Source organism: Streptomyces sp. NPDC111744 (assembly GCF_055634995.1).
In genome coordinates, this window is the sequence record NZ_JBVKCG010000003.1 from 259540 (window position 1) to 315827 (window position 56288).

Annotated in this window: 48 protein-coding genes and 4 pseudogenes (1 of these 52 running past the window's edge); 28 read left to right on the forward strand and 24 right to left on the reverse strand. The window is 70.5% G+C overall.

Annotated features, from left to right (window positions below; all coding sequences use genetic code 11):
* The first annotated feature begins 223 nt into the window (after positions 1–223).
* Both ACZ7OO_RS08415 and ACZ7OO_RS08420 read left to right on the forward strand, forming a co-directional pair.
* Positions 224–1309: a right-handed parallel beta-helix repeat-containing protein gene (locus tag ACZ7OO_RS08415; protein ID WP_471502793.1), complete on the forward strand. Its 1086-nt coding sequence runs from the start codon at positions 224–226 to the stop codon at positions 1307–1309.
* A 134-nt stretch (positions 1310–1443) separates the two neighbouring features.
* On the forward strand, positions 1444–2439 hold the full coding sequence (locus tag ACZ7OO_RS08420) for a methyltransferase (protein ID WP_471503392.1): 996 nt from the start codon (positions 1444–1446) through the stop codon (positions 2437–2439).
* 76 nt (positions 2440–2515) lie between these two features.
* On the opposite strand, the gene ACZ7OO_RS08425 is transcribed toward ACZ7OO_RS08420, so the two are convergent.
* The 7 genes from ACZ7OO_RS08425 to ACZ7OO_RS08455 are packed head-to-tail and all read right to left on the reverse strand — an operon-like array spanning position 2516 to position 7689.
* Complete coding sequence (locus ACZ7OO_RS08425) at positions 2516–2848, reverse strand: TcmI family type II polyketide cyclase (RefSeq protein ID WP_471502795.1); 333 nt, start codon at positions 2846–2848, stop codon at positions 2516–2518.
* A gap of 36 nt (positions 2849–2884) precedes the next feature.
* Positions 2885–3364 carry an SRPBCC family protein gene (locus ACZ7OO_RS08430; RefSeq protein ID WP_352223356.1) on the reverse strand — a complete coding sequence of 160 codons (480 nt, stop codon included), beginning with the start codon at positions 3362–3364 and terminating at the stop codon, positions 2885–2887.
* Between the two features lies 1 nt (position 3365).
* Entirely contained in the window at positions 3366–3617 is a 252-nt protein-coding gene (locus tag ACZ7OO_RS08435; protein ID WP_352223355.1) for an acyl carrier protein, read from the reverse strand.
* Between the two features lie 45 nt (positions 3618–3662).
* Complete coding sequence (locus tag ACZ7OO_RS08440; RefSeq protein WP_471502798.1) at positions 3663–4907, reverse strand: ketosynthase chain-length factor; 1245 nt, start codon at positions 4905–4907, stop codon at positions 3663–3665.
* Entirely contained in the window at positions 4904–6172 is a 1269-nt protein-coding gene (locus ACZ7OO_RS08445) for a beta-ketoacyl-[acyl-carrier-protein] synthase family protein (protein ID WP_471502800.1), read from the reverse strand. The genes ACZ7OO_RS08440 and ACZ7OO_RS08445 overlap by 4 nt, the downstream gene beginning before the upstream one ends.
* On the reverse strand, positions 6169–6585 hold the full coding sequence (locus ACZ7OO_RS08450; protein ID WP_471502802.1) for a cupin domain-containing protein: 417 nt from the start codon (positions 6583–6585) through the stop codon (positions 6169–6171). The genes ACZ7OO_RS08445 and ACZ7OO_RS08450 overlap by 4 nt, the downstream gene beginning before the upstream one ends.
* A 42-nt stretch (positions 6586–6627) precedes the next feature.
* Complete coding sequence (locus ACZ7OO_RS08455) at positions 6628–7689, reverse strand: SchA/CurD-like domain-containing protein (RefSeq protein ID WP_471502804.1); 1062 nt, start codon at positions 7687–7689, stop codon at positions 6628–6630.
* A gap of 201 nt (positions 7690–7890) precedes the next feature.
* Between ACZ7OO_RS08455 and ACZ7OO_RS08460 the strand changes: the two genes are divergently transcribed.
* Positions 7891–9534 (forward strand): FAD-dependent oxidoreductase, encoded by a 1644-nt coding sequence (locus ACZ7OO_RS08460; protein ID WP_471502806.1) that lies wholly within the window; start codon positions 7891–7893, stop codon positions 9532–9534.
* 222 nt (positions 9535–9756) lie between these two features.
* Here the strand turns inward: ACZ7OO_RS08460 and ACZ7OO_RS08465 are convergent, their stop codons facing one another.
* Positions 9757–10224, reverse strand: a complete 468-nt coding sequence (locus ACZ7OO_RS08465; protein WP_471502808.1) for an RDD family protein — start codon at positions 10222–10224, stop codon at positions 9757–9759.
* 211 nt (positions 10225–10435) lie between these two features.
* Between ACZ7OO_RS08465 and glnA the strand changes: the two genes are divergently transcribed.
* From glnA to pspAB, 4 genes are all read left to right on the forward strand, one after another.
* Positions 10436–11845, forward strand: a complete 1410-nt coding sequence (gene glnA, locus ACZ7OO_RS08470) for a type I glutamate--ammonia ligase (protein WP_471502810.1) — start codon at positions 10436–10438, stop codon at positions 11843–11845.
* A gap of 104 nt (positions 11846–11949) precedes the next feature.
* Positions 11950–12207, forward strand: coding sequence for an SCO2583/SCO2584 N-terminal domain-containing protein (locus ACZ7OO_RS08475; RefSeq protein WP_471502812.1), 258 nt, complete (start codon positions 11950–11952; stop codon positions 12205–12207).
* A 387-nt stretch (positions 12208–12594) separates the two neighbouring features.
* Positions 12595–13515, forward strand: coding sequence for a zinc metalloprotease HtpX (htpX, locus tag ACZ7OO_RS08480; protein WP_471502814.1), 921 nt, complete (start codon positions 12595–12597; stop codon positions 13513–13515).
* A 2-nt stretch (positions 13516–13517) separates the two neighbouring features.
* Entirely contained in the window at positions 13518–14102 is a 585-nt protein-coding gene (pspAB, locus tag ACZ7OO_RS08485) for a PspA-associated protein PspAB (protein ID WP_471503394.1), read from the forward strand.
* 18 nt (positions 14103–14120) lie between these two features.
* Here the strand turns inward: pspAB and ACZ7OO_RS08490 are convergent, their stop codons facing one another.
* On the reverse strand, positions 14121–14405 hold the full coding sequence (locus tag ACZ7OO_RS08490) for a hypothetical protein (protein WP_471502816.1): 285 nt from the start codon (positions 14403–14405) through the stop codon (positions 14121–14123).
* A gap of 217 nt (positions 14406–14622) precedes the next feature.
* On the opposite strand from ACZ7OO_RS08490, the gene ACZ7OO_RS08495 reads away from it, so the two are divergent.
* Positions 14623–14868: a hypothetical protein gene (locus ACZ7OO_RS08495; protein ID WP_471502818.1), complete on the forward strand. Its 246-nt coding sequence runs from the start codon at positions 14623–14625 to the stop codon at positions 14866–14868.
* A gap of 121 nt (positions 14869–14989) precedes the next feature.
* Here ACZ7OO_RS08495 and ACZ7OO_RS08500 read toward each other — a convergent pair whose 3' ends face one another.
* Together ACZ7OO_RS08500 and ACZ7OO_RS08505 are read right to left on the reverse strand one after the other, a co-directional pair.
* Positions 14990–15301 (reverse strand): hypothetical protein, encoded by a 312-nt coding sequence (locus tag ACZ7OO_RS08500; RefSeq protein WP_471502820.1) that lies wholly within the window; start codon positions 15299–15301, stop codon positions 14990–14992.
* 164 nt (positions 15302–15465) lie between these two features.
* Entirely contained in the window at positions 15466–15780 is a 315-nt protein-coding gene (locus ACZ7OO_RS08505) for a hypothetical protein (protein WP_471502822.1), read from the reverse strand.
* A gap of 230 nt (positions 15781–16010) precedes the next feature.
* Between ACZ7OO_RS08505 and ACZ7OO_RS08510 the strand changes: the two genes are divergently transcribed.
* The 9 genes from ACZ7OO_RS08510 (at position 16011) to ACZ7OO_RS08550 (ending at position 25347) form a co-directional block, all read left to right on the forward strand.
* Positions 16011–16379, forward strand: a complete 369-nt coding sequence (locus ACZ7OO_RS08510) for an arsenate reductase family protein (RefSeq protein ID WP_471502824.1) — start codon at positions 16011–16013, stop codon at positions 16377–16379.
* A gap of 130 nt (positions 16380–16509) precedes the next feature.
* The gene (locus ACZ7OO_RS08515; RefSeq protein ID WP_471502826.1) at positions 16510–17229 is read left to right on the forward strand and encodes a hypothetical protein; all 720 of its coding nucleotides are present in this window, start codon (positions 16510–16512) and stop codon (positions 17227–17229) included.
* Between the two features lie 284 nt (positions 17230–17513).
* Complete coding sequence (gene glnII / locus ACZ7OO_RS08520) at positions 17514–18545, forward strand: glutamine synthetase (protein WP_351732103.1); 1032 nt, start codon at positions 17514–17516, stop codon at positions 18543–18545.
* Between the two features lie 79 nt (positions 18546–18624).
* Positions 18625–19563 (forward strand): DUF6891 domain-containing protein, encoded by a 939-nt coding sequence (locus ACZ7OO_RS08525; protein WP_471502829.1) that lies wholly within the window; start codon positions 18625–18627, stop codon positions 19561–19563.
* Between the two features lie 328 nt (positions 19564–19891).
* Positions 19892–20473, forward strand: coding sequence for a winged helix-turn-helix domain-containing protein (locus ACZ7OO_RS08530; RefSeq protein WP_471502831.1), 582 nt, complete (start codon positions 19892–19894; stop codon positions 20471–20473).
* 65 nt (positions 20474–20538) lie between these two features.
* Positions 20539–21549, forward strand: coding sequence for an NAD-dependent epimerase/dehydratase family protein (locus ACZ7OO_RS08535; RefSeq protein ID WP_471502833.1), 1011 nt, complete (start codon positions 20539–20541; stop codon positions 21547–21549).
* Between the two features lie 173 nt (positions 21550–21722).
* Complete coding sequence (locus ACZ7OO_RS08540; protein WP_471502835.1) at positions 21723–22988, forward strand: sensor histidine kinase; 1266 nt, start codon at positions 21723–21725, stop codon at positions 22986–22988.
* A complete protein-coding gene (locus ACZ7OO_RS08545) occupies positions 22973–23623 on the forward strand; it encodes a response regulator transcription factor (RefSeq protein WP_471502837.1) in 651 nt (216 codons plus the stop codon). Before ACZ7OO_RS08540 ends, ACZ7OO_RS08545 begins: the two co-directional genes overlap by 16 nt.
* Positions 23624–23796: 173 nt before the next feature.
* A complete protein-coding gene (locus ACZ7OO_RS08550) occupies positions 23797–25347 on the forward strand; it encodes a DUF1996 domain-containing protein (protein WP_471502839.1) in 1551 nt (516 codons plus the stop codon).
* An 80-nt stretch (positions 25348–25427) separates the two neighbouring features.
* On the opposite strand, the gene ACZ7OO_RS08555 is transcribed toward ACZ7OO_RS08550, so the two are convergent.
* A complete protein-coding gene (locus tag ACZ7OO_RS08555; protein WP_471502841.1) occupies positions 25428–25835 on the reverse strand; it encodes a hypothetical protein in 408 nt (135 codons plus the stop codon).
* 159 nt (positions 25836–25994) lie between these two features.
* On the opposite strand from ACZ7OO_RS08555, the gene ACZ7OO_RS08560 reads away from it, so the two are divergent.
* The 4 genes and pseudogenes from ACZ7OO_RS08560 to ACZ7OO_RS08575 all read left to right on the forward strand — a co-directional run bounded on the left by ACZ7OO_RS08560 (position 25995) and on the right by ACZ7OO_RS08575 (position 29050).
* On the forward strand, positions 25995–27923 hold the full coding sequence (locus tag ACZ7OO_RS08560) for a hypothetical protein (protein WP_471502843.1): 1929 nt from the start codon (positions 25995–25997) through the stop codon (positions 27921–27923).
* Positions 27924–28002: 79 nt separating this feature from the next.
* A pseudogene (locus ACZ7OO_RS08565) lies at positions 28003–28179 on the forward strand (metal-dependent hydrolase); the annotation flags it as partial.
* Positions 28179–28304, forward strand: a pseudogene (locus ACZ7OO_RS08570) (PDR/VanB family oxidoreductase); the annotation flags it as partial. The pseudogenes ACZ7OO_RS08565 and ACZ7OO_RS08570, both read left to right, overlap by 1 nt.
* A 56-nt stretch (positions 28305–28360) precedes the next feature.
* Positions 28361–29050 carry a TetR/AcrR family transcriptional regulator gene (locus ACZ7OO_RS08575; RefSeq protein ID WP_471502845.1) on the forward strand — a complete coding sequence of 230 codons (690 nt, stop codon included), beginning with the start codon at positions 28361–28363 and terminating at the stop codon, positions 29048–29050.
* Between the two features lie 138 nt (positions 29051–29188).
* On the opposite strand, the gene ACZ7OO_RS08580 is transcribed toward ACZ7OO_RS08575, so the two are convergent.
* From ACZ7OO_RS08580 to pulA, 3 genes are all read right to left on the reverse strand, one after another.
* A complete protein-coding gene (locus ACZ7OO_RS08580; protein ID WP_471502847.1) occupies positions 29189–29545 on the reverse strand; it encodes a 5-carboxymethyl-2-hydroxymuconate Delta-isomerase in 357 nt (118 codons plus the stop codon).
* Positions 29546–29579: 34 nt separating this feature from the next.
* Positions 29580–31265: a SpoIIE family protein phosphatase gene (locus ACZ7OO_RS08585; protein ID WP_471502849.1), complete on the reverse strand. Its 1686-nt coding sequence runs from the start codon at positions 31263–31265 to the stop codon at positions 29580–29582.
* A 72-nt stretch (positions 31266–31337) separates the two neighbouring features.
* Positions 31338–36704 (reverse strand): pullulanase-type alpha-1,6-glucosidase, encoded by a 5367-nt coding sequence (gene pulA / locus ACZ7OO_RS08590; protein WP_471502851.1) that lies wholly within the window; start codon positions 36702–36704, stop codon positions 31338–31340.
* Between the two features lie 324 nt (positions 36705–37028).
* Here pulA and ACZ7OO_RS08595 point away from each other — a divergent pair, with 324 nt between their 5' ends.
* On the forward strand, positions 37029–37619 hold the full coding sequence (locus ACZ7OO_RS08595) for a DUF4232 domain-containing protein (protein ID WP_471502853.1): 591 nt from the start codon (positions 37029–37031) through the stop codon (positions 37617–37619).
* On the opposite strand, the pseudogene ACZ7OO_RS08600 reads toward ACZ7OO_RS08595, so the two are convergent.
* Positions 37609–38425: pseudogene (locus tag ACZ7OO_RS08600) on the reverse strand (SDR family NAD(P)-dependent oxidoreductase). The gene ACZ7OO_RS08595 and the pseudogene ACZ7OO_RS08600 overlap by 11 nt on opposite strands.
* Positions 38426–38512: 87 nt before the next feature.
* Between ACZ7OO_RS08600 and ACZ7OO_RS08605 the strand changes: the two are divergent.
* Positions 38513–39375, forward strand: a pseudogene (locus ACZ7OO_RS08605) (helix-turn-helix transcriptional regulator).
* On the opposite strand, the gene ACZ7OO_RS08610 reads toward ACZ7OO_RS08605, so the two are convergent.
* The 5 genes from ACZ7OO_RS08610 to ACZ7OO_RS08630 all read right to left on the reverse strand — a co-directional run bounded on the left by ACZ7OO_RS08610 (position 39351) and on the right by ACZ7OO_RS08630 (position 46054).
* Complete coding sequence (locus tag ACZ7OO_RS08610) at positions 39351–40724, reverse strand: alpha-amylase (RefSeq protein WP_471502855.1); 1374 nt, start codon at positions 40722–40724, stop codon at positions 39351–39353. The pseudogene ACZ7OO_RS08605 and the gene ACZ7OO_RS08610 overlap by 25 nt on opposite strands.
* Positions 40725–40874: 150 nt before the next feature.
* Positions 40875–42551 carry a glycoside hydrolase family 13 protein gene (locus ACZ7OO_RS08615; RefSeq protein ID WP_471502857.1) on the reverse strand — a complete coding sequence of 559 codons (1677 nt, stop codon included), beginning with the start codon at positions 42549–42551 and terminating at the stop codon, positions 40875–40877.
* 199 nt (positions 42552–42750) lie between these two features.
* The gene (locus ACZ7OO_RS08620; protein WP_471502859.1) at positions 42751–43659 is read right to left on the reverse strand and encodes a sugar ABC transporter permease; all 909 of its coding nucleotides are present in this window, start codon (positions 43657–43659) and stop codon (positions 42751–42753) included.
* 13 nt (positions 43660–43672) lie between these two features.
* Positions 43673–44677, reverse strand: a complete 1005-nt coding sequence (locus ACZ7OO_RS08625; protein WP_352223294.1) for a carbohydrate ABC transporter permease — start codon at positions 44675–44677, stop codon at positions 43673–43675.
* 102 nt (positions 44678–44779) lie between these two features.
* Entirely contained in the window at positions 44780–46054 is a 1275-nt protein-coding gene (locus ACZ7OO_RS08630; protein WP_471502862.1) for an extracellular solute-binding protein, read from the reverse strand.
* A gap of 392 nt (positions 46055–46446) precedes the next feature.
* Between ACZ7OO_RS08630 and ACZ7OO_RS08635 the strand changes: the two genes are divergently transcribed.
* Positions 46447–47484 (forward strand): LacI family DNA-binding transcriptional regulator, encoded by a 1038-nt coding sequence (locus ACZ7OO_RS08635; protein WP_471502864.1) that lies wholly within the window; start codon positions 46447–46449, stop codon positions 47482–47484.
* Positions 47485–47613: 129 nt separating this feature from the next.
* Positions 47614–48435 carry a phosphatase PAP2 family protein gene (locus ACZ7OO_RS08640; protein ID WP_471502866.1) on the forward strand — a complete coding sequence of 274 codons (822 nt, stop codon included), beginning with the start codon at positions 47614–47616 and terminating at the stop codon, positions 48433–48435.
* On the opposite strand, the gene ACZ7OO_RS08645 is transcribed toward ACZ7OO_RS08640, so the two are convergent.
* Both ACZ7OO_RS08645 and ACZ7OO_RS08650 read right to left on the reverse strand, forming a co-directional pair.
* Positions 48411–49112, reverse strand: coding sequence for a LysR family transcriptional regulator (locus ACZ7OO_RS08645; protein ID WP_471502868.1), 702 nt, complete (start codon positions 49110–49112; stop codon positions 48411–48413). The genes ACZ7OO_RS08640 and ACZ7OO_RS08645 overlap by 25 nt on opposite strands.
* A 475-nt stretch (positions 49113–49587) precedes the next feature.
* Positions 49588–52605: a bifunctional [glutamine synthetase] adenylyltransferase/[glutamine synthetase]-adenylyl-L-tyrosine phosphorylase gene (locus tag ACZ7OO_RS08650; protein ID WP_471502870.1), complete on the reverse strand. Its 3018-nt coding sequence runs from the start codon at positions 52603–52605 to the stop codon at positions 49588–49590.
* 147 nt (positions 52606–52752) lie between these two features.
* Here ACZ7OO_RS08650 and ACZ7OO_RS08655 point away from each other — a divergent pair, with 147 nt between their 5' ends.
* Positions 52753–53259 (forward strand): pyridoxamine 5'-phosphate oxidase family protein, encoded by a 507-nt coding sequence (locus ACZ7OO_RS08655; RefSeq protein ID WP_471502872.1) that lies wholly within the window; start codon positions 52753–52755, stop codon positions 53257–53259.
* 7 nt (positions 53260–53266) lie between these two features.
* Here the strand turns inward: ACZ7OO_RS08655 and ACZ7OO_RS08660 are convergent, their stop codons facing one another.
* Positions 53267–54181: a DUF72 domain-containing protein gene (locus ACZ7OO_RS08660; RefSeq protein WP_471502875.1), complete on the reverse strand. Its 915-nt coding sequence runs from the start codon at positions 54179–54181 to the stop codon at positions 53267–53269.
* A 164-nt stretch (positions 54182–54345) separates the two neighbouring features.
* Here ACZ7OO_RS08660 and ACZ7OO_RS08665 point away from each other — a divergent pair, with 164 nt between their 5' ends.
* Positions 54346–55233, forward strand: coding sequence for an alkaline phosphatase family protein (locus tag ACZ7OO_RS08665; protein WP_471502877.1), 888 nt, complete (start codon positions 54346–54348; stop codon positions 55231–55233).
* Position 55234: 1 nt separating this feature from the next.
* Positions 55235–56288, forward strand: the 5' portion of a protein-coding gene (locus tag ACZ7OO_RS08670; protein WP_471502879.1) for an MFS transporter. The gene runs 218 nt beyond the window's last position; the window shows 1054 of its 1272 coding nt (coding positions 1–1054); its start codon is at positions 55235–55237; the stop codon falls past the right edge of the window.

Sequence of the window (56288 nt, forward strand, 5' to 3'; positions counted from 1 at the left end):
TGGTTCCCAACGTGCCGTTCCCGAAGGTACCCCTGCCGAGGGACGGGCGGATACCCGAGGGTGGTGGGGGGAGGGGAGGACCGGGGGGTTAGGGGCGCGTCGGTCGTGGCTCCGCCCCCCGCGCCTTCGTCGTTTCCGGACCGGTTTTCCGCGGCCCGCGTGACACGCCGCCGAACGGAGTATCCAGCGGGTAATCGGGTCATCCACTCCTAGCCTGCTAAATGTGACAAAACGCCATATCTCATACCTCGCCTGCGCCGCCGCCCTGTGCGGCTCCCTCCTCGGCGCCGCCCCGGCGACCGCCGTCCACCGCACCCTTGTGGTGCATCCGGGTGAGTCGATCCAGAAGGCCGTGGACGCGGCCGAGCCCGGCGACACCGTCCTCGTGCTGGCCGGCACGTACCACGAGAGCGTCAAGGTGACCACGCCCCAACTCACCCTGCGGGGTATGGGCCCGGACACCGTGCTCCGGCCGGCGGCCAAGAAGGCCAAGAGCACCGCGAAGAAGGCCGCCGAGAAGTCCTGTGCCGCGATGGGCAACGGCATCTGCGTGGTCGGCACCAAGAGCAAGGCCGTCGACGACGTCACCATCGCCCAGATGACCGTGACCGGGTTCTCCCGGACCGGCGTCATGGCCGTCGGCACCGCCAACCTGAACGTGCACGGCGTGGCCGCCGTGAAGAACGGGCAGTGGGGCCTCGCCGAGGAGCGCTCGGTGCACAGCACCTACCGCAACAACATCGCCCGGAGCAACGGCGATGCGGGCCTGTTCCTCGCCAACACCATCACGGCCGAGAAGGGCGCCACCGACACCGACGGCACGGTGGTCGAGCACAACCTCCTGGAGAAGAACCGGATCGGCGTCACCGTGCGCCGGCTGCGCAACCTGACCGTCTCGGACAACTCGGTCACCGGCAACTGCGCGGGCGTGTTCGTCGTCGGCGACGAGAACAAGCCGAAGGCCGGTCGCGTCACCGTCGCCGACAACCAGGTCGTCAAGAACAACAAGTACTGCAAGAAGACCGCCAAGCTGTCCTTCCTGCAGGGCTCCGGCATCGTGCTGACCGGCGCCGAGGACACCCTGGTGACCGGGAACGTGGTCACCGGCAACTCCGGCAAGTCCCCGTTGTCGGGCGGTGTCGTGCTCTTCAAGAGCTTCGTGGGTGCCACCAGCGACAAGAACCAGATCACCCGCAACAACCTGTCGGGCAACGCCCCCGCCGACCTGATCAACCAGGAAGCCGCCAAGCGCGGCAATGCCTTCAAGGACAACACCTGCAAGAAGTCCAAGCCCGCCGGCCTGTGCTGACCTGACGGCCGTTCGGCACGCCCAGAAGGCCGCAAGGCCCACCCAAGGAAGGAAGGCGGCACATGACCGCACCAGCACGTGACCTCCCGGCGGCGCCGCAGGAGGCGCAGGCGGAGGGCGCACCGCCGCCGTCGATGCGGCTGCGCGAGCTCGTGTTCGGGGCGGCCTGTGCCGCCGCCGTCCGCGCGGCCGCCCGGCTGCGCGTCGCCGACGCGCTCGGGGACGCCCCGATGACCGTGGAGAGCCTCGCGTCCGCGGTGAAGACCGACCCGAGGCCGCTGCGCCGGCTGCTGCGGGCCCTGTCCTGCTACGGCGTCTTCGCCGAGCGCCCGGACGGGACGTTCGCCCACACCGAGACCTCCCGGCTGCTGCGGGAGGACGACCCGCACAGCCTGCGTTACATCGCCCTGTGGTGCACCGAGCCGTGGACCTGGGACGCCTGGCCGAAGCTCGACGAGGCCGTGCGCAGCGGCCGTAACGTCGTCGAGGATCTCTACGGCAAGGAGTTCTTCGTCTACCTGAACGAGGACGCCCCGGAGTCGGCGGACGTCTTCAACCGGGCGATGACCACCTCCAGCGAGCAGTCGGCCCGTGAGGTCGCCGCGCTGCTCGACCTGTCCGGCAGCCGGTCGGTCGCCGACCTCGGCGGCGGCCAGGGTCACGTGGTGGCCTGTCTGCTGGACAAGTACCCGGGGATGAAGGGCTATCTGCTGGATCTCCCCAAGGTGGTGGAGAAGGCCCTGCCGCGGCTGCGCCCGGGCGGCGACCTGGAGGACCGGGCGCGCATCGTGCCGGGTGACATCCGGGAGGCCGTGCCGGTCGACGCGGACGTCTACATCATCAAGAACATCCTGGAGTGGGACGACGACTCCACCGCGCGGCTGCTGGCCAACGTGGTCGCGGCGGGCGGTCCGGGAGCCCGGGTCGTGGTGATCGAGAACCTCGTCGACGACACCCCGTCGATGCGGTTCAGCACCGCGATGGACCTGCTGCTGCTCCTGAACGTCGGCGGGGCCAAGCACACCACCGACAGCATGGTGCGCCGGCTGACCGACGCGGGTCTGAGCGTCAACGACATGCGGCCGGTCAACCCGTATCTGCACGCCTTCGACTGCACGGTGCCCGCCTGAGGCGGGCCGGACACGCCGGTGCCGGGCCCGCGTTCTGCGCGGGTCCGGCACCGTCGGCGTACGGCGGTACGACGGTTCACGCGCCGCCGTCGCGCTCCCAGAGGTAGAAGCGCTGGGCCATCGCGTCCTTCGGGGAGCGCCAGGTCTCCGGGTCGTACGCGCTGACGTACGCCTGGAGACGGTCGCTGACGTCCCTGAACTCGGGGTGGGAGGTGACCTTGGCGATGGCCGGTCCCGGCTCGCGCTCGGACTCGATGAGGTGCATGTACACATCACCGAACTGGAAGAGGCTGCGCCGGACCACCCCGACGAGGTGCGGCAGCTCTCCCCGGTCGGACTCCGCGAACACCTTCGCGATGTCGGGAGCGGAGCCCGGTGCCATACGGGCGACGATCAGGGCCTGGTGCACGGTGTCTCTCCGTTCTTCGCTTTCCTGACGGCCGGCTCAGTCGGCCAGGGCCGGGTCGGGGCGCCGGCCGGTGGCCGCCTTCTCGATCTTGTCGCGGATCAGGGCCATCTGGACCTTGGAGTTCTTGTTGATGTTGTCGGTCATCCACTCGTCGTCGACGGGGGCTTCCGGCTTCATCGCGAAGTCCTGGACCCAGACCATCCGGGTGCCGGCCGGTACTTCCTCGTACTGCCAGCGGATGTTCATGTGCGCGAAGGGACCGGTCTCCACCCGGCGGGCCCGGACGGTCAGGTTGGGGCGGTCGGTCTCGCGCTCCGAGACCCAGCTCCACACCTTGCCGTTCTCGTCGGGGTGCATGGTCAGCCGGAAGGTGACCTTGTTCCCCTCCTCGGAGAGGATCTCGACACCGGCGTACTCGCTGAACAGCTGCGTCCAGTTGGCCACGTCGTTGGTCATGTCCCAGACCAGGTCGACGGGCGCGGCGATGGTGATCTCGTTCTGGGTGTGTCCGGTCATGTCAGGCTCCCGCGGGCATGGCGCTGTTGACGAGGTCGAGGAACTGGCGGGGGGTCTTGCACCGCTCGGCGTCCACCGGCATGGGCACGCCGTGCCGGTTCTCCAGCTCGCCGACGATGCCGAGCAGGCCGAGCGAGTCGACACCGAACGCGTCGAAGCCGGTGTCGCGCCGGTCCTGCAGGTCGGCCGGGGCGACGGTGACGCCGGCGGCCTTCTTCATGAGTTCGGACAGTTCGTCCACGGTGATGCTCATAGGGACTCCTTCTTCTTAGCTGCAGGGCAGCTGGTTTTCTCCGGCTCACCCGGCCGTGCCGTGGCGCAGCACGAGTGCCGAGTTCGACCCCATGAGTCCCCGGCTGAGGACCAGCGCCGTGCGTGGTGCGGCGGCGCGGGCGCTACCGGTCACGAGGTCGAGGTCGTGGCAGATGTCGTGGACACCCGGGGTCGGCGGGATCAGGCCGTGTTCCATCGCGAGCACCGCGGCGGCGGTGTCCAGGACGGGGGCCGCGCAGTACCCCCGGCCGATCCCGGTCTTGGGGGCGGTGACGGGCACGCGCCGGCCGTGCGCGCCGAGGGCGTCGGTGATGGCCAGCGCCTCCGCCCGGTCGGCCGCCGGGACACCGAGGGCGTCGGCGAAGACCACGTCGATCTCCTCCGGGGCGCAGCCGGCCTCGGCGAGGGCGCCGCGGATCGCCTGGGCGAGCCCTGCCCTCGACTCGGCCCAGCGGGAGGCCCCGGTGAAGGTCGACGCGTGGCCGTCGAGGGTGGCCCGTACCGGCAGCCCGCGTTCCCGGGCCGAGCCGACGTCCTCCACGACGAGCATGGCGCCACCCTCGGCCGGTACGAACCCGCAGGCCTGCTCGGTGAACGGGCGGTAGGCGCGGGTCGGGTCGGTCTCCCGGCTGAGCTCCTCGTAGCCGAGCTGGCAGACCATCGAGTAGGGAGCTATCGGCGCCTCGGTGGAGCCGGCCACGATGACGGCCGTGCCGCGCCGCACCGCGCGGGCGGCGTGTGCCAGGGCGTCCAGGCCGCCGGCCTCGTCGGCGGCGACCACCGAGCAGGGTCCCTTGAAGCCGCGCCGGATGGAGATCTGGCCGGTGCTGGCCGCGTAGAACCAGGCGATGGACTGGTAGGGGCCGACGAACCGGCTGCCCTTGCCCCAGAGTTGCTGGAGTTCGCGCTGGCCGAACTCGCCGCCGCCGGAGCCGGCCGCGGTGACCACGCCGACATCGAACGGCGAGCCGTCGGTGTCACCGCGGCCGAGCCGGGCGTCTTCGAGTGCCAGGTCGGCCGCGGCCATCGCGAAGTGCGTGAAGCGGTCGGTCTGGACGATGAGGCGTTCCTCGACGGCGGCCGTCGGGTCGAAGTCGCGGACTTCTCCGGCCACCTTCATGGGCAGGTGCTCGCAGCCGTCGCGGGTCACCTTGTCGAGGACGTTGCGTCCCTCCTGGACGGATTTCCAGAAGGTCTCGGTGCTGGTTCCGTTGGGCGCGACGACACCGATGCCGGTGACAGCCGCCCGCCGAGGACGGGATCCGCTCATCGTGTCCTTCCTCTCGGCCGGGTCAGGACCACCGCGGACTGGAATCCGCCGAACCCGCTGCCCACGGACAGGACGCCGCCCAGGGGCCGTTCGCGGGCGACCCGCGGTACGTAGTCGAGGTCGCACTCGGGGTCGGGGGTCTCGTAGTTCGCGGTGGGCGGGACCACCTGGTGGACCAGGGCGAGCACGCAGGCGACGATCTCGATCGCGCCGATGGCGCCGAGCGAGTGGCCCACCATCGACTTGATGGAGCTCATGGGCGTGTCGTACGCGTGCTGCCCGAGCGCCTTCTTCACGGCCGCGGTCTCGTGGCGGTCGTTCTGCCGGGTGCCGGAGCCGTGCGCGTTGACGTAGTCGATGGCGGTGGGGTCGAGGCGGGCGTGGTCGAGGGCGGTCTCGATGGCGCGGGCCATCTCCAGGCCCTCACTGGTGAGACCGGTCATGTGGTAGGCGTTGCCGAAGGTGGCGTAGCCGTCGAGCTGGCAGTAGATGTGCGCGCCGCGGGCCTTGGCGTGCTCCAGCTCCTCCAGGACGAGCACCGCGCCGCCCTCGCCCATGACGAACCCGTCACGGCGGTTGTCGAAGGGGCGCGAGGCGTGCTCGGGGTCGTCGTTGTTCGGGGAGGTGGCCTTGATCGCGTCGAAGCAGGCCATGGTGATCGGGGAGATCGGGGAGTCCGAGGCACCGGCGATGCAGATGTCGGCGCGGCCCTCCTGCACGGTGTGGAAGGCGTAGCCGACGGCGTCCAGGCCCGAGGTGCAGCCGGTGGAGACGGTCTGCACCGGACCCTGGGCGCCGAAACGTTCCGCCACCGCGGAGGCGAGGGTGCTCGGCGAGAACGCCCGGTGCAGCTGGGGCCCCGCCTGCCGGTGGTCCACGTCCCAGTGCTGGCCCCCGGCGCTCACCAGGACGTAGTCGTGCTCGAGGCGGGTGGTGCCGCCGACCGCCGTACCCAGGGACACCCCGACCCGCCAGGGGTTCTCCCGGCCCAGGTCGAGACCGGAGTCCCGGACCGCCTCGTCACCGGCGACCAGGGCGAACTGTATGTAACGGTCCGCTCGTTCGATCTCCTCGGCGTCCAGGCCGTGCGCCGCCGGGTCGAAGTCGCACTCGGCGGCGATCCGCGACCTGAGGCCGGAGGGGTCGAAGAAAGTGATGCCGCGCGTCGCGGTCCGGCCCGAGGCGAGCAAGTCCCAGAACGCCGGTACGCCCACACCCCCCGGAGCCACGATGCCTATGCCCGTAACCGCCACGCGCCGGGTCACGACCGGACCTGCCCCACGGCGACGGCGGCTTCCGTCTCCTCCGTGTCGACATGACCCTGGCTCGGGCGCGGGGCCAGCGGGCCGAGGTGGAAGACGATCCGCGCCTCGACACTCCCCACGTTGCGGAAGCGGTGGCGCATGTTGATGGGGATCATCAGCCCCTGCTCGGGCCGCAGCGAGTGCGGCTCGCCGTCCAGGTCGACCTCCATGTCACCGCAGACCACGTACACGAACTCCTCGGAGTACGGGTGGTAGTGCTCGGCGATGCGGTCGCCCGGCTGCACGATGGCCACACCCATGAAACCGCTGGTGGAACCCACCGTGGCCGGGGTGAGCATGGCGCGCACATCGCCGCCGCGCCGCGTGTTGGGCTCGACCTCGCTGAGGTCCACGATCTTCGGAATGGGCTTCATCACTACGTTCCTCCGTGAGTGTGATCCGACGGTGGTGGGGGGTCAGGCGTCCGGCGAACGGCGGTCGGTGATGAGCTGCATCCGCACCGCGTCGCCGTCCAGCAGGGCGGTCAGCGCATGGGCCGGGGTGACGTCCACGGGCGTACCGGGCCGCTGCTCGACCAGCCGTACGACGACGTCGTCGCGCTGGAAGACCGTGCTGTGCAGCATCGGGCTCGCCGGGTCCTCGGCCGCGGCCTCGTCCTGCTGCGCGAGCAGCTCCGCGAGCCGCATCCCGCAGCCCGGCCGGGCCGGGTAGTACAGCGCATGGCGGTCGCCGTCGGCCGGCACCTCGGGACCGACGTGGTGCACGGCCGGCAGCGCCGCCCGGGTGAAGAACACCCGTGCCGAGTCCTGGTCGTCGAGGTCGCGGTCCTGCTCCAGGTAGGGGTTGATGGCCTCCTCGACGGCCCGCACCTCGGGCTGCCGGGCGACATGGCGCAGGGCCACCATGAGGTCGCCGCGCACCTCGATGGCCCGCACCACCCGGTTGCCGTGCATGAACAGGGAGGTACGGCACAGCCGGGTGGACGCGTCGACCTCCGCCTGGGGCGAGGCGTAGTCAGAGAGGATCTTCGCGACCTCGGCCTCACTGCCCGGCCGGACCGTGAAGGTGAGCGCGTGGCGGATCACGCCGTCGCCCATCCGCGGCTCGGCCTGCAGGACACGCACGGCGTCCGCCGCCGGCCCGCCCGTCTCGCGTACGACGTGGAAGCGCAGCGAACGGGTGTCGCGGACGCAGTTGTGCAGCGGCTTCACCATCTCCACGTGCTCCTCGCTGTTCACCCAGGCGAGGAACGGCGGAGCGCTCTCCCACTCGCTGGTGATCAGCCACTGCGAGGGGTTCTCGATCGACTGGCAGAGCTGGTCGCTGACGTGGCCGGGCACCTGGGCGACCTGGTTGCACAGCTCCTCGTAGGCCTCCAGGAACTGATGCTGCGCGCCTTCGTAGACGTCCACCAGCAGGACGACCCGGAGCCGGGAACCGTCGAAGACGGACTGGGAGACCCGTTTCGACACCGGGCGGGTCAGCTTTTCCGAAACCTTTTCCGAGATCGTCGTCATGCTTCGCACATCTCCTTCGCGGGGGCAACGGCCTGCGCCTTCGCCGATGACGCGGCGTCAGCGCTTTTTGATCCTGTGCCGGTCCTCCGAAGCGCGCGACTCGCGTGAACCAGGTGGGTGATTGGCACGCGGAACCCCTCCGGAAGGGGCATGGAAGTTCCGACGCACCTGACGCACCACCACCCGCCCCTGGAGTCCCCGATGCAGCAGAGAACCGATCACCAGGTCCCCGTCCTCGTCGTGGGCGGCTCCCTCGTGGGCCTGTCCATGTCCCTCTTCCTGGGCCGTCTGGGCGTACGTCACATGCTCGTCGAACGGCACTCCGGGACCTCGATCCATCCCCGCGGCCGTGGCAACAACGTGCGGACGATGGAGCTGTTCCGGAAGGCCGGGATCGAGCCCGACATCAAGTCCGCCGCCTCACTCCTCGCGGACAACCACGGCATCCTGCAGACCCCGACGCTGGTCGGCGACGCCGGCGAATGGCTGTTCAAGGAGATCGACCCCGGCGGCGGGCTCGCGAAGTTCAGCCCTACGGGTTGGTGCCTGTGCAGCCAGAACGACCTGGAGCCGGTGCTCCGCCTGGCGGCCGAATCCCTCACCGGCGACCTGCGCTACTTCCACGAGATGGAGTCCTTCGAACAGGACCCCGAAGGAGTGACGGCGTACGTCCACGACCGTGACTCCGACCGGATGTACACGGTCCGCGCGGACTACCTGGTCGCCGCCGACGGCCCGCGCAGCCCGGTCCGGGGCCGACTCGGCATCGGCCAGACGGGCCCCGGCGACCTGTTCGCGAACGTCAGCATCACCTTCCGCTCCAAGCTGCTCGCGGAGACCGTCGGGGACCGGCGGTTCATCTGCTGCTACCTCACCGACCGGGAGGCGGACGGGGCGCTGCTGCCCGTCGACAACAAGGAACGCTGGGTCTTCCACGCCCCGTGGCACCCCGAACACGGCGAAACCCTCGACGAGTTCACCGAGGAACGCCTCACCCGGCACATCCGCCGGGCCGTCGGCGTCCCCGACCTCGATGTCGAGATCACCGGCCGCGCCTCCTGGCGGGCCGCCGAACGGGTCGCCGAACGGTACTCGTCCGGGCGGGTCTTCCTGGCCGGCGACTCCGCGCACGAGATGTCCCCGACCGGCGCGTTCGGCTCCAACACCGGCATCCAGGACGCGCACAACCTGGCGTGGAAGCTGGCGGCCGTCCTCGACGGCTGGGCCGGCCCCGGACTGCTGGAGTCGTACGACACCGAGCGCCGCCCCGTGGCCCTCGCCACCAGCGCCCGCGCCTCGGCCCGCTCCGTGGAGCACAGCCACCCCGGCTTCGCGCCCGCGCCCGGTATCGGCGCCGGCAAGCGCGGCGGCATCCTCAACATCGTCCTCGGCTACCGGTATCCGAAGGGCGCGGTCGTCGGCGCGGAGCCCGGCCGGCCGGTCGTGCCCGACGGGATGAACCTGACCGGACAGCCGGGCAGCCGCGCCCCCCACCTGTGGCTGCGCCGCGCGGACGAACGGCTCTCGACGCTCGACCTGTATGAGCGGTCCCTGGTACTGCTCAGCGACGCGGGCTCGGCGGCGGGCGCGGCCTGGCACGCGGCCGCCCGCCGGATCGCGGACACGGAGCGGCTACGACTGGACACGTACCGCATCGGGGAGGCGGGGGCAGACCTCGTGTACGACGGGGAGGCCGGCGACTGGGCGGCGGCACACGGCACGACGGCGGACGGCGCGGTGCTGGTACGGCCGGACGGATTCGTGGCGTGGCGCTCGGAGGCCGCGGTGCCCGATCCGGAGGGAGAGCTGAGGGACGTGCTGGCGCGGCTACTGCGGAGGAGGTGAGCCGGGGCCGGAGGCTGAGGCGGGGCCCTCACCGGCGCTCGCATGGTGCCGCCGCGCCCACCAGTGCCGCCTGGGGCGGGATTGTCCGCAGCCGGTGGCCGACGCGACCACGGCGCCCGGTAGGGGCGCGGGGAACTGCGCGACCAGCCCCCACCGGTCCGCACCCCGCCGGCGAAGCAGCACCCGGCAGACGAGTGGGGGCACGCGCTGCCAGCCCTCGCCTCAGATACGGACCTCCACGGTCCCCGCCAGCCGGTCGTGCAGCCCCCTGCCGTCCCGGTCCCACACCAGCGCCGGGATCGCGAGGCACAACAGCGCCGTGCGGGCCAGCGCGCGCAACGGCTGCACCCGCCCCGTCCCGACACCGACCACCCGCAGCCGGAAGAGCCGCTTACCCGGCGTGAAGCCGACCGTACCGACGGTCAGGGCTCCCAGGATGAAGAAGACGAGGAGCGCCCAGTTGCTGGTAGCGGGGCTGTAGCCGTCGGTGATCAGGCCGTATGCGATCAACACGCACAGCGCCCAGTCCACGACCAGCGCGCCGAGCCGCCGCCCCGGACGGGCGATGGAGCCAGGGCCGTCCTCCGGCAGTCCGAGCTGCTCGCCCCGGTACCCGAACTCCGCACCGGCCTCTTCCATGGCCGCGCGGGGCCCCGAGAGCCACGATCCCATTGCTTGCCTGTTGTCCACCCGAACACGGTACTGCCCGGGCGAACGCCCGTGGTCCTGCGGGGTGCCCCGGGGCTACGGTGGAACAAGGCCGGTTAACTTCAGCGAAACAAATGGGTCACGCCCGAGAAATCACCCGTCCCTAGGGTCGGGGACAGCGTGTGCCACCGCACTGGCCGCACGAACGAACTACCACCCCGGCACGGGAACGGCCGGGAGTAGGAGGAGCTGGATGTTCCAGAACGCCGACGAGGCCAAGAAGTTCATCGCGGACGAGGACGTCAAGTTCGTCGACGTCCGGTTCTGCGACCTGCCGGGCGTCATGCAGCACTTCACGGTGCCCGTCGAGGCGTTCGACCCGGATGACGAGCTCGCCTTCGACGGATCCTCGATCCGTGGTTTCCAGGCGATCCACGAGTCCGACATGGCGCTGCGCGCCGACCTGTCGACGGCCCGGGTGGACGCCTTCCGCCGCGACAAGACGCTCAACATCAACTTCTTCATCCACGACCCGATCACGGGCGAGCAGTACTCCCGTGACCCGCGCAACGTGGCGAAGAAGGCGGAGGCGTACCTCGCGTCGACGGGCATCGCCGACACCGCGTACTTCGGCCCCGAGGCCGAGTTCTACGTCTTCGACAGCGTCCGTTTCGCCACCACCGCGAACGAGTCCTTCTACCACATCGACTCCGAGGCGGGCGCCTGGAACACCGGCGCCCTGGAGGACAACCGTGGTTACAAGGTCCGCTACAAGGGCGGCTACTTCCCGGTCCCGCCGGTCGACCACTTCGCCGACCTGCGCGCCGAGATCTCCCTGGAGCTGGACAAGGCCGGCCTGAAGGTCGAGCGCCAGCACCACGAGGTGGGCACGGCCGGCCAGGCGGAGATCAACTACAGGTTCAACACGCTGCTCGCCGCCGCCGACGACCTCCAGCTCTTCAAGTACATCGTGAAGAACGTGGCCTGGCGCAACGGCAAGACCGCGACCTTCATGCCGAAGCCGATCTTCGGTGACAACGGCTCGGGCATGCACGTGCACCAGTCGCTGTGGGCCAACGGCGACCCGCTGTTCTACGACGAGGCCGGCTACGCGGGCCTGTCGGACACCGCCCGCTACTACATCGGCGGCATCCTGAAGCACGCCCCGTCGCTGCTGGCCTTCACCAACCCCACCGTGAACTCGTACCACCGCCTCGTGCCCGGGTTCGAGGCCCCGGTGAACCTGGTGTACTCGCAGCGCAACCGCTCGGCTGCGATGCGTATCCCGATCACGGGTTCGAACCCGAAGGCCAAGCGCGTCGAGTTCCGTGCGCCCGACTCCTCCGGCAACCCGTACCTCGCCTTCTCAGCCCTGCTCCTCGCGGGTCTGGACGGCATCAAGAACAAGATCGAGCCGGCCGAGCCGATCGACAAGGACCTCTACGAGCTGGCCCCCGAGGAGCACGCGGGTGTCCCGCAGGTCCCGACCTCTCTCCCGGCCGTACTCGACTCCCTGGAGCGCGACCACGAGTTCCTGCTCGCCGGTGACGTCTTCACGTCCGACCTGATCGAGACGTGGATCGACTTCAAGCGCACCAACGAGATCGCCCCGCTGCAGCTGCGCCCGCACCCGCACGAGTTCGAGCTGTACTTCGACGTGTGACAGCGCCGTTCCCGGCCCTCGGCGCCCCCGTCCTGCTTTCTCAGGGCGGGGGCGCCGTCGTATCGTGCATGTGCACTCATGTTCGAGACGGGGGGGGAACCGTGATGTCCCGACAGGACGACGAGGAGCGGGAGTTCGACCTGCGCTGGGCCGACCAGGCCGAGCACAAGGAGCCCTCCGCGCGAGCCCGGATGCTGGCCGCACGCTGGAAGGAGAACCCCCCGGACCCGGCACCGTTCCGTGCGGACCCGGGACCGGCGGAGCCACGCCGGTCGTCGTGGCGGTCGACGGCTCTGGTACTGGGCTGCATGGCGGCGGTGATCGTCCTGCTGGGCTGTCTGCAGACCCACTCGCCGTACTAGGGCCTGTCTGACAATTCCCGTCTGCCTCGCGACGCCATGCACGCTCCCCCAGCCTTCGGCCGGGGGGACCCCCAGTCGCCGCACCGGGCGCAGACCCAAGTACGTCCAGTACGAGGGCCTGCGCCCGGCACGCCGAGAGCACGCACCTGACGCCGCGAGGCCGCCCTCCGGGCGACGACGGGAATGGTCAGACAGCCCCTAGAACTAGGGCATCTCGACGTGTCCGCCGCCTCGTGGTGGACGGGACCGTCCGGTACTGGACCGGGCCTCGGGTCGCACAGGGAGCCTTTGCCGCTACTAGACTAGGGCCGTTCGGGGCCTCCTCATTGCCCCCGGCAGGTGCACACTGGACAGCGGGACGAGTGCCTGACTGCGGGGTGATGGCAGATGCAGAGCCGCTTCCGGAGCGACCGGCGACTGACCGTACGGATGACGGTCACGCTGTTCCTGCTCGGGTTGTTGTACGTCGGTTTCGTTGCCGCGTTGATCGTGTTGCTGAAGTCGTGGCTGCTGGTCGTCGTACTGGTGGGCGCGATGTTCGTGGCGCAGTTCTGGTTCTCCGACCGGATCGCGATGTTCGCCATGCGCGGGCGGGTCGTGGAGCGGGAGGAGTATCCCGAGCTGCATGCGGTGGTGGACCGGCTGTGTGCCATCGCCGACATGCCGAAACCCGTGGTCGCCGTGTCCGCGATGGACATGCCGAACGCGTTCGCCACCGGGCGGAATCCCGATCATGCCGTGGTCTGTGTGACCACGGGGCTGCTGCGGCGGCTGGAGCCCGCCGAGCTGGAGGGCGTACTCGCCCACGAGCTGTCGCACGTCGCGCACAAGGACGTCGCCGTGATCACGATCGCGTCCTTCCTGGGCGTGATCGCGGGGCTGATCGTGCGGTTCGCCTTCTACTCGCAGATCTTCGGCGGGGGCAGGCGGGACCAGAACACGGCCGCCGTCTTCGCCGTCATCATCGGGGTCTCCGCTGCCGTGTACGCGATCAGTTTCCTGCTGATCAGGGCGCTGAGCCGGTATCGGGAGCTGGCCGCCGACCGGGCTGCCGCCCAGCTCACCGGGCGGCCCTCCGCGCTGGCGTCGGCGCTCACCAAGGTCTCCGGTGACATCGCCCGGATCCCGACCAAGGACCTCCGCACGGCCCAGGCCTTCAACGCGTTCTACTTCACCCCGGCGACCGGCAAGGAGCCCGGCATCGAGCGCTTCTTCTCCACCCACCCGACCCTGGAAGCGCGGCTTGAGCAGCTGGGGCGGATCTCGGCGGAGCTGGGTGAGGCGGCGACGCCCGGGAAAGCCGGGTGAGCATGGGGTTCCTGGACATCCTGCTCGGCCGTACCAGGCCCGTCGCCCCCGACCTCGACCAGCTGTTCGCACTGCCGTCGGCGGCGGTGACCCTGGAGGCGGCGGCCGGGTTCAGGCCGACCGGCCTCGGGGCGGTGTGCTTCGCCACCGTGGAGGGGGCGGCCTTCGAGCAGACCCACCGCGAGGTGCAGGCACTCCTCGACGCGGACGCCGATCGCAATGGCTCCCCGGTCGAGCTGCACCAGGACGACTACGGCTACTCCTGGCTGCTCTCGCGGCGCACCCCCGACCAGCTTCCGCAGCTGGTCAACGATCTCCACGCGGTGAACAGCTCGATGGAGGTCAACGGCTTCGGCCCGCAGCTGCTCTGTTCCCTGGCCTCCTTCGAGGACGAGCGCGGGCGCAGGCTCGCGCTCGTCTATCTCTACAAACGGGCGACGTTCTACCCCTTCGCTCCGCTGCCCGGTTCCGGTGAACGTCGGGACAGCGCACTGGAGTTGCAGGTGAAGGCGGCCCTGACGAGCGACCTGAGGATCGAGCAGGACCTCAGCCGCTGGTTCCCGGTGTGGGGTGCCCCCGGCCTCTGACCGGCCGGGGACAGCGGCTTACTGGCCCTTCTCCCGCTTCTGACGCCGGAACTCCACGGGGCGCTCGCGCCGGTAGCGGCGCTCCCACTTGGCCTGGCGGTCACGGCGGTCGCGGTACGTCTTGTAGTCGTCCGGCATGCCCCCGCCCCCGCCGGACGGACCGCCCGACGAGGATGCCGACGACGAGCCCCGCCCGTAGTGGACGTACAGGAAGAGCAGGGCGATGGCGGCGAGCCACCAGTTGTGGTTTCCGAATCCGAGGATGACGAGGACGACAGTTCCTGATAGAACAATGGTGCCCATGACGGGCCTCCGTGGCGTGGTGTGTGAGCGGTCGACGGATCCGACGGCACGCGGGGGACGGGCGGCCGTCCGTCGGTGCGTAGCAGAGTAGCCCCGAGTTCCCAGGGTGCGGTCGCCCCTTCGGAAAGCGGTGGTGGACGGCTCCGGAACGCGTGTCCAGCGTAGGGAGCCGGTCACTGGGTGTGCATCTCGTTTTCGGGAGCGACCGTATGAGTGAATGTGCGGCACGGCCGAACTCACCGGCTTCACCTACGCGTACGACGGCGAACGGCTCAGTGGGGTCCGAAGCCAGGCGGTGGGCTGCGCGGGTGGCGGTCCGACCGTCGTCCTGCTGCACGGCGCCGGCAACGGCAGCAAGGACCGCCTCCGGCCGCTGATCGCCGAGTTCACCGCCCACCTCTGCACCGTCGTGGCCTTCGACTTCTCGGGCCACGACGAAACACGGAAGAACTACGGGAGTTGAGCCTACGCCGCCGCTTCGAGCAGGCGACGGCGGTGATCGACGCACATGTGCCGCCGGACAGCCCCCTGATCCTGGTCGGCTTCAGCATGAGCGGCCAGACAGTCACGGATCTCGTACGGCACTACGGCGAGCGCGTGTCGGCGATCGGCCTGTGCGCACCGGCGGTGTATCCGCCGGAGGCGTGGGACGTGGCCTTCGATGACGGGACCGGACGTTTCACGGAGATCATCCGCACCCCGGACGCCTGGCACAGGTCACCCGCACTGGAGGTGTTGCGGGCGTACGAGGGCCGCGCGGTGCTCGCGGTCCCGGGCACGGACGCGGTGATCCCACCGGCCGTGACCGAGGCCGTCGAGGACGCCCTCGCCGCCCGCGCCCGCTTCACCCGCTTCGAACTCTTGCCGCGAGCGGCACGCTCGGCGGGTGTGGTCATACGGCTGCTCCCCTCTGTCGACTGCTCCCTCCGTCCTCCTGATCGCAGTGAACGGCGCACGAGGGGAGGCCCGCATGCGGGGGCCAGCGAACGGGTGACGTGGGGCACCGTGGCGAGAAGGCGCCGGGGGCCGTGTCGGACACAGGGCACCCGGCGCCACCGGCTCACCGCGAATATCGCATCAGTGCCCGCACCATGTGGCAGGTCGTGTCCGACGGCGGGTGGACACCGATGCTCTCCGCCGTGCTCCGGATCGTCTCGTTGCGCGCCTGGTCGGGCAGGTAGACGCCGGAGTCGAGCAGGGCGATGGCGAGGCGCATGGCCTTGAGGCGGCGGTTGTGCGTGACGTACCACTCGCGTGGCCGCCCGGACGGCAGCGGGCGCTTCTCCGCCGGCGCGTAGGGCGAGTCGAAAAGGACGGCACGCTTCGCGGTGGACTGGGTCGGCAACGGCTTCGGCTTCAGTGCGGCAGCGGGCACAGGCATCCTCCTGTCGCGGGCTGAGGGCCTCCGGACACCCCGGCGACTCTCTCGAACACTGCTTCCAGTGTACCGGCCGCCACTGACAATCGGGGGCCTGGACGATCCGTCAAAGCACCAGGTGAAGAGGGGAATTGGGGTTCCGTTTCTGCGGTTTCGGATGGGGCGCATGGGGTCGCGCAAATTCGAACAACGCCGGTCGCGGAGCCTCGGCGGCTACCGTGTCCGGTATGGAGATCTGGATCAACCCGGCCTGCTCGAAGTGCCGTACCGCGATCGGCCTGCTCGACGCCGAGGGGGCCGACTACACCGTCCGCCGCTATCTGGAGGACGTGCCGAGTGAGGGCGAGATCAGGGACGTACTGGAGCGGCTCGGGCTCGAGCCCTGGGACGTCGCCCGCACCCAGGAGGCGGCGGCGAAGGAACTGGGGCTGAAGGAGTGGGCGCGGGACGAGGCGGCACGCGAGCGCTGGATCACGGCCCTCGCCGAGCATCCGAGGCTCATCCAGCGGCCGATCATCACCGCGGACGACGGGACGGCGCTGGTCGCCCGTACCGACGAGGCCGTCCGGGAAGCGCTGGCCAGGGGCAAGAGGTGAAAGGAGATGAGCGATCCTCAACTCCCATGTGACGCAGGTTACTTCAGTGACTCCTGTAACCACTGAGTAACTCCGTTCGGTATCTCGTACATAGCGGCGTACGCTCCCCCACCCCTCTCAGGAGGCGCGCATGTCGCGTAGGAGAACTGTCAGCGCCAGGAAGAAGATCGCGCTGCTCGTCAGCGCCGCCGCGGTGGCGGGCGGCGGGGCCTTCGCCCTGGCGTCCACCTCGAACGCCGCGCAGACCCCGCAGAACGCGAAGACGCTGTCGTCGGCCGCGGACTCGACGGTCTGCCAGGGGCTGGCCACCGCCCTCGGCAACAACGAGAAGTTCATCGCGGACCAGAAGGCGAACCCGGACGCCCAGTCGGCGGCCCGGATCACCAACCGCGAAGCGGTGGTCGCGCAGATCAAGGTCCAGCAGAAGGCGTCCGGTTGCGTCGTTGGGGAGTCGGCTCAGGGCTCCCAGGCGGCGAGCGGTGCGCAGACGGGCCAGACCGGCCAGACGGGCCAGACCGGCCAGACCGGCGGGCAGACGGCCACGGCGACGCCTTCGCAGAGCGCGGCCACCGGGAACACCGGAGGCGGTGCCGCCGCCGCGGGCCAGCAGGTCTGCAACGGCTCGACCGTCACACTGTCCGGCGAGGCCGGTGCCCCGGCCGCCTCCAGCAACCAGTTCCCGGCGGGAACCACGCTGAAGGTCACCAACCTGGACAACAACAAATCGACGACGGTGAAGGTCACCTCGGTGTCCGGCAGTTGTGTGCTGCTCAACAACGCCGCCTTCGAACAGGTCCGGGAACCCGGCAAGTTCCTGATCCGCCGGGCCCTGATCCAGAAGGTCGGCTGATCGACGAGACGGGCTGCGGCTCGGCCGCCGGCTTTCACGGAGGGAAAGCCGGCGGCCGCCGCGCGCAGGCCGCGCACAGCGCCCGAAATGGGCTCAGTACCCCGCCCACCCGCCTCGCACAACGTGAGTCGCACCACAGAACCGCCAGGTAACACCGGGTTCACATTCGAGCAATGATCGGGAAATCGCCTGTTGACAGGCTGCCGGGCAACACCGAGGCGCCCCAGTGCCGTAGCGCCACTGCACCCGCAAGTGCGCCCGACCCACCCCGAAGGATGTGGCCCGTGACCTTCAAGGCTGAGTACATCTGGATCGACGGCACCGAGCCGACGGCCAAGCTGCGTTCGAAGACGAAGATCATCGCGGGCGCCCCCGCCGGTCTCGACGCGCTGCCGATCTGGGGCTTCGACGGGTCCTCCACGAACCAGGCCGAGGGGCACTCCTCGGACCGTGTGCTGAAGCCGGTCTTCACCTGCCCGGACCCGATCCGCGGCGGCGACGACGTACTCGTCCTGTGCGAGGTCCTGGACATCGACTTCACCCCGCACTCCTCCAACACGCGGGCCGCGCTGGTCGAGGTCGCGGAGAAGTTCGCCGCACAGGAACCGATCTTCGGCATCGAGCAGGAGTACACCTTCTTCGACGGCGCCCGTCCGCTGGGCTTCCCCGAGGGTGGCTTCCCGGCCCCCCAGGGCGGCTACTACTGCGGTGTCGGCGCCGACGAGATCTTCGGCCGCGAGATCGTCGAGGCGCACCTGGACAACTGCCTCAAGGCGGGTCTGGCCATCTCCGGCATCAACGCCGAGGTCATGCCCGGCCAGTGGGAGTTCCAGGTCGGCCCGGTCTCCCCGCTGGAGGTCTCCGACCACCTGTGGGTGGCCCGCTGGCTGCTCTACCGCACCGCCGAGGACTTCGGTGTCTCGGCGACCCTCGACCCCAAGCCGGTCAAGGGCGACTGGAACGGCGCGGGCGCGCACACCAACTTCTCCACCAAGGCCATGCGCGAGGGCTACGACGCGATCATCACCGCGTGCGAGTCGCTCGGCGAGGGCTCCAAGCCGCTCGACCACGTCAAGAACTACGGCGCCGGCATCGACGACCGCCTGACCGGTCTGCACGAGACCGCCCCGTGGAACGAGTACTCCTACGGCGTCTCCAACCGCGGTGCCTCGGTCCGTATCCCCTGGCAGGTCGAGAAGGACGGCAAGGGCTACATCGAGGACCGCCGCCCGAACGCCAACGTCGACCCGTACCTGGTGACCCGGCTGATCGTCGACACCTGCTGCACCGCCCTGGACAAGGCCGGCCAGGTCTGATCCGCGAGTTCCCCGAAGGGGCGTCCACCGTCACGGTGGGCGCCCCTTCGTTGTCGGTGGCGCGTGCCATGGTGGGCGCATGGAGATCGACGAGGTGCTCGCCGTCAAGGCCTGGACGGAGAACGGGCAGACGTACATGTGGACTTCGCCGGACGAGCTGCGGGAGGCCGTCCGCGGGCTCGGCGCGGCCGGGAACCGCTTCCTGATCGCGCAGCGCATCCCCGACCTGCCGAAGGTGTTCGCGCAGGTGTGGCACGAGGAGGGCGGCGACCACCGCCTCGAACACCGGCGCGGCGCGGACGAGTTCTCCGGTACGACCCTCACGGATCCGGACCGGGTGGCGGACCTGCTGGCCGGCTGGGTTCGGGAGGACGACGGCTGGGACGCGGGCATCGCCTGGGAACCGGTCCCGGTGCCGCCGCGCGAGGAGGTACCGGCCCTCGCACCCGAGGTGGCGGCCCGCGTCGAGGACCAGGTGCGCGCCCTGCTCCGGGACGGCTACCTGGGGATCGACCGGCTCGTCCAGGAAACCGTGGACCTGATGGTGGACTGTGACCCGGACGGCACCGCGCCGGTCTCCCCGGCCCAGGCGCGGGAGGTCGTGGAGCGGCTCTGGGTGGCGCGGGTGGGGTCACAGCGGGCGTGGGCCGGGCTCACCGACCCGGACCGGCTGACGCGGGCGTTCGCCGCCCTGGAGCGCGAAGGCGTCGTCGCCCGCGAGGACTTCGCCTGCTGCCGCTCCTGCGGCATGGCCGAGATCGGCGCCGAGGCCGAGGACGCCGGCGGGACCCGGGGCTTCGTCTTCTTCCACCACCAGGGCACCCGCTCCGCGGCCGAGGGTCATGGTCTGAGCCTCTACTACGGCGGCTTCGACGGCTCCGCCGGGACCACCACGGCCGTCGGCCGCGAGGTGGTCGCCGCCCTCACCGCCGCCGGGCTGTCCGCGGTGTGGGACGGCAATCCGGACAAGGCGATCGAGCTCACACCGCTGACCTGGCACAAACGCCTGGTGGGATGAGTCGGCCGGCGTCGGCGTTCCGCCGGAAACGCGTCCAAGCAGTGAGAGGAGGGTCCTGTTTCCGGGCTGTGTCTGCTTCAATGGGCGCATGGTCAGCTACCAGAAGTACACCGCGACGGGTCGCCATGACCTCGAGCCCTTCTGGCCTTCCCGTCAGCACCACGACTTCGACCGGGTGTGTTGCCGCGCGATGAACGCGCGGGCCCTCTAAAGCCGTACACCCGGCCTTCGGCCAGCGCGAAACGCAGAACGTCCCCGGCGCGCCCGACCACGAATCGCGGCCGTCGTCCCCACCGACGAACTCCTCGCGCGAAAGAGCTGACGTCTCATGGCGACCACTCGTTCTCTCACCCCCGCCTCCGCCCTCCCCGCCTCCTCTCCCGCCCGGCACCGGCTGCGTGCCGTCGACCGGGACGAGGTGGTGGACATGACGGACTTCCTGCCGCCGGGCGCCACCTGGCTGCCCGCCCCGCAGCACACCCTGCCCACCCTGCCGGGCCAGCCGCCGATGATCGGCTACCTGGTGCTGGTCCCGGCGGACCAGCGCCCGCCGTTCCTGCCCGTCGCCGTACCGGACGCACAGGAGACGACCGACGAGCCGGCCGCCAGCGGCACCCGGCCGCTCGTCACCGTCGACTCCGTACAGCGCACCGCCCAGGTCGACGGCCGTGAACTCGACCTCACCTACCTGGAGTTCGAGCTTCTCGCCCATCTGGTCGCGCACCCGAACCGGGTGCACACCCGCGACCAGCTGGTCACCACGGTCTGGGGCTACGGCCATGTCGGCGACGGCCGCACGGTCGACGTCCATGTGGCACGGCTGCGCCGCAAGCTCGGCGCGGAGCACCGGGGCGCGATCCAGACGGTCCGCCGGGTCGGCTACAAGTACACGCCGCCGACCGGCCGCTGACGGGCCGCTCTGCCCTCGGCAGAGTCATGTTCCGTCCGGCGTGCCTTCCGGGCACGATCACCGTCATGAGACTTCTCGTGCTGGGTGGTACGGAGTTCGTCGGGCGGGCCGTCGTGACGGCGGCGCTGGGGCGCGGCTGGGAGGTGACCGTCTTCCACCGGGGACACCACCGGCCCCCGCCGGGCGTGCGGTCGCTGCACGGCGACCGCACCGCGCCCGACGGCCTCGCCGCACTCGCCGGCGGCACGGAATGGGACGCGGTCGTCGACACCTGGTCGGCGGCGCCCCGCGCCGTGCGGGAGACGGCGCGGCTGCTTCGGGACCGCGCCGGACGGTACGTGTATGTGTCGAGCTGCTCGGTGTACGGCTGGCCCCGCCCGGCCGGTTACACCGAGGCCGCGGCCCTGGTGACCGGGGCCGCGGCCGACGCCGAGCAGACCGAGTACCCGCAGGACAAGCGGGGCGGTGAGCTGGCCGCCGTGGAGTCCTTCGGCGCGGACGGCTCGGTGCTGGTGCGGGCCGGGCTGATCCTCGGGCCGTACGAGAACGTCGGCCGGCTGCCCTGGTGGCTGACCCGGATCGCGCGGGGCGGCCCGGTGCTGGCACCGGGCCCGTACGACCTGCCCGTCCAGTTCGTGGACGCCCGCGACCTCGCCGAGTGGACCCTGGGCGCGGTCGAGCAAGGCCTGTCCGGGCCGTACAACCTGGTCGGCCCGCCCGGCCACACCACGATGGGCGCGCTGCTGGACGCCTGCCGGCGGGTCACGGGCTCGGACGCGGAGCTCCGCTGGACCGAACCGGAGGTGATCCTCGCCGCCGGGATCGAGCCGTGGGTTCAGCTGCCGGTGTGGGTGCCGCCGGGGGGCGAGTTGCACGACGGCGTGCATCGCGTGGATGTGTCGCGGGCGGTGGGTACCGGGCTGATGTGCCGGTCGGCCGAGGAGACCGTGGCGGACACGTGGGGGTGGCTGCGGGAGATCGGTGGCGAGGCGCCGTTGCGGCCGGACCGTACGGTCAAGGGGCTGGACCCGGCTGTGGAGGCCAAAGTGCTTGGCCTTTCGGCCGGAGGGTCGTGATCGATCTGCGGGCCGGTGGGGGTTGATCGCGCCCACGCGGCGGAGCCGCATATCGGGCACAGCCCCGCGCCCCCGAGGGGGCGCGACAGCCCCCAGGGTGTACGCAGCACCACCCCCTCACATGGGGCTTCGGGCCAGTGACCGCCGTGCGTCCGGTCGGACAGACTGACGCCATGATGACGAACACGAACAGCGGGGACTTCCGTGCCAGGGCGCGGGAGGTCGTGCTCGCCGCCGTGCGGGGGCTGGTGCTGGCGCTGGTGATGCCGGCGATCTCGATCCTCTGTCTTGTCCTGACCGCGGTCTCCGTCGCGCTGATCCCGAGCGGCCTCGGCATTCTCACGACCCCGGGGGTCCTGGGCGGTGTGCGGGACGTGGCGGATGTGCGGCGGAGGCTCGCCCACGAGTGGTGCGGGGTGCGGATACGGTCGGCGTACCGGCCGGTGCCGGCGGACGCCAACCCCTGGACCCGCACCCTCGGCCTGCTTCAGGACCCGCAGGTCGGGCGGGACGTGCTGTGGCTGCTGGTGGACATGACGGCCGGGTTCGTGACCGCCCTGCTGCCGGCGGTGCTCGTGTTCTATCCGTTCGAGGGGTTCGCGGTGGCCGCCGGGCTGTGGCGGGTGCTCGGAGACGGCTACTGGTACGGCTTCGTGCCGGTCACCGGGCAGGCCACCGCGTTCGCCGCGGCCGCGCTCGGTGCCGTCATCCTCGCCGCCGCCTTCCGCTACGCCCCCGCCCTGCTGACCGTCCACTTCCGGCTCACCCGTGCCGTCCTCGACCCGGGGCAGGGCGAACTCACCGAGCGGGTACGGGTGTTGACCGAGACCCGGAAGGACGCCGTGGACGCCTCGGCGGCCGAGCTGCGCCGGATCGAGCGGGATCTGCACGACGGGGCGCAGGCCCGGCTGGTCGCCATGGGCATGGACCTCGGGACGATCGAGATACTCCTGGACAAGAACCCGGAGAAAGCGAAGCAGTTGCTCGTGCAAACCCGGCAGGCGTCCGTGGAGGCCCTCGGGGAGCTGCGGGACCTGGTCCGGGGCATCCATCCGCCGGTACTGGCCGAGCGCGGCCTCGGGGACGCCGTACGGGCGCTGGCGCTGCGGCTGCCGGTGCCCACGGAGGTGGCCGTGGACCTGCCGGGCCGGGCGGACGCGCCGGTGGAGTCGGCCGCGTACTTCGCGGTGAGCGAGGTGCTGACCAACGCGGTCAAGCACTCCGGTGCCGACCGGATCTGGCTGGACCTGCACCACACCGAAGGGATGCTGCGGATCTCGGTCACCGACCACGGCAGGGGCGGCGCGGTGATCGGCGCGGGGTCGGGGCTCGCCGGGGTGGAGCGGCGGCTGGGTACATTCGACGGCGTCCTGGCCGTCAGCAGCCCCGCGGGCGGCCCCACCATGGTCACCATGGAGATTCCGTGCGCGTTGTCCTAGCCGAGGATCTGTTCCTGCTCCGCGACGGGCTGGTCCGGCTGCTGGAGGCCTACGACTTCGAGATCGCGGCCGCCGTCGAGACCGGCCCCGAACTCACCCGCGCGCTGGCCGAGTTGGAACCGGACGTGGCCGTGGTGGACGTACGGCTGCCACCCACGCACACCGACGAGGGGCTGCAGTGCGCGCTCAGAGCGCGGCAGGACCGGCCGGGGCTGCCGGTGCTGGTCCTCTCGCAGCACGTGGAACAGCTGTACGCGCGGGAGCTGCTGGCCGACGGCAGCGGCGGGGTGGGGTATCTGCTCAAGGACCGGGTGTTCGACGCGGAGCAGTTCGTGGACGCGGTACGGCGGGTCGCGGCGGGCGGTACGGCCATGGACCCGCAGGTGATTCAGCAGTTGCTGTCCCGGCGGGCGGACGACCGGCCGCTCGGCAACCTGACAGCACGCGAGCTGGAGGTCATGGAACTGATGGCGCAGGGCCGGTCGAACGCGGCGATCGCCGCCCAGCTCGTCGTCACGGAACGGGCCATTGCCAAACACACCTCCAACATCTTCACCAAACTGGGACTTGAGGTGTCGGACGATGACAACCGGCGCGTCCTGGCGGTGCTCGCGTATCTGGACCGCGACCGCTGATTTTCCAGAAATCGCCCTGCTCAAACGGCAGTTGTGGCCCAAGTGCGTAACAAATCTCTGATGAATTTGTGAGGCAGCTGAACACGTCTGAGGCGGGGTGCGTATGAAAGGACGCCGCTTCACTCCTGTCGGGCGCCTCGATGCTGCCCCGCCAAGGAAGTCAGAGGAGTTCCATGGGACGCAACACACGCAAACGCCGTACGCCGCTGGCCACCAAGGCCATAGCCGCATCGGCGGCCCTAGTGCTCGGCGGGGGCGGGCTGCTCTGGGCACAGATGAATGCTTCGGCGCATGAGTCGAACAACTCGGCCCAGAACTACACGAAGGCCGCCGCTGCCTCGGTCGCGACGATCTCCTGCCCGGACGTCGGCCAGAAGCTGACGAACGTGCCCGCCAACGCCAAGATGGGGGTGGCGGCGGAACTGGCGAAACTCGACAAGCAGATCACCGAGGCCTACGCCCGTCTCGCCTCCACCCGCCAGGCCCAGGCCAACGACGCGAACTTCGTGCAGAACGCGATCGTCGGCCCCCTGAAGGAGAAGCGGGCGGCGACGATCGACCGGATCCGGATCGACGTCACCCGGGTCGGCGGGACGTTCGACAGCGCGCTGGCCCAGCTCGCCGCCTGCACCACGCAGACCGCCAACCAGACCACCGCCGGCGGGGGCAACAACAGCGGTGGTCAGAACAACAACAACGGCCAGAACAACAACGGCGGACAGAACAACAACGGGAACAACGGCCAGGCCACGGCTGCCCCGAGTGCCAGCGCCAGCGCCCCGGCCAACATCGGCGGGCAGGCGGGCAACGGCCCGGTCGCGGCCGACTTCGTGGACATCACGAAGGTCGCGCCGAACGTCCTGGCCAAGCCGCAGAAGCAGCAGAGCGCGTCGACCGGTAGCTTCACCACGCGCTGCGGCGTGAACGCGAACAAGAACCACAACACCGACAACGTCATCGTGGCGCCCGGCGTGACCAACGGCGCGCACCACCTGCACGACTACGTCGGCAACCAGAAGGTCAACGCGTTCGCCACCAACGACTCGATGCTGGCCGCGCCGAGCTCCTGCCAGAACCAGAGCGACCTGTCGTCGTACTACTGGCCGGTCGTGCGTGTGCAGGACGGCACGCAGGACTTCGACCAGAACGCGCTCGGCGGTGGCAAGGAAGGCAACGTCGGCAAGATCCTGACCCCGCAGTCGGCGCAGATCAAGTACGTCGGCAGCCCGGCCGCCAAGGTCGTCGCGATGCCGCAGTTCCTGCGCATCATCACCGGTGACGCCAAGACCACGACCAACGGTCTGGCCAACGCCAACGCGCACTGGAGCTGCACCGGCTTCGAGAACAAGGTCCAGCTGACCCAGCAGTACCCGATCTGCCCGCAGGGCAGCAACGTGGTGCGGACGTTCGCCTTCCAGAGCTGCTGGGACGGCGTCAACATCGACAGCGCCAACCACCGAACGCACGTGGCCTTCGCCGACCCGGCGAGCGGTGTCTGCCCGAACGGCTTCAAGGCCATTCCGCAGCTGACGATGCGCCTGGTCTACAAGATCACCCCGCCGACCGTCCAGAACGGCCAGGTGAAGAACGCCTACGCGGTGGACGGTTTCCCGGAGCAGCTGCACAAGTCGGCGACCGACCACGACGACTTCATCAGCGTCACCAAGAACAACCTGGCGGCGAAGATCGCCGACTGCATCAACACCGGCCGCAAGTGCCAGTGAGCAACACCTAGCAGGCCGACAGCGAGAAGGCGGGCGGTGGGAATCTCCCACCGCCCGCCTTCTGGTGTGTGCCGGGAGGTTCAGCTGGTGTGCTTGCTGTGGTCGGTGCCGATCTCCTCCTCGCCGCCCAGCGTGGTCTGGAGGGACTTGACCACCTTGTCGTCGCCGACGGCGACCCACTTGCGGCCGACGAGGTAGAAACCGCCGTAGTCCTTGGCGTCGTTGATCCACTCGCGCTGGCCGCGGTCGGTGGCGAAGGTGGCGAAGACGAACTTGCCGGCCGTGTTCTTGCAGATCGCCTGGCGGACCTCGTCGGAGTCGATCTGCATGTCCGGGGTGCACTTCACCTTGGCGGCCAGGCTCTCCAGGCTGCCGGTGGCGGTGACCGGTATCTTGGCCTCCGCGCTGCCGTCGCCGGATCCACAGCCCGCCAGCGCCAGGACGGCCGTGGCTGCGGCCACGGCGAGCATCGGTCGGGTCAACCTCATCTGTTCCTCCGGTCGCATTGCTGGCCCTGGGGGTGCCTTCGGGGCCCTCCCCTTCGATACGGCTGTGGGGCGCGGGGCGCTCAAATCGAACAGTGGTCCAGGATGCCGTGGTCACCCGAGTGGCGGTGACCCACCAACGGGTCGCTCGTTCTTCAGGACGTGCAGCCACAGGATGTAGCCCAGCGTCACGCAGCCGCCTCCGCCGGAGCCCTGGGCCCGGCCGTCGATGTCGAGCAGGCCGAGGCCGCGCTCGTCGAGCACTATCCACGGCTGGTCCGGCTCGCCTATCTGGTGCTGCCCCCGGGCCTGGCGCGGGGCCGCCGCGTCCTGACCGCGCACTCCCTGGTCCAGCGGGCGCTGCCCCGCGGCCGCAGCCAGGCCCCGGTGATCCCGGCCCAGTCCACCGGACGGAACACCGACCCCGGGTACGCCCTGGTCCGCCTCGAAGTGGTGCGTACGGCACTGGAGGCGGCCCTGCCGCTCAAGCTGGCCGCCTGGCCCAAGCGGGCCCAGCTGCCGCCGCTGCTCCCCCAGGTGTGGGGCCTGCGGCTCTTCCCGCGCTCCGGCGGCGCCGACGAACTCGCCCTGGACCAGCGCCTCGCCGCCCTGTCCGGCCCGGCCCGGGCCGCCTACGCCCTGCGCGGTCTCGAGCAGCTCCCCGACGCCGACGTCCGCAAGATCCTCCGGGCGGCCGGGGTGGAGGACCCGGACGGCGCGCTCGCCGAGGCGAACGGCGTGCCGGCCGAGTACCCGCTGCTCGACTCCCCCGAGTTCGACCCCTGTTCCCTGCAGGCGCGGCCCACCGATCTGATGCGGCGCCGCCAGCACACCAAGGCCGCGCTGGCCGCCGCTGCCGCGCTCGCGGTCTGCGGGGCGCTGGTCGCGCTGCCGGGCGGCGGCTGGGGCGCCGACGGCGCGGCCGCCCCGGTGTACGCGCAGAACCCGGCCGCCCAGGCCGCTCTGGACCCGGCCCAGCTGACGAAGGCCCCGGCCACCGCCTGGAAGACCGCCGCCCGCACCGACTTCTCCGTGTGGCCCGCACGCGGCGCCCTCACCGGCGACACCGCGCTGCTGCGCCGCGCCCTCGCCGTCTGGGCCCGCCCCGGCGAAACCGTCCGTGTCTCGGCGACCCCCGGTACCCAGACCGGCGGCCCGGCCGGACCGCCCCAACTGCTGTACGCGGGCGTCGTCGACAGCGCCCGGGTGGTGATCTTCTACGACGGTCTGCGCATCGCCCGCTACGCCGAACCGAAGGACGGCACCCAGGGCGCGGCCCTGGACTTCGCCCGCGCCGACGGCGCGACCGGCGTCGAGGCGGAGGCGCTGGTCCTCGGCCGCTCCGACGGCAACGTCCGCTATCTGACGGCCCCTTGGGTGACCCAGGCGGCGGAGCGGGACCTGGTGAAACCGACCGCGGGGGCGATGGACCTCGGGCTGACCGACGGGGTGACCGGGCCGCTGGCCGGCTCCGCCCTGCGGCAGGGGGCGTGCACGTCCTGGAACGTGCTCCAGCTGACCGACGCGGACGGCACCCATCTCTCCACCGACCTGGGCGAGCTGGTGCCGGCCCGGCTCACCGCGGGCAAGCCGGGATACACCGACGAGGCCTCGGGGGCGAAGGCGCTGCGCGACTGGGCGCCGTTCGCCTGCTCGCTGGCCGCGGAGCGCTCCGCCGGGGTGCGCAGCGTCAACGCCTGGGCGTTCGCGGAGCAGCCGCTGCCGGACGCCGGTGGCACCGGGTCGTGGGTGTGCACACGCGCGGAGACCTGGCGGGGCGACGGCACGGTGTCGCTGGCCCAGTTCCGCACCCCGGGCGGCCAGTACGGGGCGGTGGCGGCGAAGGGGTCCGATGTGACGGCGTGCGGTCCGCGTGATCCGCATGTGCTGGCCGGGGTGTTGTGGAAGTCCGGGGCCGGGCAGTGGTACCTGCTGGCCGCGGGCAGCCGTGACACCTCGTCGATCCGGGCGACCGGCGGGGTCACCGCGTCGGCCCAGGGGACGCTGCTGGCGGCCAGGGCGAAGCAGGGGGCGCAGGCCGACCTGAAGGGCACGCTGGAGGACGGCAGCGGGATCAGCGGGCTACGGTGAGAACCCCTTGCTGACACATCCGTAAACAAGCTCTGCCACGGGCCTTCTCAGGTCGGCTACCCGTCAGTACATTGACGCCATGTCCAACAAGCAGCCGCAACCGGTGGAGTCCGAGCACACAGCGCTCACGGCCCGCAATGTGTCCTTCGCCTGGCAGGACACCCCGCTGCACTGGGTGCCCGGCGATCCGCTCGCCACGCACACCATCAATGTGCTGCATCTGCTGCCGCCCGCCGGTGAACGCTGGTTCGTGCACGGCAGCGGGTGCTGGCCGGGGAGGTGGAGCACCGGGACGAGCTGCTGACGAACGCGGAGCGTGCCGACTCGATGCTGATCTGTGTATCCCGGGCACGCGGTGGGAGACTTGTGCTGGATCTGTGAACACCCACGACGGGTCATGTCCGTTGGAGGCCGGATCCGATCGGTAAGGTGTTCGTATGAGTACCGGGGTACGCCGCAGATTGGGAGTCGAGGAGCGGCGGCAGCAGTTGATCGGCGTCGCCCTCGAACTGTTCAGCCGTCGCTCGCCCGACGAGGTCTCCATAGACGAGATAGCGTCGGCCGCGGGCATCTCGCGGCCGCTCGTCTACCACTACTTCCCCGGCAAACTCAGCCTGTACGAGGCCGCGTTGAAGCGTGCCTCGGAAGATCTCGCGGGCCGCTTCGCCGAGCCGCAGGAAGGTCCGCTCGGGGCGCGGCTGCTGCGGGTGATGCGCCGCTTCTTCGACTTCGTCGACGAACACGGGCCCGGTTTCGCCGCGTTGATGCGCGGCGGCCCGGCGGTCGGCTCGTCCGCGACCAACGCGCTCATCGACTCCGTGCGGCAGGCCGCGTACGAGCAGATCCTCGCGCACCTCGACGTCAGCGAGGCACCGGCCCGACTGGAACTGGTCATCCGCTCCTGGATCTCCCTCGCCGAGTCGACCGCGCTGATCTGGCTGGACGGTCGGCGCATCCCCCGCGCCGAACTGGAGATCCAGCTCGTCCACGACTTCGCGGCGCTGGCCGCCGTCAGCGCCGCCCACGACGAGGAGATGAGCGCCCTGCTGAAGCGGATGGTCAAGGACGAGCCGGGCGACGGCCCGTTCGCGGACCTCGCCGTCCGGCTGCTCGCGTTGGCGGGCTGAGCGAAGTCGGCTGCGGTTCGGTAGCGCCCCAAAGGGGCGCGGGGCTGCATCAACATGCGGTTCCGCCGCGGGTGCGCGAGCAGCCAGGACGGCGCCGCAGCCGAACGACGGCACATCACGGCGCTTACAGTGAAGCGCTCAGCCCTCGTACTTCCGGTACGACGGGTCCAGGTCCCGGACCTCCGCCGAGGCGTGCAGGACGAAGCCCTCGGGCTTGAGGTGTTCGCGCAGCAGTTCCAGGGCCGTCTCGGTCAGCCTGGCCTTCGTCTCGTCGGTGCGGCCGGCGAGCAGACCGAAGGTGATGTGCACGACGACGTGCGCACCCTCCTGGTCGTAGCCGTACGCCGTGCGGTCGGCGGCGCGGAACAGCGTCTTGCAGGCCTCGGGCTTGGCGGCCGCGATCTCGACCACGGCGGTGTGCAGGGCCCTGGCGAAGCCCTCCCGGTCGAAGACGCCGTCCGCGGCGGCGGAGTAGTCGACGGTGATCTGCGGCATGGGCCCTCCTGGTCAACGGGAACTGGCCCTCAGCCTAGGTCCTGTCGTCACAATCCCGTCGTCGCCGGCGAGGCAGACGGGAATGTGACGGCAGGGCCTGGTTGGACAGGCTGAGGGCCAGGAGGGCGACGTCGTCCTCCCTGTCGCGGCCGAAGCAGGCCAGGAGGGTGTCGCACAGGGCCTCCAGGCCGGGCAGGGCGCCGACGGCGGCGGCGCGGAGGTGTTCCATCGAGACCGTGAGATCGGTGCCCCGGGTCTCGATCAGGCCGTCGGTGACCATGAGGAGCCGGTCGGTGGGTTCGAGGACCACCTCGGTGGGCGGCGGGTGCGGCAGGCCCACGCCGAGCAGCGGACCGGACGCCTTGACGTACTCGGCGCTGCCGTCGTCACCGAGTATCAGCGGCGGGATCTGGCCGGCGTTGGCGATGCGGGTGCGCCCGGTCCCGGGATCGATCAGGGCCAGGCAGACGGTGGCCGTGACCTCGGCGTGGTAGTGCTGGAGCAGCCGGTCGAGCCGTTCGGCGAGCGCGGCCGGGTCGCTCTCCGCGAGGCAGTAGGCGCGCAGCGCGTGCCGCAGTTCGACCATGACGGTGGCCGCGTCCAGCGAGTGCCCGACGACGTCCCCCACCGCGGTGAGGATTCCGTCGCCGACGCGTAGCGCGGCGTAGAAGTCGCCGCCGATCTCCGTGTCCTGGGAGGCGGGCTCGTAGCGCACCGCTATGTCGACGCCGGGCAGCTCGGGCAGCTGGTGCGGGCGGGGCAGGAAGCTGTGCTGGAGGGTGAGCGCGACATGCCGCTCCACCTGGTACATGAGCAGCGGCTCGGCGGCGAGCGCGGTGGCCTGCGTCAGCTGGGCCAGCAGCGCCTCGTTCTCGGGGCTGACCCGGCGCCGGCCGCGGGTGGGGGTGGCCAGGCACACCGGCACCTTGCCGTCCTGGGTGAGGACCAGCGTCAGCCGGGCGTCGTGCTGCACGCCGGGCCGGAAGAACCCGGTGGGCCACAGCGGCGCCGGCACGGTGGTGATCTGAACGCCGGACTGTCCCCGGGTGAGCCGCCTCAGCAGGCCGGCCACGTCCCGGTGGGCGCTCTCGTCGGGCAGGGCGAGGGAGGTGCGCTCCCGGCTCAGGCCGCGGTACAGCTCGTCGTCCCGGTCGAGGACGAAGACGGCGGCGGGACTGCCGAGCAGCCGTGCGGCGCCGTCCGCGGCGGCGTCGGCCAGCTGGTACAGGGAGCGCGCCGACTGGATGGTGACGATCGTCTCCGACAGCTGCCTGAGCCGCCGTACCAGTGCCTGGTCGTCGGCGCGCAACCGGGCGGCGCGCACGGCGGACCGGACGGCGGCCTCGATGTCCTCCGGCTCGGCCGGCACCGTCAGATACGCCTCGGCGCCCATGTCGAGACCGGGGCAGCGGTCCACCGGGACGCCGGAGAGCGCCGAGAAGTGCACCACGGGCAGACCGGCCATGTGCGGTCGCTCCTTGAGCCGGCGGCACAGCTCGAAGCCGCTCATGTCCGGCAGGTGCACATCGATGAGGGCCACGTCGGGCAGCCGGCCCTTGCGCAGCCGTACGTCGAGTTCGCCGAGTGCCTCCTGGCCGGAGACGACCGGGACGACCTCGTGGCCGGCCCGGCGCAGCACGGTGCCCATCGCGAGCCTGCTCGCGGCCTCGTCGTCCACGATCAGCACGGTGGTGTCTGTCAGCTTGCCGTTGACGTCCATATACCAGCCCCTGGACAACGCCGGTGGGGCAGCGCCCGGTTCTGGGCCTGCCCCACCAAAGTAGTGCGGATGTCATGCGGTCCGGGAGAACACCGCCACAGTGCGACCCGGAACGGTGAACGTACCCGCTTCCCGCTCGTAAGATGCCGACTTGACGACGGAATCCGCGCCCGCCGCCTGCACGGGGTGCAGCCGGTAACCGGTACCGGCCAGCGCGTTCACCCGCTGCTTCTGCCGCTCCGGCGTCGCGTTGAACACGACGACGAGGTCACCGAGCTCCATGGTGATCACGCCGGGCGTCTCGTCCTTCCCGGACAGAGGGAACGAGAGCTTCGACTGCACCTGTCCAGCCGTGTCCAGCGAGAACACGCTGTCGGTCGTACGGATTCTCAGCAGATCGCGGTAGGCGGCGGAGGCCCCGTCGATCTCCGCGCACCCGACGCGCACCGAACTCAGCAACGGCTTGGCGTAAGGCCACTTGGACGCGTTGTCGGCGGCCATGGGCAGCCCACGTCCGAAGCCGTTGCCGTCGGAGCAGTTCCAGTGGATGGCGTTGAACCAGTCGCCGCTGTCGAAGGAGTTGCGGTCCAGGGACTTGGAGCGGAGGAGGTCCGTGCCCGCCTGGGAGAGAGACGGGCCCTGTGACAGGGCTGCCGTGGCCATCGCGAGGACCTGCATCCGGGCCCGGTCGGAGGCGCTGGTCGTGGCCGGCAGCTTGTATGTCAGCGCGTCGAACAGCGACTCGTTGTCGTGCGCGTCGACATAGGCGAGGGCATCGCCGGGCGCGGCCGCATAACCGGCGGGCGAGCCGTTGTAGTCGACCTCGGCGCCGGTGACCTCCTTGCCGTCGGTGTCGGTGAAGGTGTACTTGGCGAGGTTGCCGCTCAGACCGACCTTGATCAGGTCCTGGTAGTGCAGCAGGCGGGCCTTCTGCTCGGCCGGAGTGCCGTTGGCCGTGGACGAGTTGGGGTCGGTGTACAGCCCGGACGCGAAGCCCTGGACACCGGGGTCCTCGTCGAAGGGGCTGCCGCCGCGTACGGCGTCCCGGGCCCGGTCGGAGAAGGTGGCGATGCCGGTGCCGGCCATGTTGGCCTGGGTGGCCTGGACGAACCGGGCGTCGTTGGCGACCTCGCCGAAGTTCCAGCCCTCGCCGTAGAGGATGATCTTCTTGCCGTCGACGCCGTCCTTCTTCGGGGTCAGCGCGTCCAGGGCCTTGCGGACCGCCAGGATGTTGGCCTTCGGATGGTGGCCCATCAGGTCGAAGCGGAAGCCGTCGACCTTGTACTCCTTGGCCCAGGTGACGATCGAGTCGACCACCAGCTTGCCCATCATGGCGTTCTCGGGCGCGGTGTTGGCACAGCAGGTGCTGTTCGCCACCGAGCCGTCCGCGAGCAGCCGCTGGTAGTAGCCGGGCACGATCCGGTCGAGGACGGATGTGTCGGCCTGTCCGCCGGCCGCCGTGTGGTTGTAGACGACGTCCATGACGACCCGCAGGCCGTCCTCGTTCAGCGACTTGACCATCTGCCGGAACTGGACCGTGCGGGCGGTGCCGTCGGGATCGGTGGCGTACGACCCCTCGGGAACCGTGAAGTGGTAGGGGTCGTAACCCCAGTTGTAGGCGTCCTTGGCGGCGACCGCCGAGACGCACGCCTGCTGCTTGTCGGAGTCGGCCGCGTAGGAGGCGAGATCGCAGTCGGGGCTCGCCTGGTCGGCCTTCTTCTCGGGCACGGTGGCGAAGTCGAACGCCGGGAGCAGATGGACGTACGACGTCCCGGACTTCGCGAGTTCGCGCAGGTGTTTCGAGCCGTCGCTGCCCTTGTCGGTGAAGGCCAGATACGTGCCCCGGTCGGCGGCCGGGACCGTGGAGTCCGCCACCGAGTAGTCCCGGATGTGCAGCTCCTGGATCTGGGCGTCCTTCAGCGGTACGGCCCTGGGCTTGGTGTAGGTCGACCAGCCACCCGGGGTCAGGGACCTGTCGTCCAGGTCTACGACGAGACTGCGTCCGGAGTCGGCGGTGAGGGCGACCGAGTACGGGTCGGTGACCTTGTTGGTCACCATCTTCTGCACGCTGGGCGCCCAGACCTTCACGACATACCGGTAGGGCTTGTTCTTCCAGGACTTCGGGCCGGTGACGGACCAGACGCCGGTGGTGGGGTTCCGCTTCATGGCCACGGTGGAGCCGTCGAGTTCCAGGCCCACGCTCTGCGCGGTCGGCGCCCAGACGGAGAGGGTCGGCTTCCCGCGGTGGAAGACCGGCCCCAGACTCGCCGTCGTCGCCTTGGCGTACACGTCGTCGAGCACCCCGGCGATCTGCACGCCGGTCGCGGCCAGCACCGCCCCGTTCGCGGCGCGCTGGGAGGCGACGAGCTGTCCGGCGAGCGCCTCGCGCACCCGGTCGCGGTCGCGCGGGTCGACCGACCAGGCCGTGTCGCCCTTCAGATGCGGGAACCTGGCCTTCTGGGCGTCGGTGAGGGTGGTCTTCGTCAGCCGCAGCCACCGCTCGTCGTCGCTCGTCAGCGTCCCGTCCTTGACGGCGATCGAACCGTCGTGGGAGGAGAGCAGCTGGGTGGAGACGGCGCCGTCGGCGCCGTCCCAGGCGACCGTGTCCCGGTCGATCCAGACCGCCTTGGAGGTGGTCAGGTCGAGGGCGGCCGCGCTGCCGGCGGGCTGCGGGAGCAGGTACTTCTCCTGGCCGTTCAACAGCCACACCTCGTAGCCGTTGGACGTGAGGTCCAGGGACTGGTCGGCGGAGAGATCCTTCTGGTCGCCGTTGTGGATGATGTAGCTGAGGCTGGTGGCACCCTCGGTGAGCGGTACCTCGAAGACCGCGCCATAGGCGTCAGTCTTCACCGGCTTCAGGGGGTTCGACCAGTCGGTGGGGTTCGCGGCGCCCGTCCAGACGTGCAGGCCCCAGCCGCCGTAGTCTCCGTCGGCGCGGTGGTAGTGGATGACCGCCTTGGTGGTGTCCTGGGCGGGGTAGGCGGGCCGTTCGGTCATCACGTCCGCCTTCCCCTGCGCGATCCAGACCTCACCCGTCCTGGTGACGTCGATCGAGCGGTCGGCGGAGACGTCCTTGTTGCCGTCCTTGTCGACGACGAGGAAGCCGACGTTCGAGGCGCCGGACTTCAGCTTGACGTAGGCGAAGGCACCGTAGGCGTCCCGGCCGACGAAGGGGTGGCCGGCGGGCCAGGTGGTCGCCTCGCCGTCGGCGATGTCGCCCCAGGCGTACAGGCCCCAGTCGGCGTAGTCGCCGTCGGTGCGCTGGTAGTGGACGATCGCGTAGTCACGGGAGGAGGCGGTGGGGGGCTCGGGGGCGGGCGGGGTGCCGGAGGTGCTTTCCGCGAGCGCGCTGCCGGTGTGACCGGCCGAGTCGACGGCGACCGCCTTGTAGCGCAGGGCGGTGCCGGCCGGGATGTCCTCGGCGAGGGTCTGGGTGACCTTGTAGGGGGCGTGGTCGGCGGAGCCGAGGGTGGTCCACCTGCCGTTGCCGATCTGGGCGGCGAAGACGACGCGGTTGAGCTGTCCGCCGGTGACGTCGGCGGTGACGTCGACGGTGCCGGTGGCGCCGGTGGCCGGGGCGGTGAGGGTGATCTCCGGGCCTGTGGCGGGCTTGGCGAGGGCGCCGGTGGCCTTGTAGACGACGGCGGATCCGGCGGGGACGGAGACGGTCAGCCGGTCCGCGCCGTCGGAGGTCAGGGTGCCGTCCGTGCCGTGGATCGCGCGGTAGCGCATGTCGGCGGAGCCGGTGGTGAAGGTCGCGGTCTTCGCCGTGTCGGCGTTGTTGAACGCGACGACGTACTCCTGGCCGGTCTTCGCGTCCGTCCGGGTGAACGCGTAGACGCCGGCGCCGTCGGCCGCGTAGCGCTCGGTCTGGACGCCGTCGGCGAGGGCGGGGTTGGCCTTGCGCAGCTTGGAGAGAGCACGGATCTGCTTGTAGAGCGGTGCACTGGTGTCGTAGGCGTCGCCGGCGGCGGTCCGGTCGGTGCCGATCTCGTCGTCGTCGAGATAGTCGGCGACCTTCGACGCGAACATCGTCTGCCGGGCGTCCTTGTCCCCGCCCGAACCGGTGAAGCCCTGCTCGTCGCCGTAGTAGACGACCGGGTTGCCGCGGCTGAGGAACATCAGCTCGTTGGCGAGCCTGTCCTTGGCCAGCAGCTCGGCGTCCGTGGCCTTCGGGTTGTCCTGCTCCAGGAAGTACCCGATCCGGCCCATGTCGTGGTTGCCGAGAAAGGTGACCTGCTCGTAGGCGTTGGCCTTGTCGGTCGTGTACTTGTAGTCGTCGCCGAAGACCGAGGCGAGCTTCTGCGCGCTGCCGCCCTGTGAGGCGTAGGCGCGGGCCGCGTCCTGGAAGGGGAAGTCGAGGGTGGCGTCGAGGCGCCCCTGGGTGACGTACGGGGAGGTGACCGAGGTGTCGGCGGAGTAGGTCTCGCCGAACATGAAGAAGTGGCTACGGCCGTGCCGGGCCGCGTACTTGTCGAGCGCGGTCGCCCATTGCGTCCAGAACTCCATGTCGACGTTCTTCACGGTGTCGATCCGGAAGCCGTCGACGCCGTAGTCCCGTACCCACCGCTCGTAGATCTTCTCCATCCCGCTGACGACCTCGGGACGCTCGGTCCACAGGTCGTCGAGGCCGGAGAAGTCGCCGTAGGTGGCGGACTCGCCAGCGAAGGTCGAGTCGCCCCTGTTGTGGTACATCGTCGGGTCGTTGAGCCAGGACGGCACCTTGCTGTCGCCGGTCACGGTGGGTGTGCGCGGGAAGGAGGCGGTGGAGACGGCGGGGAACCCCTTGCCGCCGGCCGCGTAGTCGGCGTCGTCGAAGGGCTGTCCGTCCTTGGTCAGGTAGGGGAACGCGCCTTTCGACAGGTAGTTGTAGGACTTCTCCTCGTAGTCGACGACATCGGCCGTGTGGTTGGTGATGACGTCGAAGAAGACCTTCATCCCCTTGGCGTGCGCCTTGGAGATCAGGGTCTCCAGGTCCTTGTTGGTCCCGAGGTGCGGGTCGACCTGGGTGAAGTCGGTGATCCAGTAACCGTGGTAGCCGGCCGAGGCGTTGCTGCCCGTGCCCTGTACCGGCTTGTTCTTGAAGATGGGGGCCATCCAGAGGGCGGTGGTGCCGAGCCCCTTGATGTAGTCGAGCCGCCTGGTCAGGCCCTTGAGGTCCCCGCCCTGGTAGAAGCCCTTGTCGGTGGGGTCGTAGCCGGTGGAGAGACGGGAGCCGGTGAGGCCACCCCGGTCGTTGCCGGTGTCACCGTTGGCGAAACGGTCCGGCATGACGAAGTAGAACTGCTCGCGGGTTTCGTCGTGCCGGGCGGGCTCGGCGGCGAGCTTCGCGTCGGAGGGCGGTGCGGGCGGGGCGGCGGCGTGTGCGGCGAGGGGCTGCACGAGCGCGGCGGCGAGGGCGGCGACGGCGACGGCCGCGACCCGTCTGACATGTATCACCGGTGTGAACTCCTAGCGATAGCGGCTCTCTTGGGTCCGACCCCGCGCGACCGTACCGCTGCCGAAAGGCTTACAGCAAGAGGCTTGCAATTCACAGAAAGGACTTTCAACAACCGGGAACGTGACATGGGAGTCGGGCACGAGCCGCTCGTACACGAGGGACACGCGAAGAACCGACGGGCGGGAGGTTTTCCCGCGATCCGGTGAACAAATCGGCTGTGTCCCGCATCGAACCTTGTGTAGGTCACCAGAGGACGGCGCGGGGCGTGGGTACGGACACCGCCGCCGACCGCGCCGCGGAGCACGAGTGGAGCACCCGTCACCGTGAACGAACACCGGAACACCACCGACCGGACAGGTACCGCCGAGCACCGCACCGGCCGCAGGTTCGGCCGCACGGTGCTCGCCGTGACCGCCGTCGCCGGCCTGGGGCTCGCCTGGGCGGGCACCGCCGAGGCCGCGAGCCCGAGCACCGCGAAGTCGACGCCGACCTGCTCCGCCGCCGGGCTCAAGGCCACCTTCGGCCAGCAGCTCGCCGGCGGGATGAACCACCAGGGGGTCGTCATCAGGCTGCGCAACCTCAGCGGCAGGACCTGCGCCCTGCGCGGCTACCCCGGCCTGGGGCTGGAGAACTTGGCGCACCGGACGCTGACGACCCACACGCACTGGGGCGACACCTGGTACGCCAAGGACCCCGGCAAGAAGACCCTCGTCCTCAGGAACGGCGAGAGCGCCGAGGCCGTCGTCGCCTGGACCCACGCCAACACCGGCACCTCGGGCGCGGTGCACGCCTCCTACCTGGAGATCACCCCGCCCGCCGCCACCCGGCACAAGACGCCGGCCTTCCCCCAGTGGGTCGACCACGGCGACCTCTCGGTCACCGCGCTGGCCAGGCACATCAACGTCACGCCCTGACCATGCGCACCGCGGACGGCGGGGCTGTCCAGGCCCGTGCCCCGCCGTCCACCCGCAGTACCGTGCCCGTCACATAGGAGGCGCGGTCGCTCAGGAGCCACGCGGCGGCCTCGGCGATCTCGGCGGGGTCGGCCGTGCGGCCCAGCGGGGTCGTGGACCTCATGCGGTCGATGACGCCGGGGGTGGCCGCCTCCCACGCGCGGACCATGTCGGTGAGGGTGCCGCCGGGGGCGATGGCGTTGACGCGGATGCCCTCGGGGCCGTAGGTGACGGCCGCCGACTCGGTGAGGCTGTTGACGGCGCGCTTCAGGGCGCCGTAGACGGGCAGGACCCGGGTTGGCGCCCAGGCTGCCGACGGAGGAGTTGTTGACGATGGCGCCCCCGGTGGCGGTCGCCCGGATGGCCTTGACCTCCGCTGCCATGGCGAGCCAGACGCCCTTGAGGTTGACGTTGGTGATGTGGTCGAAGTCGTCCTCGGGGAGTTCGTCCATGGGGCCGGGGGGCTGGATCGTGGCGCCGTTGTTGAAGGCGATGTCCAGGCGGCCGTAGACCTCCACCGTGCGGTCGACGGCGGCGCGGACGGAGTCCGTGTCGGCCAGGTCGCAGATGGCGTAGTCGGCGGTGCCGCCGGCCGCCCTGATCTCCTCCGTGACCGTCTTGAGCTGGTCCTCCGTACGGGCCGCCAGCAGGACGCGGGCGCCCTCGCGGGCGAAGAGCCGGGCGGCGGCCGCGCCGATCCCGCGGCCGGCGCCGCTGATGAAGGCGACCTTGCCGGTCAGCAGGCCCTGGTTCGTCGTGTTGTCCATGTCTTCCAGCCTGCGCCCGGTCCCCCGGCCCAGCCAGGCACCGGCGGTACCTGGCTGGGCCCCGCCGCACGGCGGCACACTGGGGGCGTGGACAGGCAGGAACTCGCGGCATTTCTGCGCAGCCGCCGGGAGCGGATCTCCCCCGCCGAGGTGGGGCTGCCCCGCGTCCGCGCCGCCGTACGCCCGGGCTGCGGCGCGAGGAGGTGGCGCAGCTGGCGTTCATCTCGACCGAGTACTACACCCGCCTCGAGCAGGCACGGGGGCCGCGGCCGTCGCGGGAGGTGCTGGGCGGCGTTGCGCGGGCGCTGCGCCTTTCGGACGCCGAGCGCGGTCATCTGCACCACCTCGCCGGGGCCCCGCCGGGACCGCCGCCCGGACCCTCACGGGAGGTCCGGCAGAGCCTTCTGGACCTGCTGCGCCGGCTGCCGCAGGCAGCCGCCTTCGTGACGTCGGCGACCTTCGAGGTGCTGGCGTGGAACGACCTCGCGGCCGCCCTCATGGAGGACTTCTCCGCCCTGCCCCCGCGCGAGCGCAACATCGTGCGCCGCGCCTTCCTCAGCCCGCGCCCGGGCGGCCGGACGCTCTACGGGGTGTCGGACGTCGACGCCTTCGCCCGGCACTCGGCACAGCGCCTGCGGGCCGCCGCCGCCCGTTACCCGGACGCCCCCGAGGTGACCGGCCTGGTGGACGAACTCCTCGCCGGGAGCGAGGAGTTCAGGCGGCTATGGGAGTCCCACGACGTGAGCGCCGAGCCCACCCTGTGCAAGACCTTCCAGCACCCCGTGGTGGGCCCGGTCACCGTCAACTGCGACGCCCTCGACATCACCGACCGGGACCAGCAGGTGGTGATCTACACCGCCACCCCGGGCTCACGCTCCGAGGAGGCGCTGCGGCTGCTGTCGGTGATCGGTACGCAGCGGATGGATCAGCAGGTGGACTTCCCGGCGTAGATCGCCAGGGCGGTGTTCGAGGCCAGGGTGGCGGTGAACTGGCCGCTGGAGTTCACGGTCACCGACGTGTTCGCCTGAACGTCGCAGTACGTCCCCGCCGGCAGCGACGTCTGGTACGTCCGGGTCAGCGAGCCCGACTCGTGGTTGATGGCCACGTACCCCTTCGCGCCCCGCCCGAAGGCGATCGCGTCGGCCCCGTCGTCCCACCAGTTCGTCACCGACTCGCCGCGCACCGCGTTGCGGAAGGCGACCATGCGGATGATCTCCGGCCAGGCGTGCTGGCACTTCCAGCCGTCCTGCCAGCAGGCGTTGACCGTACCGCCGTTGGGCGGGCCCGCGTCGGCGTCGGTCCACTCGTAGCCGGAGTTGATGTCCGGGGCGCCGTAGGGGTAGGCGAGCATGAAGACGTTGGCCAGGGTGTAGTTGGCGCCGTCCTTGTAGTTCAGGGTGCTGCCGTTGCGCTCGGTGTCGTGGTTGTCGACGAAGACTCCGGCGACCGAGCTGCTCATGTACCCCCATCCCTCCCCGTAGTTCTTCAGGTAGGCGAGGTTCTCGTTGTTGAAGACGCGCTTGAGGTCGTAGGCGTAGCGGAATTCCTGGACGTCCCCGTTGCCGGTGTACTCGGTCGGCTGGACGGCCTCGCCGGCGCCGTAGATGACCTCCTGCTTCCAGTAGACCGACGGGTTGGTGAGCCGGGTCTTGATGTTGGCCAGGTCCTTGGCCGGGATGTGCTTGGCCGCGTCGATACGGAAGCCGTCGACGCCGAGGCTCAGCAGGTCGTTCATATAGCCGGCGATGGTCTTGCGGACGTACTCCTCGCCGGTGTCCAGGTCGGCGAGGCCGACGAGTTCGCAGTGCTGGACGTTCCAGCGGTCGGAGTAGTTGGAGACGAGGGAGGTGCAGTCGTCGAAGTCGTAGGAGGAGTACAGGCCGGGATAGTCGTACTTCGTGTACGAGGAGCCGCCGGTGCCGGTGCCGCTGCCCGCCGACATGTGGTTCACGACCGTGTCGACGACCACCTTCACACCGGCCGAGTGGCAGGTGTTCACCATGTTCTGGAAGGCCGTGCGGTCGCCGAGCCTGCCCGCGATCTTGTACGACACCGGCTGGTACGACGTCCACCACTGGGAGCCCTGTATGTGCTCGGCGGGCGGGGAGACCTGGACGTATCCGTAGCCGGCGGGGCCGAGGGTGGCGGTGCACTCCTTGGCGACCGAGGCGTACTTCCACTCGAAGAGGACGGCGGTGACGTCCTTGGTGCCGGGCGGGGAGGCGTCCGCGACGGACGGGGTCATGACAATGCTGCAGGCGGCCAGTGCCAGCGCGGCGGAGAGGGTCTTGGGTGCCATGTGGGGGTCCTTCGTCATTGAAGGTGCCATGGAAGGCTCTTGCTGAAAGGTTGCTGAAACCTTGCGGTTGCGCAGATGTTAAAGGCCCGCTCCCCGGATGGGTAGCGGGCCCTCAGAAGTTGCCGCAAGAAGTTATCGAGTGATGGCCCGTCAGGCGGTCGTCCACCACACGGTGGTGTCGGCCGGCACCTTCGCCTCACCGCCCGCCTCGGTCACCTCACCGCTGGTGAGGAGCAGCCGGCCGTAGGCCGGAGTGGTCACCGACTCCCCGCCGGTGTTCGCGACGCACACGAACTCCCCGCGCCGGAAGGCGAGTACACCCTCCGGGGCACGCAGCCACTCCACCGCCTCACCGGCACCCAGATCGGACTGTGTACGACGGACGCTCAGCGCGGTGCGGTACAGCTCCAGGGTGGAACCGGCCACCCCGGTCTGCGCCTCGATGCTCAGCTCACCCCAACTCGCGGGCTGCGGCAGCCAGCTGCCCCCGCTGCCGAAGCCGTACGACGAGCCCTCCCGCGTCCACGGGATCGGCACCCGGCAGCCGTCCCGGAAGCCGTCCTGGCCCGCGCCACGGAAGTACGCGGGGTCCTGCCGGACCTCGTCGGACAGGTCCACGACGTCCGGGAGGCCCAGCTCCTCGCCCTGGTAGATGTACGCCGATCCGGGCAGCGCCAGCATCAGCAGGGTCGCGGCCCTGGCCCGCCGCAGGCCGAGGTCCCGGTCCCCCGCGGTGCGGATCTGGGTGCCGAGGCCCGGCGGGTTGGCGAACCGGGTGGCATGCCGGGTGACGTCGTGGTTGGAGAGGACCCAGGTGGCGGGGGCACCGACCGGGCGCATCGCCTCCAGGGTGCGGTCGATGACCGTCCGCAGTTCCTTCGCGTCCCAGTCGGTGCTCAGATACTGGAAGTTGAAGGCCTGGTGCAGCTCGTCCGGGCGGACGTAGTTGGCGGTGCGCTCCACGGTCGGCGTCCAGGCCTCGGCGACGAAGATGCGCTCACCGGCGTACTCGTCGAGGACGTGCCGCCACTGCCGGTAGATCTCGTGCACACCGTCCTGGTCGAAGAACGGCATGACATCGTTGCCCAGCAGCTTCAGCTGTTCGGTGCCGCCGAGGTCCGGCAGCCCCTCCGCCTTCACCAGGCCGTGCGCCACGTCGATCCGGAAGCCGTCCACGCCCATGTCCAGCCAGAAGCGCAGGATGGAGCGGAACTCGTCGCCGACGGCCGGGTGTTCCCAGTTGAAGTCGGGCTGCTCGGGGGCGAAGAGGTGGAGGTACCACTCGCCGGGGGAGCCGTCCGGTTCCGTGACCCGTGTCCAGGCCGGGCCGCCGAAGATGGACTCCCAGTCGTTGGGCGGGAGTTCGCCGTTCCCGCCCTTGCCGGGACGGAAGTGATACCGCTCCCGCAGCGGCGAGCCGGGACCCTCGGCCAACGCCCGCCTGAACCACTCGTGCTGATCGGAGGAGTGGTTCGGAACCAGGTCGACGATGATCCTGAGGCCCAGCTCGTGGGCGTCACGGATCAGCGCGTCCGCGTCGAGCAGGTTGCCGAACATCGGGTCCACGGCCCGGTAGTCGGCGACGTCGTAGCCGGCGTCCGCCTGCGGGGAGGCGTAGAACGGGCTGAGCCACACGGCGTCGACGCCGAGGTCACGCAGATACGGGAGTCTGGAACGTACGCCCTCCAGGTCCCCCATCCCGTCACCGTTGCTGTCGGCGAAGCTGCGCGGATAGACCTGGTAGATCACCGCGTCCCGCCACCAGTCGCGACGACGGGCGACGGTGGTCGTTGCGGTGGCCGGTGCGGCGGACTGCTGCTGGCTCATGGCGTCCTTGATATGTAACGGGGTCATCGGGTCAGAGGTGGGTACGGGGCGGGTGACAAGGCGGCCGCGGTGAAAGCGGGGTCGGATATCCACCGCGACCGCCAACCCGCGCCCAGCAAGGGGCGCGGGGAACTGCGCGACCAGCCACGACGGCGCCGCAGGCAAACGACGGCCGAGGCGGCTTTTCCGGCTCCCGGCGTCAGCCCTTCGTGCCGCCCGCGGTGAGCCCGGTCACCAGGTTCTTCTGCACGAGGTAGAAGAACACGGCGACGGGTATCGCGATCAGCACCGCGGTCGCGGTCATCAGGTTTCGCTGGGCGTCGTGCTCGCTGATGAAGCTCTGCAGCCCCACCGCGAAGGTGTACTTGTCGTCGCTCAGCATGAACGTGGACGCGAAGGCGACCTCCCCGAAGGCGGTGAGGAAGTTGTAGAACGCGGCGACCGCGAGGCCGGGCTTGGCGAGCGGCAGGATCAGCCGGCCGAAGGTGCCGAAGGGCGAGAGCCCGTCGACGCGGCCTGCCTCGTCGATCTCGAAGGGGATCGTGTCGAAGTAGCCCTTGAGCAGCCAGGCCGTGTAAGGGACGACGGTGGTGCAGTAGACCAGGATCAGCCCGAGGTAGCTGTCGATGAGGCCGAGGTTCGACATGATCTGGTACATCGGCACGATCAGCACGGCGATCGGGAACATCTGGGTGACCAGCAGCAGCCACATGAACTTCCGGTAGCCGGGGAAGCGCATCCGGGAGACCGCGTAGCCGGTGGTGGAGGCGAGGATCAGGCCGATGGCAGTCGTACCGCCGACGACGATCATCGTCGTCTTGAACCAGTCCCAGAAGCCGGTGTGCTGGAGGACGAAGGAGTAGTTGTCCAGCGTCATCTTGTGCCAGATGCCGCTCGGATGGAGGTAGTCGTCCTTGCCCGGGCCGAGCGAGAGGAAGATCAGCCAGCCGACCGGGAAGAACGCGATCAGGCTCGCGACACCCAGGATGCCGTGGGTGACGGCGGTGGCGAGGGGGCCGCGCTCGCCCCGGCGGACACGGCGCGGACTGCTGGTCACAGGGGCCTCCTCAGCGACCTGGGCGGAGGTCTCGACAGTGGTGGTACTCATGGAAACTCCTGCCTCAGATCGCGAGCTGCTGATCGTTGCGGTTGAGCCAGCGGCGGTAGAAGGAGGTGAAGACGATCAGGATGGCCAGCAGCAGCATGCCGTAGGCGGCGGACTGGGCGAAGTCACGCGGCTGCTGTCCGAAGCCGAGGAAGTAGGCCCAGGTGACCAGGATCTGAGCGTCCGGGGCGGTGTCGCCGAACAGCAGGAAGATCACGGCGAACTGGTTGAACGTCCAGATGATGCCGAGCAGTACGACCGTGGAGCTGACGGACCTCAGGCCCGGCAGGGTGACGTACCGGAAGCGCTGCCAGGCGCCGGCGCCGTCCATCTCGGCGGCCTCGTAGAGGGTGCCGTCGATGGCCTGGAGGCCGCCGAGCAGCGAGAGCATCATGAACGGCACACCGCACCAGGTGTTGACGAGGATCGCGGCGGCCCGCTGCCAGAACGTGTCCTCCAGCCATGCGGGTTGCGGCAGATGGAGGAAGTGGAGAGCCGCGTTGATGATGCCGCCGTCGGCGAGCATGAACCGCCAGCCGAACACGGTGACGAAGGTGGGCACCGCCCAGGGCAGGACGAGGACCATGCGGTAGAAGGTGCGGCCGCGGAACTTCTCGTTGAGCAGCAGGGCGAGGCCCAGACCGATGGTGTAGTGCAGGGTGACGCAGAGCGCGGTCCAGACGAACGTCCAGAGGAAGTGGGACCAGAAGCGGTCGTAGGACGTCGGGCCGAACAGGATGTCCTTGTAGTTGTCCAGGCCGATGAACTTGTAGGTGGCGTCGATGTGGTTGACGCCGATGGTGCGGGCGGTGTTGAGGCTGTTGGCGTCCGTCAGCGTCAGGTAGAAGCCGTACACCAGGGGGTAGACGACGAGCGCCCCGAGCACGACGGCCACGGGGGCGATCATCGCGTAGGCGTACCAGTACTTCTGGTAGCTGTTCCGGATCCGCCGGCCCAGCCCGGGGCGGGGCGCGCGGTCGCCGTGGCGCTTGCCGGTCGCACGGTCGATGGCGACTGTCATGGTTCGACACCTTCTGGGTTTTCCGGGATCGGGCTGGGCACAGGCCGGTGGCCGCCGGATCCCTTCCCCTGACTTTCAGGGGATCCGACGGCCACTCGGGGCTTACTTGCTGAAGTCGGGGACGAGCTTCTCTATCCCGAGTTCGGCGTTGCTCAGGCCCTTGTCGAGGGACTCCTTGCCGCCGGCGACCTTGGTCAGCTCGGTGCCGACCGGACCCCACAGGGAGGAGTACTCGGCGAGCGCCGGGCGCGGCTGCGCGGAGGAGAGGACGGCCTGGTAGCCGGCGATGCCCGGGTCGGCCTTGACCTCGGCCGTGTAGGCGTCGGAGCGGGTCGGCAGGGTCGAGTTCTTCAGGGCGATCTCCGTCTGGGACCTGGCGGAGGTCATGAAGGCGACGAACTTCTCGGCCGCCGTCTGGTGGGCCTTGTCCGAGCCGGCGTAGATGGAGAGGTTGTGGCCGCCGGTCGGGGCGCCCGCCTTGCCGGTGGAGCCGGCCGGGACGGTGGTGATGCCGAGGTTGGACTTGTCGCCGAACGCGGAGCCCTTGTAGAAGTTGGTGATCTCCCAGGGGCCCTCGATGGTCATGGCGACCTTGCCGTTGACGAAGGCGTCCTGGCGGTGGGCGTAGGCGTCGGCGGTGGTGTCCGCCTTCTGCAGGCCCTTGCCGGAGTAGAGGTCCAGCCAGGTCTGGTAGCCCTTCTTGGCCGCCGCCGAGGTGATGGTGATCTTCTTGGCGGAGGCGTCGACCATGTCGGTGCCCTCGCCGTAGAGGAAGGGCTGGGTGTAGTACGCGGCCTCGGGGCCCCAGTAGCCGGTGACCTTGGCCTTGTCCTGGATCTTGGCGGCGTCGGTCTTCACCTCGTCCCAGGTCTTGGGGGCCGCGGTGATGCCGGCCTTCTTCAGCAGGGCCTTGTTGTAGACGAGGGCGAGGGTGTCGGTGACCAGCGGGACACCGTAGGTCTTGCCGTCGTACTGGGCCTGGGTGATCAGGCTGGACTGGAACTTGGCCTGGTCCGCGAGGGCGCTGGTGCCGTCCAGCGGCAGGAAGTAGCCGGCCTTGGCGAAGGCGGGGGTCCAGCCGACCTCGGAGCGCAGCACGTCGGGGGCGCCCTTGCCGGACTGCGCGGCCGTGTCGAACTTGTTCTGCGCCTGGTCGAACTGGACGTTGACGTAGTTGACCTTGATGTCCTTGTTCGCGGCTTCGAACTCCTTGGCCAAGGCCTTGTACGTCGGTGCCTCATTGGTGGCGTTGGAGGTGTCCCACCAGGTGATGGTGACCGGGCCGTCCGACTTGCTGTCGCTGCCGCTCCCGCCGCACGCCGTCGCCGTGAGGGCGAGGGACGCCACCAGCGCGGAGGCCGCTATGCCACGCCGCATGATTCTCCTTGAGGGTGAAAAGCCCGAGTGATGCGAGGGCGGCCCCGTCCGCCGTCCTCGCCGTCGTGCCGACAGCGCCGTTGCGGCGGCCGGGCGTCAGGGAACGTAACAGCGATGTAAGCGCGACGAAAGACCTTGCAGCAAAAAAGTGCAAGGGATCTTCGAAGTTATCCGGACGTGACCTCCCGGCGACCACCGTGAGACGCTTCCTTGCTGCTTGTTTACGGCGATAGAGCGCTACGGGGCTACTTGTGCAAGACTCTGCAAGCTCTTGCCATCACGTTTCACGAGGGAGTGCGATGACGCAGCAGCCCGGACCGGGCCGCCCCCCAGGCCGCATCAGGCGCCCGATCGGTGTGCAAGGGGACATACGGCCGGTACAGTCCAGTGCCGTGACCACACGGCTTGCCGACATCGCAGCGCAGGCGGGGGTGAGCGAGGCGACCGTCAGCCGGGTCCTCAACGGGAAGCCGGGCGTCGCCGCCACCACCCGCCAGTCCGTGCTCGCCGCCCTGGACGTGCTCGGCTACGAGCGTCCGGTCCGGCTGCGGCAGCGCAGCGAGGGCCTGGTGGGGCTGATCACCCCCGAGCTGGAGAACCCGATATTCCCGGCCCTGGCCCAGGTCATCGGGCAGGCGCTGACCAGGCAGGGATACACGCCCGTGCTCGCCACCCAGACCCCCGGCGGGTCCACGGAGGACGAGCTGACCGAGATGCTGGTGGACCGCGGGGTCGCGGGCATCATCTATGTCTCCGGCCTCCACGCGGACACCACCGCCGACATGCAGCGCTATGAACGACTGCGGGCGCAGGGCGTGCCGTTCGTCCTCGTGGACGGCTTCTCGCCGAAGGTGCAGGCGCCGTTCATCTCCCCGGACGACCGGGCGGCGATGACCCTGGCGGTCACGCATCTGGTGTCCCTGGGGCACACGAGGATCGGTCTCGCCCTCGGCCCGAAACGGTTCGTCCCCGTGCAGCGCAAGATCGAGGGCTTCGTACGGGCCATGCAGGACCAGTTGGGGCTGCCCGCCGACGCGGTCGAGTCCGGGCTGGTCCAGCACTCCCTCTACACCCTGGAGGGCGGTCAGGCGGCGACCACGGCGCTGATCGACCGCAACTGCACGGCGATCGTCTGTGCCAGCGACATGATGGCCCTCGGCGCGATACGGGCGGCCCGGCAGCGGGGTCTGGACGTCCCCAAGGACATCTCGGTGGTCGGTTTCGACGACTCCCCGCTGATCGCCTTCACCGACCCGCCGCTCACCACGATCCGCAAGCCGGTCCCGGCGATGGGGCAGGCCTCGGTGCGCACCCTGCTGGAGGAGATCGGGGGTACGCCGGCTCCGCACAGCGAGTTCGTTTTCATGCCCGAATTGGTGGTACGCGGTTCTACGGCGTCGGCACCGGGGGACCGCACCAACCGCCTTTGACGACGCCGCAGTACCTCGGCATCAGCTGAGCAGTACCTGGGAAGTAGTCGTCGTGCCGTAGAAAATGCGCGGTGAACCCAACCTTGGGATGATCTGTCGAAGACGTCTTATCTGGCAGACTCTGTGCCTATGAGTGACTCGACCGTGACAGAGCCGGAAGGTCGCGCACAACAGACCCTTCCGCAGACCGTCACGGGCGAGGGAGAACAGGGATTCCTTCGCCGGCTGCGCACACCGGGCCGGCCCCGGCTCTGGTTCGAGATCCTGCTGATCGCGGTGAGTTACTGGACCTACTCGCTGATCCGCAACGCGGTCCCGGAGCAGAAGGCGCAGGCGCTGCGCAACGCGGACTGGATCTGGCGGGCCGAGCACCACCTGGACATCGCCGTCGAGGCCTCGGTCAACCACGCCGTGAACTCGGTGACTTGGCTGATCATCGGCATGAACTACTACTACGCGACACTGCACTTCGTGGTGACGCTGGGTGTGCTGGTGTGGCTCTACCGCAGCCATCCCGGCCGCTACGCGGCGGCCCGCCTCGCTCTCTTCGCCACGACCGGCGTGGCCCTCCTCGGCTACTACCTGTTCCCACTCGCCCCGCCACGGCTGATGAACGGCGGCCGCTTCACCGACACCGTGATGATCCACCACACCTGGGGCTCGATGGCCTCCGGCGACCTCAAGCACATGTCCAACCAGTACGCAGCGATGCCGTCCATGCACATCGGCTGGTCCCTGTGGTGCGGCCTGACGATCTTCGCGCTGGCATCGGTGCCGTGGGTACGGATCCTGGGCCTCCTCTACCCGACGGCGACCCTGCTGGTCATCGTGGCCACGGCCAACCACTTCTGGCTGGACGCGGTGGGCGGCATGCTGTGCCTGACCTTCGGCTTCACGGTGGCGCGGCTGTGGTACGGCACGCTGCCCTACGCGTTGCCGAGGCAGACATAGCCCTGCGGAGCGGCTGAGGGGGCTCCTGAACCACACGCGGGCATGATCAGACAGTGGCCCCGGCCGCCGCCCGCAGTGCGTCGAGGAACGTCTCCCGCGCGGGCTGCGGCGGGGCGGTCTCCCGTACCGCCGCGTGGATGGCGGACCTCCGGTACGACCACCCCCGAGTGGCGGCTGCCGAGCCCCAGCACTCGCCCGCAGGGCGGCACGGTGAGAAAGGGGTCGTCGAGCAGCCGCACCAGCCGCACGCCGGTCTCCTGCCGCCCCTCGGCCCGCACCAGGACCGCCAGGCCCTCCCTCACATCGGCCGGCGGCTCCTTCGCGTCGCGGGCCGGCCGCAGTTCGATCCGCACCCCGGGGTGCTCCGCGCGCAGCCGGGCGACCGCCGGGGCGACCAGGGCCACGCCCGCTGTGGCGAAGTACCGCACCGACAGCCGCCCCGTGCGCCCCACGAGCAGGTCGGCAAGGGCGGTCTCGGCCTCGGCGACCTGCCGGGCGACCGCGTCGGCGTACTCGGTGAGCAGCAGCCCGGCGGCGGTGGGCCGCACCCCGCGATCGACCCGCTCCAGGAACGCGGCCCCGGCCTCCTTCTCCAGCGTGGCGATCTGCCGGCTCACCGCGGAGGGCGTGTAGCGAGGGTCGCCGCCGCGCCGGTCACCGACCCGTCGGAAACCCACGGCCCGGAGCATCTGCATCCGTCGCACATCCATGCTGCAGCGCAGCTTCCCTGTGGTCCCTGCTCATCGGCCTCACCGTCGGCACCGACCGCGGCCTGTCCGGCGCCCGTCCGACCGGCCTCCTCGCGGGCTTCGCCGGTACGGTCCTGATCTTCACCCCCTGGCGTCGCTCGGGCCTGCTGAGCTGGGGCCCGCTGTCCCTGCTCGGGGCGGCGGCGAGCCACGCGGTGGCGTCGCGTACGGTCTCGGCCGCCCAGCTCCTGATGGCGACGGCTTGGAGCACTCTGGCGCTGCCGTGGGCGGGCCCGGTGGACGCGGACATGATCGGCGTCCTGGGCGCTGGGGGCCCTGGTACTGGGTCAGCACATCGGCTGGCGGGTGGTGGCAGGCGTCATCAGCGGCTCCGCCGTGGGGCGCGACCAGCCTCAACGGCGCCGCACCCGAAACGCGACCGGACTCCCCCGAACGCAACCCCTCAAGCCCCGTAGAAAAGCTCCTCCACGACCACCCTGGCCCGCCGAGCAGTCCGCCGATACGCGTCCAGCATGTCCCCCACATGCCCGTCCCCGTACCCCAGATACCGCCCCACCGCGGCCAGCTCCCTGCTCTCCGGGGGGAACGTGTCGCCGGCCCGTCCCCGCACCAGCATCACCGCGTTCCGCACCCGCGTGGCCAGCACCCACGCCTCGTCCAGTGTCGCGGCCTCCTCGGCCCCCAGCAGCCCTGCCGCACACGCCGCGGCCAGCGCCTCGCGCGTCCGGGTGGTCCGCAGTCCCGGCTCGGCCCAGCCGTGCCGCAGTTGCAGCAGCTGCACGGTCCACTCGACGTCGGACAGCCCGCCCGGCCCGAGTTTGGTGTGCAGCTTGGGGTCGGCCCCGCGCGGCAGCCGCTCGGACTCCATACGGGCCTTCAGCCGCCGGATCTCGCGGACCGCGTCCTCGCCGAGCCCCTGCGCCGGATACCGCAGCGGGTCGATGAGCTCGATGAACCGGCGCCCCAACTCCTCGTCCCCGGCCACCGGTTCGGCCCGCAACAGGGCCTGCGACTCCCATACCAGGGACCACCGGCGGTAGTACGCCTCGTAGGACTTGAGCGTGCGCACCAGCGGCCCGGACTTGCCCTCGGGCCGCAGGTCGGCGTCGATCAGCAACGGCGGGTCGGCGCTGGGGATCTGGAGCAGCCGCCGCATCTCGGAGACGACCTTGTTCGCCGCGTCGGCGGCCTCCCGCTCGTCCACGCCCTCCTGGGGCTCGTGCACGAACAGCACGTCCGCGTCGGAGCCGTAGCCCAGCTCGTGCCCGCCCAACCGGCCCATGCCGATGATCGTGAACCGGGTCGGCAGGGTGTCGCCCCAGCCGTCGCGGACCACCGCCCGCAGCGTCCCGGCCAGTGTCGCCGCCGTGAGGTCGGAGACCGCGCCGCCGACCCGGTCCACCAGGGCACCCTGGTCGGCCTCGACGGGCGTGCTCTCGGTGCCGTAGGAGTCGACGATGTCGGCGGCGGCCGTACGGAACAGCTCGCGGCGGCGCACGCCACGCGCGGCCCGGACCCCGACCTCGGCGTTGTCGGCGCGGCCGACGGCGGCGAGGATCTCCCTTTCCAGCTGGGCGCGTTCGCGGTGTTCCAGACCGCCGCCGGGACCGCCGCCCTCGCGGGCGCCGTCGCTGTCGCCGAGCAGGGCGACCGCCTCGGGGGCGCGCATCAGCAGGTCGGGGGCGAGACGGCCGGCCGACAGCACCCGGGCGAGGTTCTCGGCGGCGGCACCCTCGTCCCGCAGCAGCCGTAGATACCAAGGGGTCTTGCCGAGGGCGTCGGAGACCTTGCGGAAGTTCAGCAGGCCCGCGTCCGGGTCGGCGGAGTCGGCGAACCAGCCCAGCAGGACCGGCAGCAGGGTGCGCTGGATCGCGGCCTTGCGGGTGACGCCCGAGGCGAGGGCCTCCAGATGGCGCAGGGCGGCGGCCGGGTCCGCGTAGCCGAGGGCCTCCAGGCGTTCCCGGGCCGCCTTGGTGCTCAACCGTGCCTCGCCGGGGGCGAGTTGGGCGACGGCGTCGAGCAGCGGCCGGTAGAAGAGCTTCTCGTGGAGGCGTCGTACGACACCCGTGTGCCGTTTCCACTCGCGGATCAGCTCGGTCACCGGTTCGGTGCGCAGGCCCAGGGAGCGGCCGAGGCGGCGCAGGTCGGCCTCGTCCTCGGGGACCAGGTGGGTGCGGCGCAGCCGGTAGAGCTGGATGCGGTGCTCCATGGAGCGCAGGAAGCGGTAGGCGTCGTCGAGTTGCGTGGCGTCGGCACGGCCGACGTAGCCGCCGGTGGCGAGGGCCTGGAGGGCGTCGAGGGTGCTGCCGGAGCGGAGCGTGGCGTCGGCCCGGCCGTGCACCAGCTGGAGGAGCTGGACGGCGAATTCGACGTCGCGCAGACCGCCGGGGCCGAGCTTCAGTTCGCGGTCGACCTCGGCTACGGGGATGTTCTCCACCACCCGGCGGCGCATCTGCTGCACGTCGGTGACGAAGTTCTCGCGCTCGGCGGCCTTCCAGACCAGCGGGTCGAGGGCGTCGATGTACTGCTGACCCAGTTCGGGGTCGCCGGCGACCGGGCGGGCCTTGAGCAGGGCCTGGAACTCCCAGGTCTTGGCCCAGCGCTGGTAGTAGGCGAGGTGGCTGCTCAGCGTGCGGACGAGGGGGCCGTTCCTGCCCTCGGGACGCAGGTTGGCGTCGACCGGCCAGATCGAGCCCTCCACCGTGGTCTCGGAGCAGATGCGCATCATGTGCGAGGCGAGTTTGGTCGCGGAGCGGAGGGCCTTGGCCTCGTCGGCGCCGGCGGCGGCCTCGCCGACGAAGATGACGTCGACGTCGGAGACGTAGTTCAGCTCGTGGCCGCCGCACTTGCCCATGGCGATCACGGCGAGCCGGCAGGCGGCGGCGTCCTCGGGCGCGGCGCGCTCGGCGAGGGCGAGGGCGGCGCGCAGGGTCGCGGTGGCGAGGTCGGCGAGCTCGGCGGCGGTCTCGGCGACATCCGTGGTGCCGCACACGTCCCGGGCGGCGATGGACAGCAGGCAGCGGCGGTAGGCGACCCGGAGGCCGACCGGGTCGGCGGCCCCGGCCAGGCCGCGCTCGAACTCCGCCACGCCGGGGTGCAGGTCCCGGGGCTCGTAGGTGACCAGGGCCTCCCAGTCCCGCGGGTGCCGGGCGAGGTGGTCGGCGAGGGCGGCGGAGGCGCCGAGGACGCCCAGCAGACGGTCCCGGAGCGGCTTGGCCGCTATCAGGGTGTCGACCAGCTCCCGGTGGGCGCTGGGACCGGGCTGGGCCTCCAGCAGCCGTACCAGGCCGTGCAGGGCGAGGTCCGGGTCGGCGGTGGCACCGAGTGCCTCGAGGAGGACCGGATCATCGCGTACGGCGGCCAGCTCGGCGCTGTCCAGCAGCCGCTCCGCGGCCGAGGCATCGGTGAAGCCGTGCCGCAGCAGTCGCGTGAAGGTACTGCTCCTGCGCCCCGGCGTCATCCGCGGCCTCCCTCCGGATCAAGGTCGTCGGATCAAGGTCGTCCACGCCAGAGCCTAACCGCAGACCCTGTCACGAGCGCCGATGAGTTCGCGGCGGGATCGTGGTCTGTACCGGGTCTGTACCGGCAGGGAACCGAAGGAGGCATCATGCGCGAACCCGAGGGTGTGCTGGACCCCCGCTACAGCAGCAGGGGCACCCAGGCCCACGACTGGTCCGACGCGGAGAAGGTGCTCACCGACTCCGAGCTGTTCTGGATCTCGACGGTACGGCCGGACGGGCGGCCGCATGTCACCCCGCTGCTCGCGGTGTGGCACGACGGCGCGCTGCACTTCGGCACCGGCCCGGGCGAACACAAGGCGCACAATCTCGCCGGAAACCCGCACGTCGTCCTGACGACCGGCACCAACAGCTGGACCAGGGGGTACGACCTGACCGTCGAGGGCGAGGCGGTGCGGGTCACCGACGACGACCGGCTGCGTGAGCTGGCGGCGGCCTGGGAGGAGAAGTACGGGCCGTTCTGGCACTACGAGGTGGCCGACGGCTACTTCCACCGGGACCCGGGACGGACCCTGGTCTTCGCGGTGCGGCCCCGCAAGGTTCTCGGCTTCGGCAAGGGCGAGCCGTTCAGCCAGACGCGCTGGCGGTTCGAGTAGTCCCTCGTCAACTCGCGGCCCGACCGCGGAAGTACACTCGGCGGCTCACCTGATGGGGCACCGTCCCGCCCAGCAGGCGGCGCATGGTGTCCGCCGCGGTGACGGCCGCGTCGGCGCAGCAGTTGTTGAACAGGACGTGGACCCGGTCGGTGCGGTCGGCCAGGGCGCGGATACGCGGCAGCCACGGTGTCAGTTCCCGTTCGGTGTAGACGTGCCGGAAGCGGTCCTCCTTGCTGCCCGTCCGCCAGTGCGGGCTGCGGCCGTGGAACCGGACGACCGCGAGCCGGCTCGTCGTGACGGGCGTGACGGGCGGCAGGGAGGTGGGCAGCCCCTGCGCCGTGTCGACGGCCACGGCGGTGGCGTCGAGGTCGGTGAGCAGCGCGGCCGTGGCGTGCTCGCGGTCGCCCTGCCACCACCCGGGATGCCGGAACTCCACGGCGAACGGCCAGCCCCGCGCGCGTTCACGGCTCGCGCGGACGACGGCCTCGGAGCGGGGGCCGGGGGCGAGGGAGGGCGGGTACTGGAACAGCACGGTCCCGAGCCGCCCGGCGCGCCGCAGCGGCTCCACGGCCTCCGCGTACCGGGCCCACACCTCGTCCAGCAGCCCCGGATCGGTGGCGCGCCCGCGCGTGAACGCCGCCCGTAAGTCGGCGGGCAGCGCGGCGGGCCTGGTCGGATGCCCGGTCAGCAGGGAGAAGGCCTTGACGTCGAAGCGGAAGCCGTCCGGGGTGCGCTCCGCCCACAGCCGGGCGGTGCGCGGGCTCGGCAGCGCGTAGTACGGCGAGTCCGCCTCGACCACGCCGAACCGCTCGGCGTAGTACCGCAGCCGCCCCTCGGCGTCGCGCTGCCCGCGCGGATACCAGCCGCTCGTCACCAGCGCGCGGTCGGTCCAGGAACAGGTGCCCACGAGGATCTCCGCCATGGACGGCGGGTACCCGCACGGGACGGCTCGGCACCCGTCGGCCCGGCAGCAGTCGTTCACGCGGTTTTCATCCGCCTGGTTGAGTTCCGTGGCACACGGGAATGTTGGCGTGTGCATGCTCTGTCCGCACCGCCAGCCCCGTCCATCCCCCACCGGAGGTTGATGTGTCCGGCAGTTCCGTATACCGCCGTGCCCGTACCGTCGTAGCGTCCGCGACCGCGCTCGCCGCGGCCGCGATCGGACTGTGGACCGGGTTCGGCGGCGGCTCCGCGCATGCCGCGGGTGCCGTGCCGACCCCGGACCACGTGGTCGTCGTGGTCTTCGAGAACCACGCATACAGCCAGGTCATCGGCTCCTCCAGCGCGCCGTACATCAACTCGCTCAAGACCGGCGGCGCCAACCTCACCCAGTCGTACGCCATCACCCACCCGAGCCAGCCGAACTACTTCGCCCTGTTCTCCGGCTCCACCCAGGGCATCACCGACGACAGCTGCTACACCCCCGGCTTCTCCTCGGCCGCCAACCTGGCCTCCGAGCAGCTCGCCGCGGGCCGCACCTGGGCCAGCTACAACGAGACCCTGCCCAGCCAGGGCTCGACCACGTGCAGCAGCGGCAACTACGCGCAGAAGCACAACCCGTGGTTCGGCTTCAGCAATGTGCCGACCTCGTCCGCGAAGACGTTCACCCAGTTCCCGACGGACTACACGACGCTGCCCCAGATCTCCTTCGTGGTCCCCAACCTGTGCAGCGACATGCACGACTGCTCGGTGTCCACCGGTGACACCTGGCTGAAGAACAACCTCGGCGCGTACGCCACCTGGGCCAAGACCCACAACAGCCTCCTGGTCGTCACCTTCGACGAGGACAACCGGCTCAGCGGCAACCGCATCCCGACGGTCCTGTACGGCCAGCCGGTGACGGCGGGCTCGTCGTCCTCGACGACGTACAACCACTACGACCTGCTGCGCACCCTGGAGGACACCCAGGGCCTGACCGCGCACGCGGGCAACGCGGCCTCCGCCAAGGACATCTCCGGCATCTGGGCGTCCTGACGTGTACGTAGCGGACAGCCGCGCGAGCACTCCGGCGGCGTCCGCGGAAGGTACCGCCCGGCCGGTGACGGCCGGGCGGTACCGCACCGCGGTCGCCCCCACCGTCCTCGCCCTCGGCACGGTCAGCCTGGTCACGGACGTGTCCTCCGAGATGGTGACAGCGGTCCTCCCGCTGTACCTGGTGGCGGGCCTGGGCCTGTCCCCGCTGGGCTTCGGCCTCCTGGACGGCGTCTACAACGGATTCTCCGCGGTCGTACGCCTGGTCGGCGGCCATCTCGCCGACCGCGGCGGCGGCCGGCACAAGTGGGTGGCGGGCGCGGGCTACGCGCTGTCGGCGCTGTGCAAGCCACTGCTGCTGATCGCCCACACCCTGACCCCCATAGGCCTGGTCCTCGCGGCGGACCGCACGGGCAAGGGCCTGCGCACGGCTCCGCGCGACGCCCTGATCTCCCTTTCCAGCACCCCCGAGACCCGGGGCCGTGCCTTCGGCGTGCACCGGGCGATGGACACGGCGGGCGCCCTGCTCGGGCCCCTGGTCGCGTTCCTGATCCTGCGGGCGACGGTGGACGGCTACGACGCGGTGTTCATGGTGAGTTTCTGCGTGGCCGTGGCCGGGGTGCTGGTCCTGGTGCTGTTCGTGCCGGGCGGCGGACGTACCCAGGCGGCTCCTTCCGGCACGCGCCCCACCCTGCGGGCGGCGCTCGCCCTCCTCACCCATCGCGACCTGCGCCGGCTCACCGTCTGCGCGCTGCTCCTGGGCCTGGCGACGGTGAGCGACTCGTTCGTGTACCTGCTGCTGCAACGGCGGCTGGGCGTCCCGGACCGCTGGTTCGCACTGCTCCCGCTGGGCACGGCGGCCGCGTTCCTCCTCCTGGCCGTGCCGCTGGGCCGGCTGGCGGACCGCTGGGGCCGCTGGCGGGTGTTCCTCACCGGCCACGCAGCCCTGCTGCTGGCGTATGTCCTGCTGCTGACGTCCTGGCACGGTACGGCGCTGCCGTACGTGGTCCTCGCCCTGCACGGCACGTTCTACGCGGCGACAGACGGGGTGCTGATGG

Excerpts from the sequence above, each read along its gene's own strand:
- ACZ7OO_RS08575 (WP_471502845.1), top strand. The coding sequence starts at position 28,361 with ATGAGTACCGGGGTACGCCGCAGATTGGGAGTCGAGGAGCGGCGGCAG.
- ACZ7OO_RS08500 (WP_471502820.1), bottom strand. The coding sequence starts at position 15,301 with ATGACCACACCCGCCGAGCGTGCCGCTCGCGGCAAGAGTTCGAAGCGG.
- ACZ7OO_RS08495 (WP_471502818.1), top strand. The coding sequence starts at position 14,623 with ATGTGCGGCACGGCCGAACTCACCGGCTTCACCTACGCGTACGACGGC.
- ACZ7OO_RS08515 (WP_471502826.1), top strand. The coding sequence starts at position 16,510 with ATGTCGCGTAGGAGAACTGTCAGCGCCAGGAAGAAGATCGCGCTGCTC.
- ACZ7OO_RS08620 (WP_471502859.1), bottom strand. The coding sequence starts at position 43,659 with ATGAGTACCACCACTGTCGAGACCTCCGCCCAGGTCGCTGAGGAGGCC.
- ACZ7OO_RS08540 (WP_471502835.1), top strand. The coding sequence starts at position 21,723 with ATGATGACGAACACGAACAGCGGGGACTTCCGTGCCAGGGCGCGGGAG.
- htpX (WP_471502814.1), top strand. The coding sequence starts at position 12,595 with ATGCAGAGCCGCTTCCGGAGCGACCGGCGACTGACCGTACGGATGACG.
- ACZ7OO_RS08525 (WP_471502829.1), top strand. The coding sequence starts at position 18,625 with ATGGAGATCGACGAGGTGCTCGCCGTCAAGGCCTGGACGGAGAACGGG.
- ACZ7OO_RS08450 (WP_471502802.1), bottom strand. The coding sequence starts at position 6,585 with ATGAAGCCCATTCCGAAGATCGTGGACCTCAGCGAGGTCGAGCCCAAC.
- ACZ7OO_RS08615 (WP_471502857.1), bottom strand. The coding sequence starts at position 42,551 with ATGAGCCAGCAGCAGTCCGCCGCACCGGCCACCGCAACGACCACCGTC.
- ACZ7OO_RS08435 (WP_352223355.1), bottom strand. The coding sequence starts at position 3,617 with ATGAGCATCACCGTGGACGAACTGTCCGAACTCATGAAGAAGGCCGCC.
- ACZ7OO_RS08580 (WP_471502847.1), bottom strand. The coding sequence starts at position 29,545 with ATGCCGCAGATCACCGTCGACTACTCCGCCGCCGCGGACGGCGTCTTC.
- pspAB (WP_471503394.1), top strand. The coding sequence starts at position 13,518 with ATGGGGTTCCTGGACATCCTGCTCGGCCGTACCAGGCCCGTCGCCCCC.
- ACZ7OO_RS08550 (WP_471502839.1), top strand. The coding sequence starts at position 23,797 with ATGGGACGCAACACACGCAAACGCCGTACGCCGCTGGCCACCAAGGCC.
- ACZ7OO_RS08460 (WP_471502806.1), top strand. The coding sequence starts at position 7,891 with ATGCAGCAGAGAACCGATCACCAGGTCCCCGTCCTCGTCGTGGGCGGC.
- ACZ7OO_RS08455 (WP_471502804.1), bottom strand. The coding sequence starts at position 7,689 with ATGACGACGATCTCGGAAAAGGTTTCGGAAAAGCTGACCCGCCCGGTG.
- ACZ7OO_RS08535 (WP_471502833.1), top strand. The coding sequence starts at position 20,539 with ATGAGACTTCTCGTGCTGGGTGGTACGGAGTTCGTCGGGCGGGCCGTC.
- ACZ7OO_RS08610 (WP_471502855.1), bottom strand. The coding sequence starts at position 40,724 with ATGGCACCCAAGACCCTCTCCGCCGCGCTGGCACTGGCCGCCTGCAGC.
- ACZ7OO_RS08555 (WP_471502841.1), bottom strand. The coding sequence starts at position 25,835 with ATGAGGTTGACCCGACCGATGCTCGCCGTGGCCGCAGCCACGGCCGTC.
- ACZ7OO_RS08475 (WP_471502812.1), top strand. The coding sequence starts at position 11,950 with ATGTCCCGACAGGACGACGAGGAGCGGGAGTTCGACCTGCGCTGGGCC.
- ACZ7OO_RS08510 (WP_471502824.1), top strand. The coding sequence starts at position 16,011 with ATGGAGATCTGGATCAACCCGGCCTGCTCGAAGTGCCGTACCGCGATC.
- ACZ7OO_RS08655 (WP_471502872.1), top strand. The coding sequence starts at position 52,753 with ATGCGCGAACCCGAGGGTGTGCTGGACCCCCGCTACAGCAGCAGGGGC.
- ACZ7OO_RS08440 (WP_471502798.1), bottom strand. The coding sequence starts at position 4,907 with ATGAGCGGATCCCGTCCTCGGCGGGCGGCTGTCACCGGCATCGGTGTC.
- ACZ7OO_RS08650 (WP_471502870.1), bottom strand. The coding sequence starts at position 52,605 with ATGACGCCGGGGCGCAGGAGCAGTACCTTCACGCGACTGCTGCGGCAC.
- ACZ7OO_RS08420 (WP_471503392.1), top strand. The coding sequence starts at position 1,444 with ATGCGGCTGCGCGAGCTCGTGTTCGGGGCGGCCTGTGCCGCCGCCGTC.
- ACZ7OO_RS08630 (WP_471502862.1), bottom strand. The coding sequence starts at position 46,054 with ATGCGGCGTGGCATAGCGGCCTCCGCGCTGGTGGCGTCCCTCGCCCTC.
- ACZ7OO_RS08430 (WP_352223356.1), bottom strand. The coding sequence starts at position 3,364 with ATGACCGGACACACCCAGAACGAGATCACCATCGCCGCGCCCGTCGAC.
- ACZ7OO_RS08530 (WP_471502831.1), top strand. The coding sequence starts at position 19,892 with ATGGCGACCACTCGTTCTCTCACCCCCGCCTCCGCCCTCCCCGCCTCC.
- ACZ7OO_RS08490 (WP_471502816.1), bottom strand. The coding sequence starts at position 14,405 with ATGGGCACCATTGTTCTATCAGGAACTGTCGTCCTCGTCATCCTCGGA.
- ACZ7OO_RS08585 (WP_471502849.1), bottom strand. The coding sequence starts at position 31,265 with ATGGACGTCAACGGCAAGCTGACAGACACCACCGTGCTGATCGTGGAC.
- glnA (WP_471502810.1), top strand. The coding sequence starts at position 10,436 with ATGTTCCAGAACGCCGACGAGGCCAAGAAGTTCATCGCGGACGAGGAC.
- ACZ7OO_RS08625 (WP_352223294.1), bottom strand. The coding sequence starts at position 44,677 with ATGACAGTCGCCATCGACCGTGCGACCGGCAAGCGCCACGGCGACCGC.
- ACZ7OO_RS08660 (WP_471502875.1), bottom strand. The coding sequence starts at position 54,181 with ATGGCGGAGATCCTCGTGGGCACCTGTTCCTGGACCGACCGCGCGCTG.
- ACZ7OO_RS08640 (WP_471502866.1), top strand. The coding sequence starts at position 47,614 with ATGAGTGACTCGACCGTGACAGAGCCGGAAGGTCGCGCACAACAGACC.